The following is a 57,671-nucleotide window of genomic DNA, read 5'->3' on the forward strand; positions in this document are numbered from 1 at the left end:
TCGCCGAGGACGTTCACGCGGCAGGCGGCACCATCGTGCCGCAGCTGTGGCACATCGGCATGGTCCGCAACCAGGGGGACGCGCCCTACCCCGATGCGCCCGCCGTCGGCCCCTCCGGTATTCGCGTCGACGGCACCGAGGGTCTCGGTAAGGCGATGACCCAGAGTGACCTGGACGACGTCATCGGCGCCTTCGCCGAGGCCGCGGCGGACGCCGAGCGCATCGGCTTCGACGGCGTCGAACTGCACGGCGCTCACGGTTATCTCCTCGACCAGTTCCTGTGGGCGCGAACGAACCGCCGTGATGATGCCTACGGCGGCGGCATCGCGGCCCGGACAAAGTTCGCCGCCGAGATCGTGGCCGCTGTTCGTGCGGCCGTCTCGCCCGGCTTCCCGGTGATCTTCCGTTACTCGCAGTGGAAGCAGGAGGCCTATGATGCACGGCTCGCCGAGACGCCGCAGGAGCTGGAAGCGATCCTGGCTCCGCTCGCCGCAGCCGGCGTAGACGCCTTCCACGCCTCCACCCGTCGCTACTGGCTCCCAGAGTTCGACGGCTCGGACCTGAACCTGGCAGGCTGGACCAAGAAGCTCACCGGCAAGCCCACCATCACCGTCGGCTCGGTCGGCCTGGACGGCGACTTCCTCCGTGCCTTCACCGGCGAGGGCGCCGAACTCGGCAGCCTCGACAACCTCCTCGATCGCCTGGAGCGCGAAGAATTCGACCTGGTCGCCGTCGGTCGCGCCCTGCTCCAGGACCCGGAGTGGGCGTCCAAGGTCCTGGCGGGGCGGATCGACGAGCTGAAGCCGTACGACGCGGCGGCACTGAAGACTCTGAGGTAAGCGAGTTTCAGCAGGCCGTCGTCGTCGATCCGAGCGAAACGGCGGATCGAGCGCACCGTGGGCATCCATAGCGAGCCACGCCGGGCGAGCGCATCCAGGACACTCGGCGTTCGGCGCATGGACCACCGCCGGGAGACCGTCACCACTGTAATCGTATCTGATGGAGCCATCAGATACGATTCCAGTGACATTCGCCGATGGAAGAGGGATCCATGTCCGCCGACCCCGTGGTGCGCAATCGCATCGACCGCCGCCGGGAACGCACCCGCAACGCACTGCTGGGCGCGGCACGGAAGTTCCTGGCGGAAGGACGTTCGGCGGTGAGCATCCAAGAGATCACCGACGCCGCCGACGTGGGATTCGGCTCGTTCTACAACCACTTCACCTCCAAGGAAGAGCTGTTCGACGAAGCCGTCCGCTCGGTGTTGCAGGTCTACAGCGAGATGCGCGACGAGATCGTGAAGCTGTACGACGACCCGGCCGAGGTATTCGCGGTGAGTTTCCGGATGACCGGCCGTCTCCAGCGGCAGGCGCCGGAGATAGTGCGGGTGCTGCTGAATTCCGGCATGCCGGTGCTGCTTCGGGACGAGGGCCTGGCCCCGCGTGCCCGCCGCGACATCATCGCTGCCCAGGAGGCGGGCCGGTTCGAGCCGATGGACCCGGACATGGCCGTCATGGCCGCAGGCGGCGCGCTGCTGGGCCTGCTGCAACTCCTGGACGCCCAACCCGGGGCCGATGCGGGCGCGCTGACCGACGAAATGACCTTCCATGTGCTGCGCATGTTCGGCATGAACAAGCGTTCGGCGCAGAAGCTCGTCTCCCACCCCCTGCCCCCGCAGCCGCAGCTGGTGCCCGATCCATAGTTCCGGTGGCATCGTCATGCTCGGAGTGGCGAAGGTCTATCCGCGACCTCGTCGAGGCGGCGCCCGTCCTCGAGGCGATCGTTGGGCAACAGACGCCCTGCCGAGCCGCGCCGTAGCAGTAGAGCGGCCACCAGCGCCGAGCGGCGCAGTGGTGGTGTCTCGCCGCTGGATATCACACGGGCGAGGCCGGGCAGTCGATGTATCCGTGGTGTGATGATGCCGCGCAGCCGGTTGCCGAGTTCGCCACCGTCGGTCATCACCACCCCGGTGAGCTTTGCCAATCGGATCATGGCTCGTTGCCGAGAGAGTCACCGGCCGCGTCGAGGCGTCCGCCCCGTGCGGCCAACGCGGCCGCGGGAATAATGGCGACCAGTGCGGCTCCCAGCACCCAGGTGAAAGTGGTCGCGAACGCCTCCGCCTGCTCCGAGTGCTGGATCCCGCTGTCTCTCAGCCCCTGCTGCAGGATCACCACGAACACGGCCGTGCCGATGGATCCGCCGATGCGCTGCATGATATTGAGCTGAGGTGTGGCATCCGCCATCTGAGCCGGGCCGAGGTTGCGCAGCGCCACCGTCATGGCAGGTGTCGCGGCCAGTCCGATGCCGAGGCCACGCACGATCATCGCGGCGGCCAGCAGCCAGTACGGCGTGTCGCCGGCAACGAACAGGAACGGCACCGTGGCGACGACACCGATCACCGCACCGATCACGCTGGTGAGCCCGCCGAGCCGCTCGACCATGGGTGCCGACAGCCCCATGGCTACGGCCGCGCCCAGCCCTTGCGGGGCCAGCAGCATTCCGGTGTGCGCGGCATCCTGATCTCGGATCACCTGAAAATACAGAGGCAGCAGCACCATCGCCCCGAAGGTCACCGCGCCCAGCACCAGCGTCGTGACCGCACCCGCACCGAACAGCGGATCCCGCCACAGCCGCAGATCGAGAACAGGATGCGCGGATCGCGTCGCGTGCACGACGAAAAGGCCGATGACGGCGACGCCGGCCAAGACCGGAACCAGCACCTGCGGATCGGTCACATTCCGGACTCCGGCGCGAGCCAATCCGAAAGTGACGCCCACTGTTCCGAGTGAAATCATCACCAGTCCAACGACATCCAACGGACCCGCGGCTTCGGTCGGCTCGTCGGGCTGGAGCAGTCGCCACGCCAGCACCAGGCCCAGCACGCCGAATGGCACGTTGATCAGGAAGATCCACTGCCAGCCCGCGTATTGCAACAACAGTCCGCCGATGGTCGGCCCGATGACGGGTGTGAGCACCATCGGCAGTCCCGCCGCCACCATGGCTCGCGCCATGCCGCGCTGCCCAGCGCTGGTGATCAGGATCAACTGCCCGACGGGAATCATCAGCCCCGCGCCGAATCCCTGCGCGACGCGGGCGACGATCAGGGTACCCACGGAGTCCGCGAGTCCGCAGGCGATCGAGGCGACGGTGAACAGGCCGAGCGTGCTCATATAGAGCCGCTTGGGCCCGATCTTGCGGGCAGCCCAGCCGCTGGCGGGCAGCACCGCCACCTGCACCAGGAGATAAGCCGTGACGACCCACTGGATGGCGTCCAGCGACGCGTCCAGGGCCGTAGCCAGGGAGTGCAGAGCGACATTGACGATCGTGGCGTCGAGGAAGGCGAGCACCGCGCCGACCAATACGACGACCACGGCCCGACGTGCCTGCGGGCTCAGCCCGGTGGTCACGCCGTCGGAAACGTTGGAAGCAGTCACCTTCGCAGTGTCATCCAAACGGGAAACTCTGTCAACCAATTGGATGACAATGCATCCGACTGGTTGAACCAGTCACCCGAACCGGTAACCTGTTCGCATGGCCCGCAGCACGGATTCGACGCCCGAAGGCCCGGCCCGCCGTCCGCGCCGCGCCCCCAGCGCGGACGAGCGCCGCCGCGACGCGGAGCGCTCCCGTCAGGCTCTGCTGGATGCGGCCCTGGATGAGTTCTCCGCAAAGGGCTTCGACGGTGCGCGGGTCCAGGACATCGCCGCTCGCGCGGGGGTGAACAAACAGCTCATCGCCTACTACTTCGGCGGCAAGGAAAACCTTTATCAAGAGATTCAACGGCACTGGCCGGAGGCCGAGGCCGAGCGTGCCGATCCGGCGCTTCCCCTCGACGAGACCGCCGCCCGCTACCTCACCGCCGCGCTGGCGGACCCACGCCCGGCCCGCCTGGTCATCTGGCGCGGGTTGACCGGGGGCGGCACCGAATCCGACTACATCGACGACGCCACGGTCATCGACACCGATCTGGCCAACCTCCGCCGAGCAAAAGAGCGCGGCCAGATAGCCCCGGAGCTGGATCCCGCGTTCGTCCGCATGGCCGTCATGAGCATGGTCCTGGCACCCCTGATGCTCCCCGAGGCCGCCCTGCGAGCCACCGGAAAGACCCCCGGCTCACCGGAATTCGAAGAGTACTATCGCACTCAACTCCGCGCCCTTATCCGCCGCCTAGGCACGGCCGAATCACCGGAAGGAGCCTGATCCGGGCTCTTCCCGGGCGCGGCGACGCTCGAGACTATCTCGGTATCGGCGTTTCCGGCGGTTTCTCTCAGTCGGTGTGTGCGTTAGGCCAGAGGTCGGCGGAAGTGATTACGAACGCGTTGACCGCGGATGGGCATATGAGACATATATCCCGTTGCCCGGCACGGCATTCTTATGCCCCGCGCTCATGGAGTTGGCCCACTGCCGACGCTGTGACCTGGGGTGGAATATCCGGCGATGGAAGAACGAGCGCATGACTTCACCGGTGCAGGTGGTCCGCTCGACTTTCCATTGCGCGAAGCGGCATTTTATGTCCTCTCCGGCAGGCCAATAGCGTCGGATTCATGAATTGGAGTTTTCAGTCGGCGGAAGAACTCGCGGCCGCCTTGCATGCCGGTGAAGTGACATCGGTGGAACTGACCGACGAGGCGATCGCGCGTATCGAGCGCGACGACAAGGCGATCAACGCGATCTGCGTACCGGATTTCGACAATGCGCGGGCCGCCGCACGCGCTGCCGACCAGGCGCGCGCCCGCGGCGCGGATCGGCCGCTGCTCGGTATTCCGGTGACGGTCAAGGAGTCCTACAACATCGCCGGACTGCCCACGACCTGGGGCATGCCGCAGTACAAGGATTATGTGCCTGCCGAGGACGCGGTACAGGTGTCGCGGCTGAAGGCCGCAGGCGCGGTGCTGCTCGGAAAGACCAATGTGCCGTTGACGCTGCGAGATATCCAAAGCTTCAACGAGATCTACGGAACCACCAACAACCCGTGGAACCACAGCCGCACGTCGGGTGGGTCGTCCGGCGGTTCCGCGGCGGCCCTGGCGTCCGGATTCGGCGCGCTGTCCATCGGCTCCGACCTCGCCGGTTCGCTGCGCACCCCCGCGCATTTCTGCGGCATCTACGCGCACAAGCCGACACGCGGTCTGGTGGCGTCCCGCGGTATGGTCGCGCCGCCGGAGCCGGCATTGCCGGTCGATCTCGACCTCGCTGTTGTCGGTCCGATGGCGCGCACCGCCCGCGACCTCACGCTCCTGCTCGACGTGATGGCCGGACCGGACCCGCTGACCTACGGCGTCGCCTACGACGTCGCACTGCCGCCCGCGCGCCACGAACGGCTGGCCGACTTCCGTGTCCTGATCATCGAGGAACATCCGCTCATTCCGACCGGATCGGCGGTGCGGGCGGGCGTGAACCGGGTCGCCGAGGCCCTCGTCGACGAGGGCGCCCGCGTCGAACGGCACAGCCCGCTGCTGCCTGATCCGATCGAAGCGGCGACGCTCTATATGCAGCTGATGCTGTCGAACGCCGCAGCGGGTCTTCCCCTCGACGTCTACCGACAGCTGCAGACCGAAGCCGCCGCACTGAGCGCGGACGACCGGAGCCTCGATGCGGCGCGGCTGCGCGGCATGGTGCTCAGCCACCGCGACTGGGTCGAGGCGAACAACCGTCGCGAACTCCACCGCCACGGCTGGCGGCAACTGTTCGCCGAGTTCGATGCCGTGGTGTGCCCCATCACGCCTACTCCCGCGTTCCCGCACGACCACGACGGAGGTCTGGAGGACCGGCACATCGACATCGACGGCGTCGAGTACCCGTACTTCGACCAGCTCGTCTGGGCCGGTATGGCCACCATGCCCGGCCTGCCCGCCACCGCCATACCCGCGGGCCGCTCACCCGAGGGCCTGCCGGTGGGAGTGCAGCTCATCGGTCCGATGTTCGAGGACCGCACCCCGCTGCGGCTGGCCGAACTGCTCGAGCAGAAGATCGGCGGCTTCCAGGCACCGAAGTAGGGTGCACTACCGGGTGCCGGTCGAGCGGATGACGAACGAACAGTGTGAGGCGAACCGAGTACCGACTTCGCACTTTCGGCTCCTCGGGCCGGCATGGCCCCTGCGCGTCCCGCGCGAGACATTGTGAATCAACGGGTATATGAACTTCGTGCGGGGCCGATCGAGCTCGTACCCCGGATTCCCGTCCGGGCATACCGCGACGGATCAGAGCGGCCCGGGCTGAGGAGAGTGGGGGTGGGCTCTTCTGCCCGAGATTGCGTAGCTGCCCAGCTTGCGAGGAGTTTGAGCCGGTCTTCGGATGCGGTGCCGGGTTCGGCGGTGTACGTGATCAGGTTGTGCACGGCTCGGCCGGGCAGGGGTAGGTCGAGGTCCTGGAACGTCAGTTCCAGGTGGCCGGCGCCGGGGTGCTGTAGCCGTTTGATGCCGTCGTGGCGGATCAGCACGTCATGCGCGGCCCATAGGCCGCTGAACCAGGGCGCGAGCGACCGCGTCGAGGACGTCTTCGGACACGCCGCCGATGTGACCCTTCTCCAGCCGCGTGTACCACTCTCACCCCGGTGAGTTGGGCCGACTCTGCACTCCCAAGGCCCGGAGCAGCCTGCGCGATCAGCGGCATTTCCGTGCGTTCACGCCAGATGCGGAGCCAGGATCGCCGCGCCTGCACGTACGGCGGCCCAGTCGGTGTCGTCCTGCCGGGCCAACGCCCGCGGCAACCACGTCCGGCGCTGCGCCTGTTCCCGAATAAGCGCAGGGATATCGAGCTCGATCCCCGGGACGACACCGGCCACAGCCAGGTGGTCCACACGCTCCTGCATGGCTTGCAGCAATCGGTGGTCGAAATCGGCTACAGCAGACACGAATTCCTCCGTGCTGACCGTCCTCAGGCCCGACAGCGGCGCGGAGAACGTGATCTCACCATCGGGATCGGGTGTGAACTGCCACGCCACAGTGACCGTGTCCTCGGGGCCCAGGGTGCGCCACCACCGAAACGCGGGCCCGAATCGCAGATACGAGGTGTCGGTCCATCGCAGGCTGTACGCCTCGGAGGCGGCCTCGACCGCTGGATTGTCGAGGAGATCCGGATCGCCGGTGTCGACCCACTCCTCGGCGCCGGCGGTGAAGAACTTCGCCAGATCGTCCGGCACCGGCTCGAGGGCCGAGGGCAGAACGGCGAGTAGGTCCTCCCACAGCCGCACCACGTAATAGTCCACACACGACGTTACGGCAGCGCTGCCAGCGCCTATCGAGTTCGTGTTCCGCTCTGCGTATCTCAGCAGCTCGACACCACCGACCTCCAGGCAGTACCACCCCTGGGTGAGCCCGAACCAATGCAGACGGCGATGCTCCCCCCACGGAACAACCTTCTCGAGGGGCGCCAACTCGAACCGGACACGCATCATGCCCCCGATTCAACTGATCGCCCCGCGCGCTGTCGACCACATTCGTGGGTCGGCGGGTCGATCGCCCTGCGGACGTACTGGGCGTTCACCGACCACTTGCACTGCGTGGAGATCAAACACGACGCGATGTAATCGGCATTTGAGGATGCTTATACCGACTTGGTGGTAGCAATGTGGTCCAAGACCGATCTGGGGAAACCCGTCCGCGCCGGACCCCGTGTCCCGGGTCCGCGAACCGGTGGTGGCGGTTCCACGACTGCCTAACCGATCAACCACGATCCGCGCTCTCGCCGCGCCGAATCATGGGGCTGCTGTAGGGAGAGGTGACATCGTCGTTTCCCTCCCCGTATGCGGGTATTTGAGGGAGTGTGTAACCAATATCTCACCACGACGAGTGGTACCTCCTCTACATCCTGTGGCCGAAGCTGCGGACAATCCGATAACCGCGCCGGACCGACATGATCCCGCCTCTGCGCCTCATGACCCGCAACACCAAGTGTTCAACGTGCCTGCCGACCAAGGGGGTATGCATCAAGGCTCTCGCCGTCGTCGACAGGCGACCCCCCGCGCGTCGTCGCGGCCTGGCCATCGGCAAATAGCCTGCCTCGGTTGATCCGAACGAGTTCTGAATCGTCAGGGCTTTTAATACCAGGCGGTCTTATTCATTGGGACGTGCCACCCCGCGCCTGGGAACCACACGCCGCTTGGCAGTACGCGACTGCGTGTGCGTTCGCGAACTTCTGCGAAACGCACACCACCACGGAGTTATGCGGTACGGTATCGCCCGTTCACATGGGTTTCTAACAGTGGTACTGGGATTCATAAGGAAAGTCATCACATGAATAATGGAGGCCGTAGTCAGGGTGTCGGCGGTAGCTCACCTTGGCAACAGCGGAAGACGTCCGTGCCACATCTGCCTGGCGGATTCGACGGCTATCTGACTCATCTACGGACAGTCCTTGGGGCACTGACCACCCCGCAACCTCGTGATGAGAACATCCCGTGGCCGTCGGCCGATTCGGCGATTTCCGCTGTTGAGGTTGCAAACCATCTCGCTCCAGCCGGACTCGTCCAACGGAATAACGACGGAACAATTGTGGCGACCGACCAGGCTCGTCGTTGGCTCGCATCACAAGATCACGCCGAGCTAGTCGGCACCCTCCATACCAATCTTCGTTTCATCGGAGAGCTGATGTACGAGATCTCCGGCACTGGACTCACCGTGTCTGAGATCAACGACGTGGCCAACAAGTACTACTACCTCGGGTGGCAATCACTCGACCCCGTTCAGCGACGGTGCTATTGGCTGCGGGCAGCGGGCATGGCCGAGCTTCTTTTCACCGGCAAGGTCATTCTCACCACTCAAGGTCGAGAGGTGCTTACACATCTGAAGTTGGTCTGCCCCAGGGATTTTGAGTCACAATCAGCAGTGCTACTTGAAGACTTGCCGCAGCTTATGCCAGAAATATCAAAGATCCTAAAAGATCTTGATCAAGGGCTCCTTGAATCTCGAGTGACCGCAGGGCTGAACCATGTACCGAAAGGAGCGAAGCACAGCTTGATCAGTTCGCTAGCTGCTCAAGTAAATGCTGCTACTCCACGGATCGAGCGAGACGCTTTCATAGACTTTTGCGCATCCGAGTTCCGGGCCAAACCCTCATCTGCGATCTCAGCACTCGACGCCGTCCGGAACGCGGGGCTATTTATCCAGGTCGACCGCGCTGCATTTGAGCCATCCGAAGCCGCTCTGGCGTGGCGGGCATCCGGACTCAGTCTCGATCTTGTCGGGATTGTCCACGCAAACATCCGTTGTGTCGGCGAGCTGCTTCCCCTGCTTGATGAGACCCGAACAGTCGGAGAACTGAGTGTTGCTATCGAGTCAACCTTCCCCGGCCTGTCATTCGGAATAGGTGCATTGCGCAATCGACTCCACCTGCTGCGAGAGGCCGGTCTCGTTGAGCAACCTACGAACACATCGTTTCGCGTAACCCCGCTGGGACGGACTTTCGCAAAGACGCTTCCCCTTGAGACCGCACCCAACGTCGAGCAGGAATCGCCTGACGTGATAGCGGCTGCACCCGAGGATCCGACTCTGGCTACACTTTTCGACTCAGCCAGCGACGCTGCGCACTCTGAAAGACTTGAAAAAGCTGTCACCGCTGTGTTCCAAGAGCTGGGATTGGATGTGACGCACATCGGCGGCCAGGGGCAAACCGACATCTTGATAACCATACGCCAGAGCCCGACAGAGTCGATTCGAATAATCGTTGACACCAAGGCTTCCAAGTATCAGTCGATCCTCGAAAACGCTGTGGACTTCGGCACCTTGGAAGAACATCGGGTTAAATATAGCGCCACACATGTCGCGCTCGTCGCCCCCGGATTCGATACAGGTCGTGTCCGCAGTCGTGCGGCCAAAACAGGTTGTGCCCTGATCACCGTTCAAGAGCTCGCAGACATACTTTCAAGATCTCGTTCCGAGCCACTCGCTCCGGTTGATCTGATCCCCCTCTTCTCCGCTGAGTCTGAGGGTGATCTATGGGGTGAAGCTGATCGCCGAGCCGAGGTGCTTAGCGCCGTCATCACCGCAGTTGCGGATGAGTCGGAGTATGTGGCGGAAACTGGCCGCAGCTTCGACCAGTACGACATCCATCGTGCCTTGCGTCGTGCGATCCAACCATCGCCAAGCATGGACGAAGTTACCGCTGCACTAGACCTCCTGGCCTCCCCACTTGTAGGCGGTGTTTGTAAAGGCACGAAGGACGGCTATCTGCCGGGGCTCCCCGTCGAGTCGGTCGGTGCTCGGTTGTCCGCCCTCGCTTTCGCGGTGCAACGTTGTTGGCGCACTTTAAATTAGTGGGGATAGCTGCCCCACGCGCCGATCTCGATACACTCAGTCTAATGGATGGTGAATAAGCGGGCCGCGTGGCTGGAGGCCCGCTGAGCAGGTCCAACGGTTGTGCAAGTCCTGATGCACCAGAATGGGCCAAAATGCTCTAAGGAGTGCGTAACCGACATGTCACCCCGGCGAGCTGTGCCGCTTCCGCACTCCCCGCGGCCGGAACTGCGGACAACTCTCAGGACGCCTGCGAAGCCGCCGGCACCCGGTGCGCTCACCCCGTGATCATCGGACGGTTCTAGGTACAGAGCCGTGCATGCCAGATCCACCGGAGTGCCGACACTTCCGATCGACTCCACGGCAAGCGCCGATTGGCGACCGCGCAGGTCCGCGACCTTTGACGCCATATGCACGGATGCTGCCGGTATGACGGGAGTGTCGCCGAGCTGTGGCTGACCGTGTGGAGCAGGTCAGCGTCGCGCAAGCCTGTGCGCGAAAGGGCCGCGCTGGCCGACCATGTTGGCGACGTGCAGACCAAACCGAGATGAGATCGTCGCGTGCAGACAGGTCATCCCGGGACAAGCCGAGACAGTCTGCTTGCTGCGCCATCACCGAGGTTCGGTGGACGCCCTCCGGGCGAAGCGCTCCTCCGGCCAGAAGGTGTCTCCCAACGTCAGTTGATCGAACAGAACACAGACGGTTCCCGGCTTGTCCTCGGAATCCCAGATGGCCGACACGTTCCGGCCCCGTTCGTTCCCATAGCGGCTCAGCCAGTAGATTCTGTCTCCCGGCTTGAGTTCGCATGCGCTGACCAACTGTCGGCCTGACGTCATGCGAGTACTCGGTTGTCCGACTCGCGCATCGAAACCGTATTCTCCGGTCGGCCGGGGGCGCCGCCAGACGATCCGGAACTGCTCGTCGATCGGCAGGGCAGGTGGACCTACGAGCACTTCTTTGACTAGGTAGAACGTGACAAGTCGGCGGGCCCTATCTGACATCTCGCGCCACGGTTTCGAGTGCGCCTCGGTAGATGCGTCAGCGTCCGCCTCCAACTTCGTGGCGATGACAGCCAGATCGTGGTCGGTCGCGGTTTCCGTGCGGAGAACCTGTATCGACCGGGGCAACGAATCGGGTTCGACCCGAAGACGGTGTTCAATTCGCCTGGCGACGTAGTTGTCACGTGCGTCGATGTTGGTATGAAGCTGCGGTACGTCAACTGGGGGTTTGCGAGCCCACTGAGCGGCATCGAAGCAGGCAGCTAACCACTGCGCCTCAGCTTTACTCAGTATCTTGTCCGCCAGTACGGGTATGCCGGGAAGAAGCCCTGATCTGCCGTTGGGATAGAAGTGCTCGGGGCCGATGTGCTCCGGGTACCAGTCGAAGTCGCTGTGGAGCAAAGTAGCGAATCCCTCGCCTTGGCGCTGCCAAAAGATCAAATCCTCGCCAAATACGTTCACGTGGTGCTGCACGATGTCCGATGGACCGAATTCGACGCCCGCCATCTCACCCAACTGGGCTTGGATGATCCGGTTGCCCCGATAGCGGCTCAGGTAGGCTCTGACCACGGCGACGAAGTCAGCGATGGATTCGTCATGCAACTTCTGCTCCGAGTTGACCGTGATCGTCTTGAGCACCTCACCTTTGCGCCGTGCCGACAGAAGTTGCTTGGTGGCGTTGGCCCAGTAGAGGCCGTCGGTGTCCGGGTCATGCACGACGCAGAGCACCGGAATGTTGCCATCGGCCCAGGTGCTGCCGTGGTCACCGATTGGCACGGCATATCCGCCGGACCTGCGCCGCGAACGGCCACCCTTGACCTGGATCCTGACCAGGTCGCCGGTGACCTCACCGTCCTCGGTGAACGTGACGTGTTGGTCCTCGCCGAAGTCGTTCTGGCCGTCCACCTCCTGAACGATGTGATTGTGTCGCTCCAGAAGCGTCCGCAGCGCGTTGACCGCCGCACGACTAGTTCTGCGAGTATCAGGCACCTTCGGCAACGGACCCCCCGGATCATGGCGCGCGGTGACCAAGGATGGTTCGCGACTAGTTGGACGCGTCGAAGGATAGCGGCTAGAGATCGATCAAGGAGTGTGTAGCGAATATCTCACCCCGGCGAGTGGTACCAGCTCTACACCACCTATCACCTGAGCTGCGGAAAATCCGCTAGCTGCAGAAGCTCTCGCCCAGTAATACGCGAGAGTCCCTCAATATCGTGCGAGGGACTCTGCGGAGCGTCGGCATACGGCTGCTCATAGCTGGTATCAGCTTCGATCACCAACCGCCCAACCGAAAATCGCAGAGCGTCCCCGTTCCCTTGTTCGGTGTGCCCTGCCGATAAGTGGTCTCTGCGTTCAACAACCGAAATATGATGCACAACAACAGTATTGAAGTAACAGGTAGACACGATTCAGCGTCATGTCGGACCCGCTGGCTCCTGCGCCGCGCGCAGCAGGAACGGTCTTCCCGGAAAGACCGTCCGGGTTGTTGAAGGGGTTGTGTGGCTTGGGTTTGGTAACGGTTGAGTCCTGGTGGACGGCATCGGTGGTGTCGGCTGGTTTTCTGGGCGTGAGGCTGTGAGGATCGGTCTCACCATTTCGGGCGGGAGGATGACATGACACCAGGACAAACACTGTCGCGGGTGATACTGCCGACAGCGGCCACAGCGGGTGATGACCACGGGGCTGGCGGTGGCGGTGAACTACGCGACCGGCGGGGATCATTCGGTCTGGACATGGGTGGCCGTCGTCGTGCTGACCGTGGGCGTTTTCGCGGCATCACTGTGGGTCCAAAGCGGACAAAACACACCCCCACCCGGACGACAGCCCGCCGTCGGGGTCGATCTACGTAACGTGAAGGCTGGAAGAGCGCTGCGGGTCAAGGGAATACGCGCGACCGGTACTGGGGTCAGGGCACGCCGAGTGCGGTCCGGCGGTGACATGTCTTTCGAGGACATCCACCCCGGACGTGACGACGCCACCCCCTCATGAACGAGGACACTCGCCGGCCCGCCGCACCGATCTCCCTCAACCGGGTAACCGCCAGGCGTGATCTGTCGATCATCCAGAACAACCACCATTACGAGATCGGGGTCGTGTCCAACACGGCCCTGCTCACCGGCAGGTCACTGTACGTCTCGCAGGTACGTGAATTCCTTGCCCCGGTCAACGGATTGCAGGACCGTGACCACGAACTCGAGGACCTGGCCGCGTTCTGTCGCGGCGATGACCCCTACCTGTGGATCAGGGCCGAACCGTGGGCGGGGAAGTCCGCGTTGCTGTCGTGGTTCACCCTGTTCCCGCCCTCCGAGATGACGGTGATCGGATTCTTCATCACCGACCGCCTTGCCGACCAGAACACCCATACCGCCTTCACCGCCGCCATTTTGGACCAACTCGCAGTCCTGCTGCCAGATCAACAAGCGTTGATCGCCGCCGCCACCATCAACCGCGACGGACTCCGCAGCGAACTCCTCACCCTCGCCACACGCCGCGAAGCCGACAACGGCCGCCGGTTAGTGCTGGTGGTGGACGGGTTGGACGAGGACACCGGCAAACCACCGATCGTGACCCTGCTGCCGCCGCGCCCGGACGCGAACCTGCGGGTCATCGTCGCCAGCCGCCACGGCCCAACCTTGCCTATCCCCCGCAATCACCCTCTCGCCGGGGCCAAGGCTCGGCCACTGACCTCCTCACCCTTCGCCGCGGATGTCCGTGACCAGGCCGTCGCCGAACTCGGTGCTCTGCTGCGGGTTCCCGTCGAGCACCGTGACCTGCTCGCACTGATCACCACCGCCAACGGCCTCACCGCCTCCGAACTCACCGACCTCACCGGCATGGCGCCGTTCGAGATTCACGAACTACTGCATGCGGTCGCCGGACGAAGCCTGCGCACCCGCTCGGACTACTCCAGCTCCGGCAACACCGCAGACCCCGTCTACGCGCTGGCCCACGAAACCCTGCAACGCACCGCAGAGACCGAACTCGGCACCACCTACATCAACAAATGCCTCGATCAATTGCACGCCTGGGCCGACCGCTACCGCGACCTCGCATGGCCCGACCACACCCCAGACTTCCTGCTACGCCGCTACTTTCCAATCCTCGACAAACATAACGAGCTTTCGCGGATGGTGGACCTAGCTCTCGACGCTGGCCGTCACGACCGGATCCGCGCGCGTATGGGGAGCGACTGGATCGCCCTCAACGAGATCCGCCTTGCACAACAACGTATCTATGAGCAACCCGACCCAGACCTGCTCAAAACCGCAAGGTTGACGAACTACCGTGATTACCTGCACAGGCGCAACGACAATATCCCTCATCAACTATTGCCAGTCTGGGCTCGCCTAGGCAATCTCGAGCGCGCGGAAACCGTCGCTCGCAGCGACGCTAATCCGCAGTCGCGGGGTCACGGACTGGTCGACCTGGCCGTAGCAGTGGCGGCGACCCATCCCGAGCACACTGTTCGACTCATCGACGAAGCCACGGTCGCAGCTTCCGACATCTCCCAAACAAGCCTGCAGGGCTTCACCCTCGCAAACGTGGCCGAGCAGCTTGCGTCGATCGACTTCGATCGCGCAGAAGTCATCGCTCGTGATATCGCCGATCCTCTCCAGCGAGCCCAGGCGCTGACCTGGTTGGCGCACAGCGCAGCGGAAATCGAACCCGGCCGCGTTCTCCGCCTCGTCCGTGAAGCCGAAGCTGCCTCACACGCCATCCACGACCCTGATCGGCGAGACAGAGTGATACAAAGTTTGGCGGACGTGACGAACCGCTTGGATATCGACGAAGCGGAAGCCGTCGCTGACAGCATCACTGATCAATCGCTGAAGTTCAGCTCGCTCCTCAAATTCGCCCGTCTAGCTGTCGCCACCGACCCAGATCGGGCCATAGATCTCATCCATAAGGCGGAGGCGGTTGCTCGCGGGCAGACCGAAATGGAACGCAGGGCCAATGAGATCATCCGTGTTGCTTCGGTGGCGGCGAGTATTGATCCCGATCGCTGCATGCGCATTGTCGATGATGCTGAAACCATCGCTCGCGGCCTGCCGAAGAACGGGGACCAGGCTCGAGTACTCGCTCGATTGGCCGAGGCCGTGATCGACATCGACTCCGACCGCGCTGAGCGGTTAGCGTTCGACGCGGAGATCATCGCCGCGCGCGAGGCTGAACCGGGCGTCACCGACTACGTCCTCGCTCGCATGGCCGCCCAACTCGTAGGTATCAATGCGGATCTCGCTGAGAGCCTGGCACGCCATCTCACAGACCCGGAACAGCGAACCTACGCCCATACCCATGTGGCGATCGCGCTAGCGGCCGTCGACCCCGACCGCGCCGAAACGCTGACTCAAGACATTGCTGACCCGGTGCAACAAAACTATGCGCTGGTGCATACGGCGATCGCGGCAGGCAGCGTCGACCTCGACCGCGCTGAGATTCTGGCACACCGAATTTCCGACCTCGGGGAGCAAGCGTATGTACTTTCCACGCTTGCCGAACGAGCCAGCACGACCAACTCTTCTTACGCGGTTCGACTGACCGACAAGGCAGTAGCTATCGCACGTGACCTCCCCGAGCCAGCACAACAAACTCACATTCTCGGCGTTGCAGCCAAAGCGATCGCCCAGATCGATCCCGACCGCGCAGCTGGACTAGCCGCAGACGCGGAGACAACCGCCCGCAGCATCACCGACACGGCACAGCAGGCCAACCCTCTCGCCCACCTCGCTAGAGCGGTAGCGACCTTCGATCTCGATCACGCTGAAACCACTGCCCGCACTATCGCCGACCTGGTGCAGCGAGTCCAGGTACTCGCTGACCTCGCTGACGTAGCCGCTGATCAACATCCCGATCGTGCAGTGAATCTCGCACGCGAAGTGGTTTCTCTGGTCGATGACCTCCCCGAATCCCTGCACCATTTCTCCACACGAGCGGACGTGGTCAAAGCAATTGCTCGGATCGATCCCGACCGCGCCGAGGCCATCGCCCGCAGCATCTCCGATCTCGGACACCAGTCCGCAGCACTCACATTGCTGGTCGATGCCTGCGCACTGATCGCGCCCGATCGCGCCGAATCGATCGCCCTCAGCATCCACGACCCCATCCAGCAAGCAGACGCCCTCACACGCCTCGCGGCAGCACTCGCAAACACCAACTCCTCCCGCAACGGCATAGCCAAACACGCTGTGGTCGAGACGAGTTCACTGAACCGCCCATCCGCTACTACCGAACTCACACCGAGACAGTCCAAACGCCTACTCGCAATCGCGTTGTCAGTAGCACCAATGGAGCGTGCTCTGCCCGCCTTCCCTGTCGTCGCCCCGACCGTCCTGCACGCCATCGCAGTCGAGCTGATGGACAACCAGGGACTCCCTGACGAATAGACCCACGGACAAACAGACCAGACATCAATCGATGTCCAGCCGCGCCGCCAAAAACGCACGGCGGGCTGCCCACCCACAGCAGGTAGTCAGCATGGCAGCTATCGGGAAATGTGGACGCCCCCAACCGTCCCGCCATTCTCGTCGATAGCCCGATGCTGGCATCAGGCGTCTCCTCAATGAGTGCTTAACCGAGATGTGACCCCGGCGAGCGATACCACCCCCGCACTCCTTCAGGCCTGACCTGCGGCCAGACCGACCGCCGCATTCGCGTCGGACGATCCGTTCTGTTGGGGACGGTGGCCGCCGTTGGTTGCGTCATCCTTGTACGGTGGCAACATTCAGTCAGGGCCATCGGGTCGAGGACCACGCCCGTCGAGGTGCGGCTGTCTTGGGCGTTCCGGACTTCGTGTACTACCCCGAGAAGCAACTACGCGGCCGGACCGGCGGAAACCGCGAAGTCGGCGACGGATTGCTAGTCGCGGGAGAAGCGGGATTGATCGTTCAATCGAAGAGCCGTCTTGACGAGTCGGCGGCGAACGAGACTCCCGAACGGGCCGAGCAATGGTGCCGGAAGCACGCGCGCAAGGGACAGCCAAGCCGCAGGTACGCGCCGAACAATCCAGCGCGGCGGCGTTTACGCGACGTCGTTGCGCGGGTACCGACGGCTGCTCCCCCAGTTCGCCCGTTGGGCCGGTGTGGTGATCATCGACCAGCAGAACTTAAGCGCAATCGAATTCCCCGCGTCTACTGACACCCTCTACATCACTCTGGACGACTGGCTTCAACTGCACTTCATGATTCGATCGACAGCGGGGATCATCGACTATGTTGAGAGAGCTTTGGACAGCGGAGTAACTGTCGCGCTTGGCGATGAAGCGGATCGATTCGTTGCCTTGGCAAGAGCGGACCTTGAGGCGTGTACGACGCTGTCCCAGTTTCCAACTCTGTACGCAGGACAACTCCGAGGCGAGGAGGAGCTATCCGTGGCCGCAGTCGACGCGTTGGTCGAACGTGTCGCCTATTCGTCGAACCGGGGGTTCGACCCTGGGAGCTATCTCGGCATCGTCGAGCAACTTGACCGGATACCCATCGTCGGCCGGGCTCGGCTGGGCTCGAAGATGCGGCAGACTGCGAGCGACGTAGCCGACGACGGTAAGCCCCGAAGCTTCATCGTGATTGACAGCGATCTCGGGCCAGGTCTGCGCGGAAACCGGCTAGCCTTCATTTACAACCGGTTCAATTTCTTGGATCACGGCATCGAGGGACACTATTTCAACGCCGAGGTGGCAGGATATGCCGCAACACGGCAGCTTCAAGCACTAAAAAATGGGGCTGATACCGAATCCGGAACACTAGCGGTCGGCGTGCTCATCGATCGCAAGCTCGGATCCCGCTACACATTCGTCTTCATTTCAGGTGTACCGAATATCCCCGATGAAACCGCCGTACATTTCGCGTCCAAGTACGGAACCCTGGACAGATGAACAATCCCGTAATCCTGTTCTCGGGCAGGTGGATCTCGCGAGCCCGCCATGGTTCCAAGTGTTCCTTCCAGCCCTCGCCAGGGCCGACAGGATTCTAAATTTGGGCAGCTTTGTTCACCGGTGACTGGCCACTCAGAGTTCTCGATATGGGATCGCCGATTGGCTTACTGCGACGGCGCCGAAGTCGCCCTTTTTGCTAGAAAAATAACGCTCAAGTGATGCCTTGCGAAGTTCGGCAAAAGCGCCAGGGCCAACAATGACCTCCTGCACAGCCTTCTTATTGTAACTTGCCTTTGCTCGAGGGATTAGGCCGAGGCTTCCGGGCGTGAAAAATGACTCGCGGCATCGAGAAACGATTCGATACTCGTGCTCCTCGTAGAATTTCATATGTTTAAGGGTGCTTACGATCTCAATGACGGAGTCTGTAAACTTCCCGGCGGCTTTATCTTTCTTGGCACTATCCTGCGCTTTGATGGCTTCTATTGTATCGTTCATGCGGTCTTGAACCATCTGATCGACCCGCTCTCCGACCAGGTGGCTTAGGTATATGGCCTTCGCCACATACGGATCCCCTTCGCCGGGGGTCGCCACACCGTCTTCAGTGACTAGCTGAAGTGAACTCTCCAGCAATTCTGGTTCGAATCCAAGGGCGTAGCCTCCATTTGCATATCCTCGCCATTGGCTAAGTTGATCGCGAGATCTGGACAGGCAGGCAACGAATGGCGCGCGAGTATTTTTCAGGGAACTGGCGTCGGTGGCCAGCCCGGCGGCGATCGCGCGATACAGATCGGCGACGAACTCAACGCTTTCCGGGCTTGTCGTCTTCTCTGGGTTCTGATTGAACCAATCGGCTTGGGATTTGATTATGTCACATGACTCCAATTCCATATTCAAATTCCTGCGAGTCGTTGAGGTAAGCCATATGCGTCAGCCATATTTCACCTGAATCCAAAATTCCCTTTAGGCCGTTTATATCCGTGTAGTGGTACAACTGCTTGTCATTCGAATACTCGGCATTGATATCCCTCCAAGAGATATCCGATGCAAGCGCCTGGTCCTCAGACCAGTCCTCTGTGTCAGTCACGCGTCAGAGACTATCGCGCAGCGGGGTTTCCTGCGCGCGAACTTTGGCCCCCTGTGACGACGTTCAACTTGTGGATAGGCATCGCTCGCTCGATGCTCGGCTGTGGACGTTATTCCTGCCCAGTTTCCGTATCGTCTCGGCGACTGTCCGATCTGGCCTCGAAGGACAAGGACTGTGTTACCGACATCTCATCCCGGCCAGGTGTGCATGCTACGTACTTCACGGCGCCTGAGCAGCGCAAAGAACACCTCAGAATTCCTCGCTCAGTCCCACCGCCGAGCCGGTTAGCCGATCGAGGCCGCACGCAGGCAGCATTGCAAGTTGTCGGAGAGGCTGGCCCGGTCGCGCGGTAGGCGAGTGCGTCCCCGGGCTGCTCTGCAAGGGTAGATCCTTACTCGACCGGCCGAGGGTGCTGACCGAAAGGACGGAACCAGAGATTTCCATCTTCATCAGCGAACCGCAGGTCAGCTTGTACCTTCCCCTCCCCCGAAACGAGGAAAATGACAGGGGCATCCTGGTTTGCGGACAACACCGCCGGGAACGCGTCGGTCATCATCGCCTGAGCCTGAGCCAGCTGGGGCGCGGCCGCCGACGCGATGTGCGGCGTCAACATACCGCTGTAGTTCGGTAAGCCCTGCAACGCCCCGTACGGCAACGTCCCTGAGCCGGGCATCATGGTTGCCTGGTTCCTGATTGCGCCCAAAGCACCCGGCATTGTCTGTGACAGCAGCTCCTCGAATATGGTTGTGAGCGATATCCGACCTTTCGCTGGCACACACTTGACGGTGGTTCGGTTCCCCTGCTCATCGACTACATAAACGTCCACGGTGAGGTCTGTGATCGGGCCGTTGGTGCCGTTGTGCACTTTGACGGCCGAAAGGTTCTCGCCGATTGGAACCGGATCCACCGATACGGTGACAGCACGAACCCGCCCAGCGTTGCTGCCTGAAGAATGAGCACCGAGACTGATGTTGAAGTCCCGGCCGACGTTCGTACCGCTGGTGTTTGCGGTGAGAGCATTTTGCGCGGCGGTGAATACGCCAGTTACCGCCGCGCCTGCGGAGGGTGGGGCGGCTCCTGGACCGCACGCACCCCGCGAATGGTCATGGAACCGCCCGTAGCGACGTCGTTGGCCTGTACGCCGATACCGCCTTGCACAGCGACATCGGTGACCTCGATATCACCTGCGGCATCAACCCTGTTCAGCTGCACCCCTACGATTTCCGCAGCCTGCGGAGCCTGTTCGGCGACCAAGCGCAGCAACTGCTGCGCAGCCGCCACCAGCTCCACGTCCTCGCCAGCACCGACCTGGGTGAGCTTCTTGGCCAAAAGCTGTCGGCGCAGAGGCTCCTCTGGCTCTGAGGCCACCCCCACCACTTCAGCCTCGATGACCTCGTAGCGGTCAGAGATCATCCTTCGCACGCTGTTGTACGAGTCGACGACCGTCTGCTTGACGAGTTCCCCTAACCCTGCCGCCGCACCAGTCGCTACCGCCGCAACGATCAACGTCACCGGATCCACCTACCGACCTCCTCTAGATAGAACGCAACGACAGCGTGAACAGCGGTCGCGGGCACAAATGTAGCTCGCCGTGAATCACGCGGCAGGCAAGCGCCCTTGCGTCGCAAGGTCCATGCGCAGCATTCGGCATTTCAGGATGTTCCCGCCGACTCGGTGGAAGGTACCGATGTGGTCGACGACTGATCCGCAGATGGGAACGGCACGTTGTTGTCTCCCTCCCGTCCTGTGGGTTGAGGAGTGTGTAATGAACATGTCACCCCGGCCAAGACGGCGACCTCCTCGCGCCGCAGCCCCGCGACCCGGCGACGGACGCCGGTCGGCAGTCCGACCTGCGCCGGGGTGATTTTGGCGCGCCGACTGGCAAGGAAGTCCCGGATTTCGCCGCGATTTCCGGGCTGCTGGTCCATGTCGTTCACGGTAGCCGCTGGTCACCGCGCGAAGGGGGTTGAGGCTATACCCCTACAAACGCGACCTTCTCCGGTGGCGGCGATGGCGGTCTCCTGGGGATCGAACACTTCCGACACGATCCCGAGAACGAGCAAAGGAGGTAAGACATGACGGGCAAGGCGCTGACGGTACCGGCGGTGGCGCTGGGCACCTGGGCCTGGGGAGACAGCGGCGAGGCAGGCGACGGCTATTTCGGCAGTCAGCTGACCGCATCCGGCCTGCGGGAGGTCGTCGAGAAGGCGCAATCGAACGGGTTCACCCTGTGGGATACCGCAGTGGTGACATGGTCCTCGAGCAAGGGGCGCTGACCGGCAGGTACAGCCCGGCCCATCCGTTGCCGGAGGGCAGCAGCCGGGCGGCCGTGTACAACGGCATCCTCCCCCAGCTGCAGTCGCTGACGGACCGGATGGGGGCGATCGGCGAGGACCGAGGCGCGTCCGCAGCCGACGTCGCCACCGCCTGGGCCATCGCCAAGGGGACCACCCCGATCATCGGGGTCACGAAGGCGGATTACATCGACGGGTTGGTCCGAGCTCACGGCATCGAACTCGCCGACGAGGAGATCGCGGAGCTGGAGGCGCTGGCGGACGCCGCGGACGTCGACACGCGCGGCAGCGGAACACGACATGTAGGGCGGTGCGAAGCCGACTCCGAGATAATCTCGCATCACACCCAGATGGTTGCGAGCCAAACGGTCACGACGGCCATGAGAAGAAGGGTGATGTTGAGGGCGACTTTGTGGTCTACGCCGGTCAGATGGACGGGGACAGCACCGAGTTGCAGGAGTACGAACCCGATGGCCGCGGCGACGGCGAGCCCAGGCGTCAGGCCGGTCAGAGGTGGAAGAATGAGCCCGAGTGCGCCGAGTACTTCGAGTGCGCCGACGGTCCGGATCACGGACAGTGGTATGCGGTCCACCCAGGACATCATGGGCCGGAGTTGATCCCGGCTTCGGGTGATCTTCAGTCCGCCTGCGTAGAGGTAGAAGAGGGCGAGCAGACCGGCAGTGATCCAGAATGCGATGTTCACAATTCCATCCAGAGGTGTCATGTGCGGGCCGAGGCGAAAGCGCCCCGGCCCGCTGAGGTTCAGGCGAAGTCGGTGGCGTAGTGGCTCATCACCTCGATGTTCACCTGCGGTGTCAGTCCCCGGCTGTCGGCGACCATGTCCTGGAGGTCGCGGAAGTACTGCACGTACAGGTCGGGGGTGAAGGTGCTGAGCATGACGGCTGGTCGATCGGCGATGTTGGCGAAGGTGTGCGGGGTGCCGGGTGGGACCATCACCAGCGTGCCCGCTGTCACGTCGTAGTCGGTGTTGCCGACGGTGAACCGCAGCGCGCCGGAGATGATGTAGAAGCCTTCGTCGTGCTGGGCGTGCCGGTGCTGCGGTGGTCCGGGAGTGTGTGGGGGAATGACGGATCCGGCGAGACCGAGGCGGTGCGCGGTGTTGCTGCCGTCCTCGAGGACGCGCATTCGTGTGGCGCCCAGGGTGATCAGCTCTCCCTCGCCGGGGGCCACCACCGAAACGGTTGTGCCGAAGTTCTTTTCGTTGTCGGACATATTTCGATTGCACCGCTGAGATGCCGCGGGTGTCCAAGACCTGTTCTGCGATGCCGATACCGGACGGGTATCGTGCCAGCGTGGAGCTGCGTACGCTGCGCTACTTCGTAGCTGTTGCCGAGGAACGCCATTTCGGTCGCGCTGCCTCCCGGCTACACATGAGCCAGCCGCCCCTGAGCCGCGCCATCCGCCAATTGGAGTCGGAAGTCGGTGCGCCCCTGTTCGACAGGTCGCCCACGGGCATCGGCCTCACCCGGGTCGGGACGGTGCTGCTCGACGAGGCGCGCGCCCTGCTCGATCAGGCCGAGCGCGCCACCGTGCGGGTCGCCGCCACGGCCGGAACCGCGAACCTCACCGTCGGCATCCTGGGCGACGGCACCGACCCCGGTGTCACCAGGCTTGCCGCGGCCTACCGCCACAAGCATCCCGAGGTCGACATCCGCATCCGCGACACCGATCTCACCGACCCCACCTGCGGACTGCGGGCGGGCCTGGTCGACGTCGCAGTGACCCGGGCCCCGTTCGACGACACCGCCCTGACCGTGCATGAACTGCGTGCCGACCCGGTCGGGGCCGTCTTGCGCGTCGACGATCCACTGGCCCGCCGCGACCACCTGACGCTGGCCGACCTGGCCGACCGCCGCTGGTTCCAGTTCCCCGACGGCACCGATCCCACCTGGCAGACCTATTGGAACGGGGGCCGGACACGCGAAGGTCCGGTAGTGCGGGTCGTTCAGGAATGTGTGCAGGCCGTGCTCTGGAACGGCACCGTCGGCATCACCCCGCTCGGGCACAGTGTGCCAGAGGGACTGGGCACGGTCCCACTGATCGACATGGCACCGAGCAGAGTGGTGGTTGCCTGGAACGAAGGTGACACCAACCCCCTGATCCGATCGTTCGTGCAGATAGCCACGATCGCATACCTCGATCCCCCACCTCGGCAGTGAAGGCGACCCGGTCCACGAGCCGGATGGAAAGCTCGGCGCGAGACGCACTGAATCGGCTACTCGAGCGGATGTCCTGCGCCACAGCCGATCACCGAGTCAATCGATCGACCGGCGGCATCTCAGCGCGTTCGACGGGGTGCGCCGTCGTTGGTGTCGCACCGGAATACGCCGGCCGACTCGGATTGTCGCCGCCGACACGGTGTATCGGTGACGATCTCGTGGTCGCCGCTTCGCCTCTTGGCAGATGACAGCTGTGAATCCTTTCGGACCCCCGGCATCTCCTATACGCGGGGACGACCATTCAGACCGGAAGAGGCAGTGGACGTGTGTCCGAACAGCACGCCTACGCCCATCACAGCACATCCACTCAGTCCATCCCGCAACCGCGAGGAGCCCGCATGTCCGCCCAGTCTGGTCCGAGGCCTGCCCGCGTTCGACCCGCTTGCGCCTGCCGACCAGGTCATTCCACTGTATTTCAGCGGCCACCCCGACGCCCTGTCAGCGTGGCGTCGACGAACAGGCTTGCGCCTCAACAGGATCGAGACAACCTCACCGGCCTCAACCGTCAACGCGCCGCGATGACCGACTGGCTCATCAACTCCACCACCAACGTCATCAGCAGCTTGCCGGCCCTGCAGCTGCCCACCCTCATCTTGGACGCGGAGAACGACGAGCAAGAACCCGCCGCCAACTCCATCGTGTTACATCGCTACATCAACAATTCGGAATTGCTGATCTACCCCGGGCTCGGTCACGCGTTCCCCTTCGAAGCACCAGAGCGCGTTGCCGAGGACATCGCTCGGTTCACTCGGTAGCTCGGCGTCGAGGTCCGACGAGGCAGGGGAGTCACGGACATTCGGGCACAGTCGACCGAGCAGGACGCGATCGCGATCTCGAAGCCCACTCCCCTACCGATTCAGGCGCATCCTCTCGTCGATCACTGACGGGGCCGAATCCGACGACGACTCGACCGCAACCCTGCAGGACGAACTCGTTCGCACGCACTCGGTGGCCGGGTCGGTTCGGGGAACTGCGACTTTCCCGGCGGGCGAGCGGTGCTCGACCGATCCGAGTGTCACCCCGGCGATGATGATGACCCCACCGAAGACTTGCGCCGGCCGGACCGTCTCCGCATTGATCACCACGGCACCGAGCACACCGAACACCGGCACCAGGTTGAGGATGTTCACCGCGACGCTCGAGGCCATCCGGCGCAGGCCGTAGTTGTAGAGCAGGAAGGCGCCGACGGAACATGCGACGGCCAGATACACGAGCAGCGCCGAGGCCGTGGCGTCGGGTACCCGCCAATGCTTCAACTCCGGTAGCGAGGCGAACAGGAAGCCGGCGGCGCCGGCCATGGTCTGGTAGTAGGTGACGGTCACCGCGTCCTGCCCGTGCCCCGCATACTTGCCCAGCATGTTGTACCCGGCCCACACCAGTCCGCCGAGCAACAGCAGAATGTCGCCGGACCAGCGACCGCTGCCTCCAACGTCCGCCCCGTTGTGAACGACGAGGAAAGCCCCAAGGGTAGCCAGCAGCACACCGCCGACCCGGAGCGGCGGCATTCTGCTCCTAAAGACCACCAGCTCCAAAAGCATGGTCATCAATGGGTAGGTGGCCACGATCAACGAGGCGTCGGAGGCGGTCGACAGCTCGACGCCGATGTTCTCCAGCACGAAGTAGGCCGTAATGCCCAGCAACCCACTGAGGTAGATCAGCCGCCGCCGACGGGCATCCGGTCTGACGGCCGGGTTGCGGCGCAAGAACATGATGATCCCGAGCAGTACCGCGGCGAGCGTGAAACGGATGGCCCCGATGCTCAGCGGGCCGACGTCCGTCAGCACCAGTTTGGTTACCGCGTACGAGCTGCTCCACAACAGCGCGGCCATTACGACCGAACAGATCGCCAAGACTTCGGCCTGCCGCTCATCCACTTCCCGTGCTCCTTACCGTCCAAAAACTTCTGATCTTTGTTCGCCCGCTTCATCGGTGGCGAATTATGAACGGGGATACGGCAATCAAGGTAGCAATCAGCCGGGCATCCTGGCAGTATGTCCGAATTGGATTCGGAGTTTCACCAGAGAGACGGAATATGGATGAACTAGATTCGGCGTTACTTCGGCTTCTGCAGTTGGACGGTCGGCGCACCAACCGGGACATGGCCCAGGAGTTGGGCATCGCACCCTCGACCTGCTTGGAGCGGATTCGCTCCCTCCGTGAGCGCGGCGTGCTGCTGGGATACCACGCCGAGGTAGACCTCCCGTCGCTCGGCCGGGGGCTGCAGGCGATCATCGCCGTACGGATACGACCGCCGACACGTGCGGTCATCGAACAGTTCCAAGCCTTCGTAACGCGAATGCCCGAGGTGATCGAAATCTTCACGCTGACAGGCACCGACGACTTCCTCCTTCATGTGGCCGTTCGCGACACCGACCATCTGCACTCGGTGGTGTTGGACAAGCTGACCGAGCGAAAGGAACTCGCAGACGTACGCACCTCAGTGGTCTACGGACACCTACGGAAGAACGTCGTCGAGCCGATTTGAAGCCTCCCGCTCGCCCCTCGCTGGTCGGCGGCGCGGTCGGCTCGGCGAGAAATCGAGAGCAGACAGCAGAATCTCATCATGGATCGCGCTGCCCGAGCGGCACTGCTGCCCCACTGGGATGAGCAGGCTCGCGCCTCAGGAATCGGGCGATATCAGCGCAAGCGGTAGATCGCGAGAGCGGGTGGTGCGAGTACTTGCGTATGCGGCGAGAGTGAACATGGCCGTGAGGGCCAACCATCGCGTGGCGACGGCGCCAACTGTGGACAACAGATAGCCCGCCCCGAGCGCGCCGAGCGCGACCGCGCCGTCGCAGAACAGTGCCATCGTCGCGACCGCGCGACCGAGAGTCTGTTCGGGGATCACATCGAGCCGGGATATCGTCAACGCGACGTTGCTGACGACCCCCACGCCGCCGATGCCACACCAACACGCGGCCAGCACGAACGGATCGGCGCTGAGCGCCATTGGAACGAGCAGCGCCGTCCATGCCCACAGCGCGCCCCGATAGACATTCCGAGGAGGGAAGCGAGTGGTGAGCCGTGCTGCCGCGGCGGCGCCCAGTACTCCGCCGACGCCCGCGGCGCCGAGCACCACGCCGACGGTCCACGCGGGACCGCCGCCGTTCTTCAGTTCCACCAATATCAGCAGCAAGACGAGCTGAATGACGATATTCGACAGTCCGATCATCGCCGTCGACGTCCGCAGGAAAGGTTCGGTCCAAACGACACGGAAGCCGTCGGCGATCGTACGCCGGACCGAATGACGCTCGGGCTCGGCGGCTTTCTGCGGTGCTGTCGAGTCCGGACGGATCAGCAACAGTGCGACGAGGCAGTAGAGATACGACACGGCGTCGGCGATGAACGGCAGCCAGCGGGCCACGCCGTAGACCGCCGCACCTGCTGCTCGTCCGACCAGGATGGCGATCGGTTGCTCGGCCTCGAGGAACGAGAACGCGGCGGGTCGCTGTGCGTGTGACACCACGTCGCGGATCGCGCCCAGCTCACTGAGGCCGACGAAGACGTAGACACTGCCCTCGATGAACGCCGTGACACCGACTATCAGCGCGAGGCTCGAGAGCTCGGCGGCGACCGCTCCGGCAGCCAGGCAGGCTGCGATCAACCCGGTGATCTGGCATATCACCAGGGTCCGGATCCGGTTGGAATAGTCCGCGACGATGCCTGCCGGGATCTGGAAGATCAGACTCGGCAGGTTCAACGCGAAACCGACCCATCCCGCCGCGGCGGGCGAGCCGGTCACCGCGAGCACCAGCATCGGATAGGCGATTCGGACGCCGTGGAAGCCCACCAGCGATGTCGCGTTTCCGGACCACAGCAGCAGGAAGTTCCGGTTGGCGTGGATTCCCGATCTACCCATGAGTGCGCGGATACCTCGACAACCACCGCACCAGATCGACGATCTCGACACCTTCGGCATCCGCCAGCAGTACCTGGCACAGGTGGGCGGCGACCTCGGCCCTGTCATCGAGAACGCTGAAGTCATCGTCCGGGTGGAGCTTCGGCAAGGCCAGCGCCAAGCCCGCCCACAACTGTGGCCGGAGCGGGTCGGCGCGCAGCTCCTCGGTGTACAGCGCGACCGCCGCAGCCATGTCACCCGCCAGATAGGCCCGGTCACCGAGCGGCTGCTCGGGGATCGACAGAGCTTCGGCCGCGGCGTGGTCCAGCAGCTTCAGCTGCGCTGGAAGGTGCAGGCGGCGATGATCGTTCGGCACGGTGCTCTGGTCCACCTGATCCGCGGGCGGCAGGCCGTCGGGCCGTGGCGCCCGCGCGATCCAGCGCACGGCCAGCTCGGCGATGCCGGCGACGTCCGGTGTCAGGTTCCGCACCTGCCAAAACGTCCGATGCGCTATCGCCACCTCGGACGCGGCGACCCTGACCGCCGTGGGCACGTCCTCCTCCCCCCACGGGCGCATTTCAGCGCTGAGCGCGTTCAGGAATTGCGAACCCGCCTCCGTGAGCAGACTCGAGGTCGATGCCTGCGCCACGGCACCTTCCACCTGTAGACGCCACAATTCGAAATCGACATTCGCTTCCATCGATCGGTGGCAGTCGGCGTGACGATGTATTCGCCAGAAGTCGGTGACTCCGAAGAATGCGTAGATCCCGTGCAGCAGGCCCATGATCGGACGCGGGTCGTCGCGCCACGGCGCGTAGAAGCGGCACACCGAGTCGGGATCGAACAGCACGATCTGATCGGTCAGCAGCGTGAACTTCGTGTGCTGGACCTCATGGATCAGCGTGAGCGCCAGCTGGCATGGGTTCGCGGGGGCCGTGGTGTAGACGCAGCCGACTCCGTTGAACGCGGTGTGGCTCGTGCTCGCCGCGAGTGGTTGTGCACTCAGCGGCGCCAAAGACTGCAAGCAACTGCGCATCGGCACGAGGTACCGGTCGAAGTCTCGGCGCAGTAGTTCCCAGGCCGCCGCGAAATCCTGTTGCCATGTGCCGGCTTGGGCGGTCGTGAGCCGGGGTGGCTGCTGACCGTCCAGCAAGTATCGGAACGGGTCCAGGTCGTCGAGGAACACCTCCCGTTCCGCATCCGCCCCCCGCAATCGCCGCAGCGGCAGCCAGGCGGGATCGGACTCGTCATCCTGGGACGGGACCAGAACTGTGCTGGTTCCCCGGGTGAAGCGCAGCGCGCCGTCCCGTGTCCAGTGCAGTTCGCAGTGCCCGTTGTCCTCGGCAGGGCCGAGCTCGGCCCTGCCGATCCCGGGCAACATCACCACGCCGTTCCGCACTACGAGGTTGATGGAACCTTCGGGCGAACAGGCGATGGCGCCTGCCGCGGCGAGCCAGCCCAGGTAGCCACAGTCGGCCCACAGTGGGGTCGGCGCGTCGTCGGTCTCGGCATGGAGGCGCTGCAGGACCTGGGCGAGCCACGGGCCGACGTGCGGGTACGACAACAGCGTAGCGACCTCGGCCGGATGGGATCGTTGCAATTCGGCCAGCGTCTGGTAGGCAAGGGAAAGTCCTGCGGCGTCGGCAATTTCCGGCCGCGACGTGGTTTCGGCGATGAGAGTGCGCAGCAGGATCAGCCGCATCAATAGCGCGCCTTCGGTCAGCGTCGCGATAGCAGGCTCGGTTCCGTATCCGGAACTCGAGCTGGCCGTGACATCGTCGATCCCGGTGACTGTCGTTGGCATATGGGTGTCCCGTCGCTAGGTGTCGATGGCAGAGTCGAAGTCCGTACCGACACGAGATCACGGCAAATCGAATGGGCGTGAGTCCAGCGAATTCCGATGTCGGATGTCCGCCGAGCAGAATATCGATGATGTCACCGAAGAATCGCACGCCGGTTTCCCAGGTAGCCGGGTCGCATCCAATCCCGCCGCGGACCAGAAGGGTTGCTCCCGGAAATGTCCTATCGATACAGGCAACGGCGCCATCTCTTACTCCGTCCACCTGCGTGAACGACCACGGGTAGCATTGCACCAGACCACCCGTGGTCAATTTCTATATCGCGGGACTACTTACCATCAACTGCGCCGCTCCTGTCGGGCGGGTTCGGCAAGATGCTCCACGAGATACCTCCTTCTTTCACTCCCGTGTACGGACAGTGAAATTGCCGATCGCGCAGTCGGATAATCGACCGTTCTGGGAGATTACCTTCGCTGGACGACATGCCATCGGCCCCGTTGGCTGAAGTCTATTGCAAGACAATAGGATTCCTGGCAATCACAACTCCCATGGTTGGGAATCGGGAGTATCCGGAGAGCATCGGCGAACGCGGCACGGCAGCGAGTGCCCTGATCCAAGGGAAGGGTTCCGGCTGCGGCACGGTGACCCGTGCGATCAAGGATATGGGTGGGGTCTACCAGGACATTCGCACGAGCAGTTGGTCGCGGCATAGACGCCCGCATATGGCGGACCTGAACCGGGTGGCGAAGGCGCTGGACATCGCGGCGAGTGCGACCGTGACGGCCAAGGTCGCGGAGTTGGCAGACCTTGCCCGCCATGGCAGCGAGTTACGTCACTGTGACGGCCGCGTCGGTTGCCATTTCGGTGTTATCGGCGACTTTCGGAGCCGCCTTGGCCGCGGTGACACGAAAGTTGTGCAGCGCCATGGAGCAGACCGCGACCTTCGAGGTGGAACCGGCGGATTTGGTTGCGCGAGATGATCGGGGGCGCACTCGCGGACTTGACCCCACAGAATTGACGGCTACCCATCAACCTGCACACCGTGCCGCTGCGCGGGCATTCGGCAGGAATTGCCGCCGGTTGGCGAATTGTCCGTAATGGGCGGTATGCGACTTTCTGTCGAACTGGGCCGGTTCACGCTTGCACGCATCTTTGCAGCGAAGCGCGTTCGAGTTGAAAGCAACATCAAGAGCTGACCCAACGGCCCCCCTGCAAATCTGAGCTCCATGCGACCTCGCACTCGCGCATCGCCGTGAATAGCTCTTGCGCGAGTGCGAGATGTCCTTCCCAACAACGGGGACAGGCGTGAGCGATCGTACGTTCCGCGCGATTAAGATCACTCTCGGGACGACAACCGTCACCCATTGATAGATATCCCGTTTCACTTGTCGGCATTGTCGAGCCGGTCAATTCTTGCAACGCCTGGCAATTTGCCGCGCCGTTACGGGAATACAGAAAAGGAGGTCCCGTAAATGGGAAGACTCGATGAACTCGCGGCACTCAACACGGAAGAGCTCGCCACCCACTGCACTCCGGCCATGCGAGCCGCCCTCGAGCGCTACGCCAAGGGTTCGCAGGACAGGGCCCCCGGCGGATTCAAGTCGTTCATCAACCCCACCAAGTGATCACGCGGCCACGGGCGACTCGGTAGCAGCGCGCCCGTGGCCGTTCCCGCAGCTCGAGGGAGCGAATATGGAGTCCGGCCCGGTGCCGTTGGGCGTACCCGTGGTGCAAACGTCCTGGCCCGCAATTGGTTTGGATGTCGAAGGACTGCGCCGCCGTGGCTGGGAGCCGCTGCCGTTCACGGAATTCGTTGTCAAGATCCACAGCCGTTGCAACCTGGCCTGCGACTACTGCTACGTCTACGAGATGGCCGATCAGAGCTGGCGCGATCAACCGAAGACCATGAGCCGCAAGGTTTTCGACGAGGCCCTTCAGATGATCGCCGATCATGCTCGCCGCTTCCAGCTGCCCGCGGTGGATCTTGTGTTCCACGGTGGCGAACCGCTGCTGGTCGGACATCGCGATCTCGAATACTTCGCCCGGTCGGCGCGCGAATCACTGGAGCCGATCACCGAGGTGCGGCTGGGCGTGCAGACCAATGGCGTGCTGCTCGACCTGGAGTTCTTGCGCATCTGCGCGCGCTGGAATGTTCGCGTAGGAGTCAGCCTCGACGGCGACGAGAGCGGTAACGACAGGCATCGCCGGGATCGGCGGGGCGCCGGGAGCTACACGCGCGTCGCGGCCGGGATCACGCAACTGACTGCGGACGAGAACCGGCACCTGTTCGCCGGCCTGCTCTGCACCATCGATGTGGCCAACGACCCGGTGCGGACCTACGAAGCGCTGCTGGCCTGTCGACCCCCGGCGGTCGATTTTCTACTTCCGCACGGCACTTGGACGACGCCACCACCGGCGCGGACCGCCGACCACACCGCTACCCCCTACGCCGACTGGCTCATTTCGGTGTTCGATCGCTGGTTCCGGGCTCCGGAGCTGGAGACCCGGGTCAGGATCTTCGACGACATCATCGACCTGCTGCTGGGCGGCTCCGTGACATCCGAATTACTCGGGCTGGCCCCCATACAGCTGGCCGTGATCGAAACCGACGGCACTCTGGAGCAGGTCGACGAGTTGAAGTCGGCCTTCGCTGGGGCCACCAAGTTGCGCACCGCGAACGTGGGCAATCCGCTCGACCTCGCACTGCTGGAACCCGCGATCGTCGCTCGTCAGATCGGCGCGGATGCCCTGAGTGAAACCTGCCGGGCATGTTCGATCCACAGCGTCTGCGGCGGCGGGCACTACGTGCACCGGTATCGCGCCGATAACGGCTTCCGCAATCCCTCCGTGTATTGCGCGGACCTGACGAAGCTGATCCACCACATCGGAGCGCGGGTCCGCACCGACCTCGCCGCCGCCGCAGATCACTGACGACAGGAGTGCAACCATGTCCGCCCCGACCATCGGTATCGACCATGCAGCGGCCGAGCTGTTCACCGGTTACGGCACGGAGGCAGCCGTCGTCCGGATGACTTCGGACATGCTGACCATACGACTCGTACTACTACGCGCGCTCATCACCGAAACCACCGCTCACCACCCGGAAATCGACGACGCCGCCGGCCTTTCCGATGCCTATCGGGTCCTGACCGAGCTGGAGGAGTCACATCCGGGCGCGGTCGAGGCACTGCTGGCCTACCCACACACCGGGGTGTGGCTCGGCCGCGTGCTCCAGCGCTTGCGCAACGCCTCGGACGATCGGGAACCAACTCCGTTGTGGGCCGACTGCGGCTACCTCGGCTGGTTGGCAGCGGCCGCCGTGGTCACCAATCTGCCCAGCGGGTCGATGCGGGTTGTCGTACGCAACGGCGAAGTCATGCTGCCCGGGATCGGGATGGCGCGGGTTGGATCCGCGGGCGACTACGGCCACTGCGAGCTGAACTGGGTGGATGGCGCGATACGCATCGTCGCTGACGGCAGTGCCCCGATCTCGGTGGCGTCGCCTGCCGACGAGTCCGACCCGGCGTGGCTGCCGCTGCGGCGGTTGCACGGCGGAAACGGCGAACCGGAGGTCGTCCTCGATGATCTCGACCCGTTCCGCGACCTGCCCTCGGGTACGGCACCGCGGCTGACGACCGACGAATTCCGCACTTGGCGAGAGGATTTCGCGCAGGGCTGGGGCGTCCTGCAACGAGACTTCCCCGGCTATCTGACGCCGATGCGTGCCTGCCTGCGGCTACTGACACCGCTCACCGCGCGACCGGTGGCGGCGACCGTCGGCCACACCGCCTTCAGCGGGACCGGCTGTGTGTACACCACAGCCCCGAAGGACTCCTGTGAAATGGCGGTGTCGCTGATTCACGAAATCCAGCACAGCAAACTCGCCATGCTCGCCGATCAGGTGCTGATCGTGGATCCCGACCCGACGTGTCGCTTCTACGCGCCGTGGCGCGATGATCCACGGCCGATCCTCGGTCTGCTGCACGGGATCTACGCCTTCTTCGGGGTCACCGACTTCTGGCGGGTACACCGGCATGCCGATTGCCACCGATCGATGCGTGCGCACATCGAATTCGAGCGCGGGCGTACCCAACTGGCGACCGCGATGGAGCAGGCATCCGGTTCTGGCCTGCTCACCGAGAGTGGAGAGGAGTTCCTGAGCGCGCTGACCGCAGGCGTCCGGCCGTGGGCCGACGAGGACGTGCCGGCGGAGGCTCGCGACGCGGTGGCCGAGATTCTGGTGGCACATCGCACTTCTTGGCAGGTGCGCAATCGTACATCCGACGACGCCGAGCTGGCCGAGCTGGCGGAGCTGTGGGTCGCGCGAGCGGAACCTCCCGCGGAACTGCCGTCCATACGGTACGTGGATCAGGAGACGATCCCGGATCGCCACCGCGATCTGCATATTCCGGTACGGCTGAGGATGCACGACCCGGCCGCCGCTTCGAGCGTCGCGCCCGCGGAACTGCCCCGCGGCACTCGCGCCTACCTGGCCGGCGAGCCGGCCGAGGCCGTCGAGTTGTACGCCCTGGATCTGCGCGTCGACCCGCTGCTCCCGCAGCTCTGGGCTGGTTTGGCCTCGAGCCTGCCGGAACTGTTCCCCGACACCGACTTCGGCGTTCTCAACGATCGGGCCGAAGTGGCGGCGCGCCTGTACCAGCGGCTGCTGTCCGACGGCACCGAGACCGACGTCGTCGAGCTGGTGCGGTGGTTGTCCGACCGCCCACGCACCGATATCTGAAACCAGGAATCGAGAGCACACAATGGAACCGACATCGGTGGCACTGGGGCTGCCCACAGTGCGGAAGTCATGGCCCGAGACGGGACTCGACGTGGCCGAATTGCAGCGCAACGGATTCGAGCCGCTTCCGTTTACGGAGTTTCTCCTCAAGATTCACAGTCGATGCAATCTCGCGTGCGATTACTGCTACATCTACGAAATGGCCGACCAGAGTTGGCGGGAGCAGCCGAAGGCGATGCGCCGGGAGGTTTTCGACGACGCCCTGCGAACAATCGCCGATCACGTTCGCAGGTTCGGCCCACCCGCGGTGAGTCTCGTCTTCTTCGGCGGCGAACCGCTCATGGCGGGTCATGCCGATCTCGAGTATTTCGCATCGCAGGCGCGGGCGGCGCTGGAGCCGATTACCGCTGTCAACCTCGCTCTGCAGACCAACGGCGTGCTGCTCGACGACGAGTTCCTCAGGATCTGCGACGACTGGGACATCGGCATCACCGTCAGTCTCGACGGCGATGAGCACAGTCACGACCGCCATCGCCGGGACCGCCGCGGCGCGGGCAGCTACTCCCGGGTCGCTGCCGCCCTCGAGAAATTGACGGTCGGCGATCGACGGCATCTGCTCAACGGTCTGCTCTGCGTCATCGACCTCGCAAACGACCCCTTGCAGGCCTACGAAGGATTACTCGCGTTTCAGCCTCCGAAAGTCAATTTCGAGATTCCACTGGGCAATTGGACGACGCCGCCGCCTGGGTTATCCGCAGATCCCGGAGCCACTCCGTATGCGGACTGGCTGATCCCGATCTTCGACCGCTGGTATGGCGCGCCGCAACTGGACACGCGGATCCGAATGTTCGAGAACATCATGGACCTGATACTGGGCGGGACCGTGGAATCGGAGGTATGGGGCCTCGGCCCCACCCGCATAGCGGTGATCGAAACCGACGGAAGTGTAGCGCAGATCGACGACTTGAAGGCGACCTTCTCCGGTGCGACCAAACTGCCTTCCGGCCAACGCAATCCGCTCGACCAGGCGATGCTGGTACCCGAGATCGTGGCGCGCCAGATCGGCGCGGACGCGCTCAGCGACACCTGCCGCGCCTGCTCGATACACACTGTGTGCGGCGGTGGTCACTACGTCACGCGATACCGTGAGGGCGACGGCTTCCGTAATCCCTCGGTGTATTGCGCCGACCTGGCCAAATTGATTCGCCACATCGAATCGCGAATGCGCGCCGACGTCGCCACGGCACTCCACGGGTGACCACTGCCAGGGCGCGTTCCTGGCCACCGACACGCGACCTGAGGTCGTTCGACATCGCCGGATCAGCGATGACACATGCGATCCCGTGCGACTGTGAGAACCGATTACACAGACGCCCTCCCACCATCGCAGCGTGGGCACGCGGATGCGTGTCCACGCTGCGATGGTGGGAGCGCAGACCGCATCAACCGGCCATGATCTCTTCCTCGACCGCACTGGAATCGGCGGCGGGCCCATTCTTGCGCTGACCGGGCAGCAGTGCGGCGACGGCGAGGGTGCCGACCGCCAGCACGATCGCCGCGATGAGGCTGGTGTGGGACACCGCGTGGGCGAAGGCCGCATCGGCGGCGGACACCAGCTGTGCTGCCTGTTGGTGCATGCCTGCCTCGTCGATCCGCTGGGCCACTACGAGCGCGCCACCGATGGAGTCCTGCACCGTGTCGGCGGCTTCCGCGGGCATGCGGCCGGTGACGAGCGGGGCGATCTCGTCGCCGTAGGCACTGCCGAGCAGTGAGCCGAGGATCGCGATGCCGAGCGTGCCGCCCAGTTCCACCGAGGTGTCGTTGACCGCGCCGCCCACACCGAGCAGCCGTTCCGGGAAGGCATCCATGATCGTGTCGGTGGCCGGGGAGACACTCAGGCCGATGGCCAGGCCCATCAGGACCAGTGGCCCGGCGAACGCCGCATAGCCGGACTCGGCGTCGACCTGGGTCAATGCGGCCAAGGCGAAGATGCCCAGCAGCATGCCCGCTACGACCATCGCTCGAAGCCCGAGGCGCGGGGTCAGGACGCCGGTGATCGCGGAGCCGACGAAGACCGCGCCCGCCAGCGGCAGCAGCCGCACGCCGGTGGCGAGGGCGTCGTATCCGAGCACGAACTGCAGATGCTGCGTGACGTAGTAGATCGCGCCGAACGCGGCCAGGAAGAACAGCAGCACTGCGAGATTCGCACCCGCGAACGCGCGATCGCGGAATTTGCGGATATCGAGCATCGGGTTGGGATGCCGCAGTTCCCAGGCGACGAACCCGGCCATGGCGACCACCGCGATCACCCCGGCGAGCACCGCGGAGGTGTGCCACCCGTTGCGCGGGCCTTCGATGATCATGTAAACCAGCGCCCCGACGGTCACGACGGACAGCGCGCCGCCCATCAAGTCCAAACGCTGCGTCGTGTGCGCCCTGGACGGTGGAACCACTACCAGCGCCGCGACGATCGATACGACCGCGATGGGAACGTTGATGAGGAAGGTCGACGCCCAGCCGTGGCCGGTGAGCAGCCAGCCCGCCACCAGCGGACCGACCGCGATCGCGAGGCCAGTGGTAGCGGTCCAGATCGTGATAGCCACGGCACGTTCCCGTTTCGGGAAGGTGGCTACGAGCAAAGACAAGGTCGCGGGCATGATCATCGCCGCCCCGGTCCCCATGATCGCCCGCGCGGCGATCACCCAGTCGGCGCTGTCGACGGCCGACCCCAGCACCGCGCCGGCCGCGAAGACGGCCAGGCCGAGGATCAGCATGCCGCGGCGGCTGTACTTGTCGCCGATGGCGCCCATGACCAGCATCAGGGCGGCGTACGGGATGGTGTAGGCGTCGATGATCCACTGCAGGTCCTGGCTGGACAGGCCCAGATCGAGGGTCATATCGGGAGCGGCGACGATCAGCGACGTATTCGTCATGACGCCGATCAGCACGCTCAGGCACAGTACGGCGAGCGCAACCCAGCGGCGGCTGTATACGGTGCCCGGTTCCACCGGCGTGGTGGATAGCAGAGACATGTCCATTCCTCTCGATACTGCACACCGTTGTGCATTTGCACATTGCTGTGCAATCTAGGCAATTTGCACAATGATGCGCAAGTGTGCGAGGCTTCGGCGTGAAGGGACTCACATGACAGCGACCAGAAACATGACTTCTTCCGCGACCCCGGGCGCGCGAGCGCAGGCCAATCGAAAGCGGATCCTCGACGTCGCGGCAGCCGAACTGGCCCGCAATCCTGCGGCGAGCATGGAGGAGATCGCCTCAGCCGCGGGCGTCGTGCGCAGAACGCTCTATGGGCACTTCCCCACCCGCGAGGCGCTGATCGACGGCCTCCTCGACCTGGCATCCGACGACATCGCCCGCACGCTGCGCTCGCTCGACCCGGACGAGCCGGTAACGGTGACCTCGGCCCGGTGCACGATCGCCCTGTGGCGGGTCGGCGATAAATACCGCCTGCTGTTCAAGCTGACGGAGACGAACCTGAGCGCGCGGATCGAGGAACGACTGGCGCCCGTGCACGAGCACGGCGCGGCCATGTTGCGCCACGGCCAGCAACTCGGCGTGTACTCCGATCATCTCCCGGCCGAGGCGCTGTCCCGCGCGCTCGCCGGACTGGTGCTGGCACTGCTCGAGGCCCGCACCGACGGAACCTGGACCGAGGCCGACCCCGACGTGGCGGCCGCCCGCGCCTGCCTGGTCGCCCTCGGCGTGCCGCCGGACGCGGCGGGTGAAATCGCCGCGCTCGCGGCCCGATTGGAGAATGCACACTCATCGGCACAGCACGCCGGTGCCGCACCGTAGGGCAACGAGCGATCACACATCACCGCCCAGCGGGGGCGGGTTCGGACAGGTGCTGATATCTGTCACGAACCTCCTGCTCGACATGTGCTGAAGAGGTTGCCTGAACGTGGGTTCGTTCCTGGCCGATTCCCAGGTCCCCTGGGGTGTGGAGGCGCTCGGCGGGACCATCAGCGAACCCGCCTGGCGCAACAAGCCCAGCTGGTACCTGCACGTCACCGAGGACAACATGATCCCGCCCGCCGCGCAGCTGTCGATGGCCGAACGCATCGGCGCCACCGTCGCCCAAACCCCCGGCAGCCACGCCATCTACGTCTCCCGCCCGGGAGTCGTGGCAAACCTCGTCCGTACCGCCGCCGACGCGGTCTAATCCTCACACCACGCGGGTGGCTTGCTCCCCGAGTAGGGGCAAGCCACCCGTAGGGTGCGCATTGGAACCGATCAGACCGGTGCCGCCGATAACTACAACTCGCGTCAGGTGTCGGACCTTCCGATGAGTGTTGATCAGTACACGCCAGGCTTCCGGATCCACACCTCCCGAAGACGGATTGTTCTAGGACGCAAGCACCCAGTCGAGCAACCGCAGCGGTTGTGACAGGCGTTGAAGTCTGCCGCTGAACATGGGTCTCGAGCCGTGCATTCGGGCTATTGCCGTTTTGGCTTGCGGCCATCGGATCGGCGAGTCGACCGTCCAGCACAGTTGCTGTGGGGTAATTTCGGGCGTCATACCTCCGGCGGTAGAGGCGAAACGGCCGGTAATCGGTCGGTGTGAGCGGGTGATCACCGGCTTGCACAGATCGGACGGCGACGTGCGTACGGTTCTCCTCCATCGAAATAAACGTGCGGAGCCCAGTCGCCGACGAGGTTGTCGACACCGGCAACGTTCCTGTCCACAACGCCCCGAGTTGGTCGGGCGCCGAGAGCCGAAAGTTCGCTCATGCCAGAATCCATGCGCGCGCTCGTAGCCGGAAGAATCGGCGAGCCAACCGACGTCCTGCGGCTCGAATCACGGCCCGTTCCCACGCCGGAAGCCGGTCAGGCGTTGATCCGCGTGCAGGCGACACCGATCCACGCCAGCGATCTGCACGTGCTACGGGGCCGCTACGGCTTCTCCCCCGAGTTTCCCACCGTGGTGGGTATGGAATGCGTGGGCCGAATCGAGGCGCTCAGTCCGGATACCGAGGGGCTGCAGATCGGCGAGCGCGTGGTGACCGTCGGTGTGACCGGCACGTGGCAGGAATACCTTGTCGCGGATACGCGGAGGCTTCTGCCGGTCCCCGATGACCTGAGCGACTCCAGTGCCTGCCAGCTCGCGGTCAATCCGTTGACCGCGCTGTTACTCGTGACTCACGAACTCGACGTACGGCCGGGTGAATGGATGTTGCAGACGGCCGCGGGCTCCACCGTCGGCCGGCTCGTCATCCAACTGGCTGATCATCTGGGTATTCGGACGATCAACGTCGTGCGGAGACGCGATGCCGTCGAGGAGATCAAGACGCTCGGTGGCGAGGAGGTCATCTGCACCGCGGATGAGGACCTTTTGCAGCGTGTCGCCGAAATCGCAGGACCGGCCGGCGTGCGCAAGGCCATCGACTGTGTCGCGGGCGAGGTAGGTGCCCAGGTATCCCAGGCATTGGCCCCCGGCGGAGAGGTCGTGGTCTACGGCGCACTCTCCACCCATCGGCAAGCCGACCCGGCAGCGCTGACGATCCCGCTGCTGGCACGCTCGATCATCTACGAAACGAAAGCGCTCCGCGGCTTCTGGCTCTACCACTGGTTCAGCGCTACCTCACCACAGGATTCGTTGCGCGCGCTCTCCCGGGTTCGCGATCTGGTCGCTGACGAAGTGCTGCACATCCCTGGCGGCCGACCGTTCCCGCTCGAACACTTCACCGAAGCCGTCTCGCTCGCCGAAACACCCGCACACGGGGCCAAACCCCTTTTCGTCTTCGAAGAGGGGCGCGGCAATGGCGATGGTAGAACGTCACTCTGACCAGGTGCGTTCGCCTGCTCTCGCGTGATTGCGGGACGTGTTCCGGACGAGAGACCGACTGCGTCACATGGCAGCGAGCATTCACTCGCTCGACGTCGTAGGTGTCGAGCAGGTGGCATCCGGCCGTTTCTCGGGCGCCGCGACCGCTGTGAAGTGCTACGTGGTCCGTGCAGTCTCGTGAAACCGCCGCACGTCGACGACGCTCGGCGCTTCGTACAGCACCGGGCACCTCTGGTCAGGAGGCAACGCGTGAGTACCTACACGGTCGGCTACATCATCGGCAGTCTTTCCAGGGAATCCGCCAACCGGATCCTGTCCAAGGCTCTGATCCGGCTGGCGTCAACCCCGTTGTCGTTCACCGAGATTCCGATCAAGGATCTGCCGCTGTACAACCACGACTACGACGTCGACTACCCGCCGGAGGGCCGCGCACTCAAGGCGGCCATCGCCGCTGTCGACGCTGTGCTGTTGGTGACGCCGGAATACAACCGCTCGATCCCGGGAGCGCTGAAGAACGCCATCGACTGGGCCAGCCGCCCGTGGGGCGACAACTCGTTCGCGCTCAAGCCGTCCGCCGTCATCGGCGCCTCGCCGGGCAAGCTCGGCACCGCGCTCGCTCAACTCAGTCTGCGCAGCGTGCTCGGCTATTGCAATCCCCCGCAGATGAAAATTCCCCGGAGGCCTACATCCAGTTCCACCCGGACGTCTTCACCCCTGATGGCGATGTCCTCGACGACTCGACGAAGCGATTTCTCACCCGGTTCATGGCGGATTTTGCCACTTTCATCACCCGCGTGCACAGCGTGGTCCCCCAACTCGGCTGACCCGATCTGCCCGGACTCGCCATCGCCGGAACGGAGGCGTAGTGGCCATGAGTTCGCTTGCCCAGTACAGCCGGATGGTGCCGTCGGACCGGCGCTTGAAAACGGTCAGCTGCGGTACAGGTCGGCCGTCAGCACCGTCGCCGCCGTAGTCTCGGTGACGATGGTGTAGAGCTCGATGATGACGCCGTCCTCGGTACTAGCGATATCCATGTCGCTGATCACCGGAGGTCGGTCGACGGGGCCGTACTGGAAGCCGAGGTGGCCGATGTCGTCGAGTTCCGACACCGGACCGAAGGGCCGGAAGGTCCAGTCCGGGTTTTCGGCACGCAACTCCTCGGCCCGGCGTTCGAGGTCCTTGCGTCCGCGCGGAATTCGGTCCGGTTCGTGCCAGACCACGTCCTCGGCATAGGTCTCGGCGATGGCTGCGGCCCGGCGAGCCGGGTTTGGTTCGTTGAAGACGTCGAGAAGATTGCGTCGCTGAACAACGTTCGAGGATGCTGCACCATGTGCTCCTCCGAATCGACATCGGGTCACGGTGACGCCATCGTTTCGAACTGGCCGCCGACCGAACATGAACTCATCCACAGGCACACAGTGCGTGCATTCCACCGCAACGAACGCAGTATGTGGCGGTCGAAATAGCCTCTGCAAGGTCCTCGCAGTTCTAGGTGCGGATGCCGGTGATTCGCGGGTGGATCGAACACCCATCCTAATAGTCGCAGATCGCGTAGTGTTCGGCGAGGGATTCACTATGCACGCGACGTGTACACCCCGGTTCGCCACGGGAACGCACTACGCAGGACATCAACCCGTTTGCCTCATGCCAAGAGTTCCGAAGGAGCGGGGAGTGTCGGAATGTTCGACACTCCCCACGAATAGGGTAATGCCGCTGAGCGCGTGATCGTCGGCGGTCGGGAGTGTCGGCGCAATAGAACCGAGACCGGCTGAACATTGGTATTTTGCAACAATTTCCGCGAAGCGCGGCGTCATTGCCCGAGGGGACGGAGTGTGACGGCTCGAGTCTCGGCGCGGGCGGTCGCCCCTGGCCTGCAGCCAGCGCCGTCAACCCTGCCGCCGCTGCGGGCTCGCGTCATGCGGGTACGTGGATCCTTCGTCGACGGGCGGGCAGGCACTCCGCTGGCCGAGCATTGGGAAAACACACCGTGAGGAGCGAGCATGAGTGCGCCCTTGTACTTGATCACCGGGGCGGGTGGTGGCACCGGTGGCGTGAGCCGGCAGGTAATCGCGCGATTGCGGGAACGGGGGGACCGCGTTCGCGCGTTGGTGCACCACGACGACGCCCGAGCCGAGCCGCTGCGAGCACTGGGCGCTGAAGTCGTCGTCGGCGATTTGACCGAGCCACGAGCTGTGCTCGAGGCAATGACCGGTGCTGATCGCATGTTCTTTTCGATGGGGGTTTCGCCGGACTACCTGCAGGCGACGGTGGTCGTCTGCGACGCCGCATTGGCATACGGCCACCTCGAGGTGGTCGTGAACATGTCCCAGATGACCGTCTCTCAAATGACGCTGACCAGTGTGGGCGAGTCTCGCCAACATCGGTTGCATTATCTCGCCGAGCACGTCGTGAACTGGTCGGGTGTTCCGGCCGTGCACATCAGGCCGACGGTGTTTCTGGACAATCCGATCTTCACCGGATTCGCGGCACCGTCGCTGCGCGAGCGAAACGTACTGGCCCTTCCCTTCGGAACGGGTCGAACGTCACCGGTAGCGACCAGCGACGTGGCGCGCACGGTTGCGGCAGTACTTGCAGATCCCGCTCACCGTATCGGCGACGTCTACGAATTGACCGGTCCGCAGAGTTTGGACGTCGATGGCCTGGCCGCCGAGTACACCCTGGGACTGCACCGGCCGATCCGCGGCACCGACATTCCCCAGGAAACCTGGGTCGAGAAGGTCCTCGAGCCCCGAGGTCTGCCGGCGCACGTCGAGCAGCACCTGGCGACCATGGCACTGCTGCACCGCGCTGGGCGCTACGACCGAGCCACCGACGACGTCGAGAAGATCACAGGACAGCCGCCATCCACGGTTGGGCGGTACATCGCCGAACACAGGGAGCTGTTCTCGTAGTGCTCGTCAGATGCGGGGTCGTGCGGAGGCTCGGGACGGCGACCACGTGCACGGCCCAGGATTCATGGGGGCTCGGTGATGATTGCGCAGACGCGACGGAAGACCGCGGATGTAAACCGTTTCGGAGAGTCCGTATGCCTTCGACGAAGCAGAGAGCTGAGCCGGGCGTAGCGTCTTCGGAGTCACAAACCGAGCTGGCGATGGGAGAACGTATGGATCTACATCTGTCGGGCAAGATCGCCGTGGTGACCGGCGCCAGCAGAGGTATCGGGCTTGCGATCAGCCAGGCGCTGGTGGACGCCGGGGCCCACGTCGTGGCCGGATCACGCAGCCGAGGAGCCGGTCTCGGGGCGCTGGTGGATGCCGGGAAAGTGACCTTTGTATCCGCCGATTTGTCGCTGCCCGGCGGCGCGGATGACCTGATCGCGGCTGCGGCGGATCACGGTGGCATCGATATATTGGTCAACAACGTCGGGGCGGTCACTGTCCAACCGGGCGGTATCGCGCGCGTTACCGACGACCAGTGGCAGGCATCCTGGGATCTCAATGTGATGGGGACTGTGCGGCCGACCCGCGCCGCGCTGCCACAGATGTATCGCCGTGGCGGTGGATCGATCGTCATTGTCGGATCGGTCAACGCGTACTATCCGGACCCCGGCATCTACGACTACTGCGCCACCAAGGCCGCCGTCACCAATTTCGGCAAGGCATTGTCGAAGGAATTGGGGCCGAGGAATATTCGCGTCAACTCCATCAGCCCCGGGCCCGTGACGACAGGGCTGTGGCTGGACGAAGGTGGGGTGGCCGACACGATCGCCGACGCCAGCGGTCAGAGCCCGGAACAGGTGCGGTCCGCGACAGCCGGTGCTGCCGCCATGGGCCGGTTCACCACTCCGGACGAGGTTGCCGACCTGGTCGTATTCCTGGCCAGCGACCGGTCCGCGAACATCACCGGATCCGATCTGAGGATCGACGGCGGCTTCGTGACCACGATTTGAGGCCGACCAATCGCGTGGCGGCCGACCCAAGCACGTCCGGCACTCCCGCCGGCATGGCGGTGTGGGAGAAATCGGGCGACTCCCAGAACTCGGCCTCGGCGGTGGCCACGTGGAACCGCAGGTCCGGGCGCAGTCCGCGCCCCAGCCCGTCGCCGAGCAGCCCACCGATGTGGTCCATGTGCAGATGGGTGAGCACCACGTCGGTCACGGATGCGGTGTCGATGCCTGCGGCCTTCAATCGCGTGGCCAACCGCCGAGTTTGCCGGAAGTCGGGGAACTGCTGCCCCAGCCCGGCATCGATGAGCACGGTCCGGTCGCCGCTGCGAACCACGACAACGTTCAGCGGCCAGTCGAGCACGTCCGGTTCGGTTGTCGGTCCTGCTCGACTCGAAGACGCCGCGGGGTGGGGCTCCGGCCCGTCGGCCCCCATGCCCGTGCCCCTCCGAGCGTCAGGCTCTCACCGGCGGCCGGAGGTGAAGATTTCGGTGGGTGCGTGTGCTTCCTGCCACCACGTGCGGGCGCTCGGCGACGAGCGCTTCGGTGATCGCGCGAGGCCGAGGCCCTTGCGCGCACCGCTGACGACCGCGGGCAGGTATAGGGGTTCGACCTGCCCCGGTCAGCTGCCCGCGGCGGTGACGATGACGTCGGCGACGGCGACGGGCTGGGATACGAGCACGGCGTGCGAGGCGGCGATCTCGGTGGTGTGCGCCCCGATGCGGCCGGCCATGAAGCGCTGCGAAGCGGGCGGGATGATGTTGTCGCCGGTGGGGATCAGCGACCAACTCGGAGTGTTCGACCAGGACGTCGGCCCGGACGGCTCTAGGTTGGCCCACAGCGCGATCGAGTGCTGGTGAGCCAGCATGGTCGCGGCCGTCGCATCGCTGACATCCGGCGCGAACACCCGGTGGAACGCGTCCGAGGCAATGTAGCCGTCGAGGTTCCTGCCGCCGATCGCGTGCGCGTCGTCGACGAGCTTGACCTGCAAGACGGGCGGGAGCAGCTGACTACCGGGGAATCGGATCGGATCCAGTCCCAGCTGGACGGGCTCCCCCTCTGCCGGCGCGAACGCGGCGACATAGACAAGGGCCTGCACGTTCGGGTTGTGGATGTTGCTGATGACCGCGCCGCCGTAGGAGTGGCCCACGAGCACCACGGGCCCGGAGATCCCGGCGAGGGTCTTCTCGACGGTGGCCGCGTCGTAGCCGGGTCCGCGCAGGGGGTTGTCGGGGACGGCGACGGTGTAGCCGCGGCCGCGCAGCTCGGCGGCGACCGGGTCCCAACTGGTGGTGTCGGCGAAGGCGCCGTGCACCAAAACGACTGTGGGCAATCCTCGGGCAGCGGCCGGACCGGCCAGCGCCGCGGCCGAGGCGGCGACGAGGGCGATCGTGACGAGTGCGGTTCGGGCGAATCGAACAAAGCTCATGGCGTGCTCCTTCGCTGTGCAGGACGTGGTCAGGCCGTATCCGGCCCGGCAGCGGCCTGTGTTCGGTGCGGGCGGCACGCTGCCGCCCGCACGACTGGGTCACCCGGCGGGTCAGCCACTCCGACAATCGCGTCTGCGAGGCTCGTGCCCGCGCTGGGCAGCAACTCGTCATCACCTGAACGAAGCCCGGCGCCGACCGGAGCCGCCGCTCAGTTCCACGGAACTCGGGACATCCGCGACGACCACCTTGTAGGTAGGTCGCTGGTCGGCCCTGCCCACGTGCCCGCGGGGCTCGTGGCCGATGCGAGAGCGTAGCGCTCCGCCCAGCGGTTGCAGTTGCGGGCGTCATCCGAAGCCCGTGGATCAGAACGATCGGTGGGGAGCCGAACCTGCGTTCAAGGCTTCGCATCGCATGAACCGAGCGGGGAAAGATATCCCGACACGTAACCATCGCCTCTACGCTGCCGATGGTCCGTCGTGGTGCACAGCGGCCCTCCCCGCTGTACGAGACTACTGCTCACACCGGTCTTCAGCTTCAACCTGCAGCGTAACCGTGTCAATATTCGCCGGTTGGATGGGTGAGCTCAATCGTGATCGACCTGCTGCCCATTGGCACGTGTATAGCCCGCCGCGCAGCGAGTGCCGCCTGGCCTGGTTGTCCCCCGGTGATCCGGGTGACGATCGTCAACCGGGCCTCGCTGCGGTGGTAAAGCGGTGCCGCGCTGCTGGGTGGTGACATGGTCCGAGCCACTTCAATTCCGTGAAGTACGAGCCACCGCGAGCGATCGAGCGGCGGGGTCGACCGATAGACGACCGGCTCGAGGTCGAGATGGCGTTGCTGGCGTGCGTCGGTCCACATGCGGGTGACCCGGATTCGGCCGACGGAGGCGACACCGCGCTTCGACGCGCGTCCAGGTGGGTTCGGTGCCGTGGAACCAACGGCTTTCCTCCCGCAGTATCTCGCGGGGGTCCGACCGGCTCAGTCGTTCGCGTAGGCGTTTCACACGAACCAACGGAAGTGCTGCGGCCGAACGTCTGTCGTGCGGAACACCCGGCGCCCGAGAGTGCGGTCCGAACGCGAGACCGCACCGATGGCAGCTGTCCGTACCGTGAATGTGGGCATCCGGTCTGATCGGGGAGCCCGACTACGGCGTGGTCTATGCCGGAAGCATCTGCGCGCGTAGCGTCCACGCGTGTTTCTCGACGCGGCAAATGATGTCTTGTAGCAGATAGGCCGTCGAGGGATCCTCGGCGTCGATGTCGTCGTGCACTCCGCGCAGCAGCGCCGCGACATGGCGCAACTGCACCAGGAGCGCTCGGACGGCCCGGGTGGTACTCAGTTCTCCTCGCGCCGGTACCGGCTGGTCTGCGACGGATACGGCGGCCGGCCGGCCGTCCGGAACGGCTTCGAGCGCACGCATACGTTCGGCGATGATGTCGGTCGCCGCACCCGCATCGGCGATGATCTCGTCGAGGTAGCGGTGCAGGTCGTAAACGTTGCGACCCATCATGTTCCAGCGCACCTGCTTCGCGTTCAAGTACAGGGCGATGAAGTTCACCAGCGCCCGCTGGAGGTAGGCGGCGAGTTTGGCGGAGGCTTGGAAGCCGGGCATCGGGTCGAGAGCGGTCATGTCGAGTCCTTGCGGGTTCGGGGGTTCTGCGCAGGTTCACGCGTTGTCGGCGCTGCGGATGGCTGGTGTCGGATTCCGTCGAGGACGGTGTCGATGATCTGATCGGCGAAGTCGTCGTCCAGCGGCGCGTGACCGTGCAGCATGCGGTGATAGATCGGGCCGTAGAGCATGTCCAAGACGACCTCGACACGGATTTCGGCGGGTATCTCACCACGGCCGATGGCGCGTTGCAATATCTGTCGCCCTTGCTCACGTCGCTGTTCGACGAAGCGTGCGCGGTATTCGAGCCCGAATCCGGGGCTGGTGAGGACCTCGACCAGCAGACCGGCGATGATCCGGCCGTAGGGGCGGTGTGCGGCCATCTCCGCCCAAGGACACAGCAGGGTTCGCAGATCCTCCCGCAGCGATCCGGTGTCCGATGGAGCCGGGACGGTGTCCCACTGCTGGTAGAGCGCATCCATGGCAAGGGTTTCCTTGGTCGGCCACCATCGATAAATCGTCGCCTTGCTGACCCCCGCCGCGGCCGCGATGGTGTCCATGCTGGTCGCGGCCAGTCCGCGGTCCAGCAGCAGGCCCATCGCCGCCCGCAGGATGGCTTCACGAGCCTGTTCGCTGCGGGGCCGCCCGCGCCGGGGAAGGGTGGTCTCGGTCATGGCATCTCCTCGAATACGTCCACCGACAACAAAACTATACGCCTAGTTTTGTAATGGGAACTCGGCTCTTCTCGACTCGGACCACATCGTTATCAGAGCTTGTCATACACCCTTTGCCTGCACCGACTTTGAGACATAATCCATAAGTAGCTCGTCGTCCACGAACCAGCCCACGCCATTAGTCTGGCGTATATAAGAAACGATGAGTTCACTATTGGAGGTGGTGGGGATGGTCAGTGCACGACCGGAGGCCGAGCGGCCGGTCGAGTTCGCGGATCCGGGATATACGGACATGCTGCGCAAGCTCACCGCCGAAGCGATCGGAACAGGGTTTATCGTCTTCACCGCCGGTGCCACCGCGCACAGCGGAACAACACTGACGCCTCTGGCGACCGGCGCGGTGTTGATGGCGATGGTGTACGCCGGGGCCCCCGTTTCCGGTGCCCATTACAACCCCGCGGTAACTCTTGCGGCCCTCATCCGCGGTCGCATCCGGACGGGTGCGGCGTGCGGATACTGGCTCACCCAAGTGATGGCAGCCTTGGTCGCGGCCCTCATGGTGCGGGTTGTCATCGACAGCCCCCCGCTGCGCGCGCCGAACCCGTCTGGCTATCCGCTCGACGACGCCGTCGCGGTGGAGTGGCTGTTCACCTTCGCTCTCGCGTATGTCGTACTCAGCGTCAGCACCACCGCGGGCACTCCCGCCAACTCGTTCTACGGACTCGCGATCGGCGCGATCGCCGCAGTGGGCGGCATCGCCGTCGGCGGGGTGTCGGGCGCCGCATTCAACCCAGCCATCGTCCTGGGTGGGACGGTCGTGGGCTTGTTCGCTCCGGTCGCACTGCCCTATGTTCTCGCCGAACTGCTCGGCGGTGCGATAGCCGGGGTGGCTTTCCGGTTGCTCAACCCGGCTGCCGAATGAGCCGTGCGACCGTGGCGCGGATCACCGAGTTCCGGGGTGCCCTTCGGTCGTTCCGTGACTTCAAGCCATATGCTGCGCCATAGCTGCTCATCGTGTACGCCATCGCGAACGTAGGAGTATGTCGAGCGACCCGGAATCCGAAACGCCCGTACCGACGCTTCTCTCGAAGTCCTCATCGTCTTCGACACGAGCGTCGCGGAAACCAACGACGACATCGGCATCCTCGCCGCCCGCAACTCAGTCCCACGCTCGGTACTCGCCACCGTGCTCGGTATCTCCGAATCCGCGATCGCGGTTATACCCACCGACGTCAAACCCGTCGTCATTACGAGACGACACTGACGACGGCCATGACAAGCGGCTCGTGCGTGCCGACGCGGATCCCGGCATCGGGATTGCGGATGACCAGGAAAAGTCGCGCCACTTGTGTCGGTGATCTGCCGACGGAATGTGCTGTCGTGGTTGGTGTCGCGGCGGTCGCCGGGACGAGGCGGTGCACTGCGTGGCGCAGTAGTCGATTGTCTCGATACCAAGGATTTGAGACCGACAAGCTTGCCTCGGCTGGCCTGGTCGGGAAGTCACCACGGAATGTGATGCGCACCATTTCCCTGGACGCCGAAAGCTAATGCTATTAACTTATTAGCTATCAACAATAGCTAAGGAGATCGGCATGACCACTCAGTACCTCTCGCTTTCCGACGGCACCATCGCCTACGAGCTCATCGGCCCCTCCGATGGGCCTCTGGTGGTGTGTGTCCCCGGCGTCGGCGTCAACCGCGCCGATTTCCGGTTCCTGGCCCCGACGCTGGCCGAAGCCGGAAACCGGGTGGCTGTCATGGATATCCGGGGTCACGGCGACTCCAGCGCCGACTGGCCGCATTACGATCCCACCGCAGTCGGACACGACATCGCCGCCGTGATCGGTCATCTCGGCGGGCCGGCCGTGATCGTCGGCCACTCGTTCGCAGCGAAGTCCGCCGGGCAGGTCGTCGTCCGCGAACCCGAGTTGGTGCGCGGGCTGGTGCTCGTGGGTGCCGCGGTGCGGCACGAGAAGCCCGGCTTCGTCATGGGGCTGGCCGCCAGACTCGTCACCGGCAATGCTTCGCTGTGGACGATGTTCCTGAAGACGCTGTACCCGGGCACCAAGCCCGCCGACTTCGCCGAATATCTGGCCGCGAACAAGGCGATGCTGCGCCGCAAGGGACACCTCGCAGCCTTGAGCGCCCTCACCGATTCGCTGCCCGACGACCCGGCCCTGGACCTGTCGGACATCACCGCCCCGACCTTGATCGTCATGGGAACCAAGGACGGCGACCTCGCCGACCCAGCCGCCGAGGCGCAGCGGATCGCGAACGAGGTCTCCGGACCGTCCCGGGTCGCGATGGTGGACGGATCGGGGCACTACCCGCACGCCGACAACCCGGAATTCGTCGCGCACACTCTCGCGACGTTCCTGAAGGAGCTGTGATGCCCCACGTGGGACACCTCCCCGTCGCCTCGACCTCCGCCGCGAAGGAGCCGTGATGCCACGCGCAGGACTCTCCCCCACCGCGGTGGTGGACGTCGCCGTCGCCGTCGTCGACGAGGGCGGGCCCCGCGCCCTGACCCTCGCCGCGGTGGCCACCCGCGCCGACGTGGCGACCCCGTCGCTGTACAAGCACGTCAAGAACCTGGACGAACTGGTGGACCTCGTCGGCGTGCGCGTCCTCGACGAACTCACCGAACGGGTGACCCGATCGGTGGTCGGGCTCGGCGGCCCCGAAGCGGTGGGCGCTCTGTTGCGCGCCTACCGCAACTACGCCGTGGAACACCCCCACCGGTACGCGATGCTGCCCCAGAACCCGCGCGCGACACCAGGCTGGGACACCGCCAGCCACCGCCTGATGGACACCATCTTCGCTGTCCTGACCGGTTGCGGCGTCACCGGCGCAGACGCAGTGCACCTCACCCGCTGCATCCGCGCCGCCGGACACGGCTTCGCCACCCTGGAGTCCCAAGGAGGCTTCCAGCTCGCCGACGACATCGAGACATCCTTCGCCACCCTGACCCGCATGGTGCTCAGCGCGCTGCCGTCACGGTGAACCCGAAACCGCGGACCGCGCGAGGCTGCTCGCGTCGCTGTCGCCGGGCACGTCCTCCACCTGACGGGGGAACACAGTGAAGCCACCGCTGACGATCAGTTCGATTACGGTCGACGACGCAGCGGAAGCCGTGCTCGTCGAGCCTGCCGATGTCACCCGTGTGCACCCAGCCGTCGCGCGCAGCTTCGGCGTTGCATGCCGTATTGATGTTTCCGAGCGATGACTCCGGCCTCAGAAGTGACCCGCTTCGGGCAGCGGGGTGTCGTTGACCAGGAGGTCGCCCAGCGCGCGGGCCTTGTACACCGCGGGGTTGTGGGAGAACAGGGTGCGCAGGTTGCGCCAGTGCCGGTCGTACTGTGCGGAGGCGCGGGTGGCCGAGGCGCCGCCGGCATCGAAGATGCGCCCCGCCGCCCGCAGTGCGGGCTCCTCGATGGCGACCTTGGCTTTGGCGGCCAGCACCGCCGCGTCGTGTTCGAGGTCCGCGTCGATCCCGGTGGCGCGGGCGGCGTCGAAGGCGCGATCCTGCGCCAGCGCGGCGGCGCGCACCAGCGATTCGGCGGCGAAGGCCGTGGCGGAGATCGTGCCGATGATCTCGAGCAGTTGCGGATCGTGCCGGGGCTCTTCGGCATTGGCGAACACGAAGTTCCGCCTGCGGGTGCGCACCAGCTCGGCGGCATCGGCGGCCGCGGACCGCAGGATGCCCGCGGCTATGGCGTGCAGGTACAACTGCGGGAACGCCTGACGCGGCGGCACGCCGGAATCCGAACCGCGCCACGGCAGCGTCTCCGACTCGGCCACCGCCACGTCGGTGAGCACGGTGGTGCCGCTGCCGGTGTGCCGCTGGCCGATGCCGTCCCAGTCGTCGAGATGGGCGACGCCCGCCCGGTCGGCGGGGACCACGGCGGTGAGCAGGCCTTGTCCGGGCACCTCGGCGCTGATGCGCACGTAGTCGGAATACAGCGCGCCCGTGCTGTAGAACTTGCGCCCGTTGAGCAGGTAGCCCCCGCCGGGTGCGGGCGTCAACGTGCTGTCGTAGGTCCAGCTGCCCGCGGAACGATTGCTCAATTCGGTGAGCGCTCCGCCGAAGAGCTTGCCCGCCAGCACTTCCGGGATCCAGGCCGCCTTCTTGCCGGTGCGGGGCAACCGGAACAATTCCTCCACGAAGCCGAAGTGGATGCGCAGGATGTGCGGGACGTCGGGGTCCGCCTCGGCCAGGTCGATCAGCAGATCGAACAACTCCGAGATCCGCCAGCCCCCGCCACCCAGATCGGCGGGTACCCGGACCGCGCCGAGACGCAGCCGTTTGGCCGCCGCGATCGCCGCGTGCGGTGGCTCGTCGCCGCCCTCGGCGCGTCGGCGCGCCGCGTCCGCGGCCACCTCGGCGACGAAGGCAGCGATCTCGGGGGAACCGGGGCGCGCGATGGTGGCCGCGGCGGTATCGATGCTGGTCATCGGAACTCCTGGAGTAGGGGCCGGTGCGCCACCGGCGAAGGACGGATTCGGCGCGGGGCGCTCAGGCGACGCTGCGCCGCAACGCCGGGTCGGCCAGCGCGGGCGGGATCGCTCCGGTGTCGCGATCGCTGAAAACGATTCCGGGAGCGACGATCTCATCGATGCGATCGAGCACGTCCGCGCTCAGCGTCACCGCGGCCGCGCCGAGGTAGGCGTCGAGGTGCTCGGCGGTGCGCGGGCCGATGATCGCGGCGCTGACATCCGGGTGCGACAGGACGAAGCCCACCGCGAGTTGCACCAGGGTGAGCCCGGATTCCTCGGCCAGCACCGCCAGCGCTTCGGCCGCGGCGAGCTTGGCGGCGTTGGCCGGGGCGGCGATGTCGAAACGACCCGGGATCAGGTCGGCGCGGTAGGACTCGGGTTGCGCCGCGCCCGCGCGGTACTTGCCGGACAGCCAGCCCGCCGCCAGCGGACCGTAGGTGAGCACGCCGAGCCGGTACCGACGCGCGATCGGCAGCGTCTCGCGTTCGATGCCGCGCACCAGCAGCGAATACGGAACCTGCTCGGTGGCAGGCCGATTCAGCTTGCGCCGATCGGCCGCCCACTGGGTCTCGATCAACTCGCCGGGCGAGAACACGGAGGTGCCGTAGTAGCGGATCTTGCCGGCGCGGACCAGATCATCCAGCGCTGCGACGGTTTCCTCGATCGCGGTGACCGATTCGGGCCGGTGCACCTGATAGAGGTCGAGATGATCGGTGCCGAGTCTGCGCAGCGAGTCCTCGACGGCGCGGGCGATCCAGCGCCGCGAGTTGCCGCGGTGGGTGAGGTCGTCGTCGACTGCGTTGTGGAACTTACTGGCCAGGATCACCTCGTCGCGCCGGCCGCGCAGCGCTTTGCCGACGATGGTCTCCGATTCGCCGCGCGAGTAGGTGTCGGCGGTGTCGACGATGTTGATGCCCGCGTCCAGCGCGCGGTGGATCACCGCGATCGCCTCCTCGTGCGTGGTGCGGCCGCGGGCGCCGAAGTTCATGGCGCCGAGGGCCAACGGGCTGACCCGCACCCCGGTGCGGCCGAGGACACGCAGATCGGACAGGCTCATGAGTGGGCTCCTCGGAGGATGCGGCGGGTGGCGGAGTCGGTGAGCGAAGGCGGCAGATAGCCTTCGTCGGCGGGGCTGATGGTCAGGCCGGGTGCGACGATCTCGTCGATGCGGTCGAGCACCGCGGCGTCGAGCCGGACGTCCACCGCGCCGAGCTGTCCCTCCAACTGCTCGAGGGTGCGCGGCCCGATGATGACGCTGCTCACCGCGGGATGCTGGAGGACGAACGCCAGCGCCAGGTGCACCAGTGAGAGTCCCGCGTCGTCGGCCAGCTTCGCCAGTTCCTCGGCGGCCGCGCGCTTGCGCTGGTTGGCCGCCAGCGCGGGATCGTGCCGATGCGGTTGCCTGGTGAGCCTGCTCGACGGCTGCGCGTCCGTCCCAGGCCGGTATCGCCCCGACAGCCAGCCACCGGCCAGCGGGCTCCAGGTGAGCACCCCGAGCCCGTACTTCTGAGCGATCGGCAGCGTGGCCCGCTCCGCCGCGCGCGCCAGGATCGAATACGGCGGCTGTTCGCTGACCGGGCGGGTCAGATTGCGGTCCTCGGCCACCCACTGCGCCTCCACCAGTTGGTGCGGTTCGAAGGTGGTGGTGCCGTAGTAGCGGATCTTGCCCGCGGCGACCAAATCGTGCAGGGCGCGCAGCGTCTCCTCCAGCGGCACGTCCGGGTCGGGGCGGTGCACCTGGTAGAGGTCGAGATGGTCGGTGTTCAACCGGCGCAGGCTGTCCTCGACGGCGCGGATGATCCAGCGGCGGGAGTTGCCGCGCGAGTTCGGGTCGGCGCCGATCTGCCCGTGGAATTTACTGGCGAGCACGACTTCGTCGCGGCGGCCCGCGAGGGCCTTGCCGACGATCTCCTCGTTCTCGCCCTGGGAGTAGACGTCGGCGGTGTCGACGACGTTGATGCCCGCGTCGAGCGCGCGGTGGATGATGCGCGCGGCGTCGTCGTGGTCGCGGTTGGCCCAGGCGCCGAAATTCATGGCGCCCAGGGTGAGCGGGCTGACCAGCACACCGGTGCGGCCGAGATAGCGGAGTGTCATCGTGGGGTGGTCACTTTCTCGTAGTGCGAACGGCCGAAGGAATTCGCCGGTTCGGCGAGGCCGAGATGACCGCGCAAGGTGGTGTGCTCGTAGCCCTGCCGGAACAGGCCGCGGGCGCGCAGTTCCGGGATCACCTGATCGACGAACTCCTCCAGATAGCTCGGCAGCACGGCCGGGATGATGGTGAAACCGTCGACGCCGGTCTCGCGGAACCACCGCTCGATGTGGTCGGCCACCGCGACGGGGGTGCCCGCGACCACCCGGTGCCCGCCGAGGAACTCGGTCAGCAACCTGCGCACCGTGTGACCGGTCTCGGTGGCGTAGCGGGTCAGCGATTCGAAGAAGCCCTGCGGGCCGATGCGGCCATCGGGCAGCGCGGTCAGCCGCGCGGGCAGCGGCGCGTCCAGATCCAGCTCTTCGTCGGGGTAGCCGAGCCAGCGGGCCAGTGCGCGCACCGGCGCGCTGTCCGCGGGCAACCGCTCTTGCAGCGCGTCGAAGCGTTCGCGTGCCTGCGCTTCGGTCGCGCCGAGCACCGGCACCAGTCCCGGGAGAATCCGGATGGCCCGCGGGTCCCGGCCCGCGGCAGCGGCAGCGCTCCGTACCCCGGTGACGAATTCCCTGGCCGCGGTCGCGCTCAACTGGGTCGTGTAGATCGCCTCGGCGTGCGCGGCCGCGAACGCCTTGCCCTGCGGCGACGCGCCGGCCTGCACCAGCACCGGACGTCCTTGCGGCGACCTGGTGACGTTCAGCGGACCGGCGACGGCGTAGAACTCGCCGCGGTGGTCCACCGCGTGCACCTTGTCCGGGTCGGCGAAGCGGCCACCCGCCTGATCCCCGATGACGGCGTCGGCTTCCCAGCTGTCCCAGAGCTTCTGGGTCAACTCCACGAATTCCGCGGCCCGCCGGTAACGCTCGTCGCGCTCGGGCAGGGACTCGATGCCGAAATTGCGGGCGGCGTTCGGTTCGAACGTGGTGACGACGTTCCAGCCCGCCCGTCCGCCGCTGGCGTGGTCGAGCGAGAGGATGCGCCTGGCGAGGTTGTAGGGCAGGTTCAGCGATGTGGTCGCCGTCGGGATCAGCCCGATCCGTTCGGTCGACACGGCCAGCGCCGAGGTCACCAGGATCGGGTCGAGCGTCGCGGCGGGGGCGCGGGCGATGCCCGGCTGCTGCACGGGAATGTCCGGGAACAGCAGTCCGTCCAGCGCGCCGCGCTCGGCGACGGCGGCCACGTGCTGATAGTGCTCGAGCCGGATGAACGCGTCGGCGGGCAGGCCGGGCTCGCGCCAAGCCGCGGGGTGGTAACCGGAGCTGCCGACGTTGACGAAGAAGTGCAGGGTGCGGGTCATCAGGCGGCTCCTTCCGCGCGGGGGCGGGTGTGTCCGGGGACGGGCAACCCGAGATGCCCACGCAGTGTGGTGGTCTCGTACTCGGTGCGCAGCACGCCGCGCCGCCGCAGAATGGGCACCACGCCGTCGACGAAATCGTCGAATCCGTCCGGCAGCACGTCGGGCATCAGGTTGAAGCCGTCGGCGATGCCTTTGTCCACCCAGTCGACGATCGCGTCGGCGATCTGTTCCGGTGTGCCGGTGACGATGCGGTGGCCCGCGCCGCCGCCGAGCTCGCGCAGCAATTGGCGCACGGTGAGCTTGTCCCGGCGAGCCAGCCCGAGCGCGATCTTGTAGAAGGTCTGCGAGCCGCCGGCCCGGTCCGGCTCGGGCAGCAGGTGCCACGGCAGCGGCGCATCCAGCCGCAGCGCCTCGCGGTCCACGCCGAGCTGGGCGGCCAGCCGGTTCAGCGCGTAGTCCGGCGGCACCAGTTCGTCGAGCAGCTCCCGCCGCTGCGCGGCCTCCCGCTCGGTCGAGCCGAGCACCGTCGACAGACCCGGCAGGATCAGCACGTCCTCCGCGCGGCGGCCCAGCGCCACCGCGCGCGATTTCACGTCGCGGTAGTACTCACCGGCCTCCTGCTCGGTCTGCGCCGCCGTGAAGATCACCTCGCCGACCCTGGCGGCCAGCCCGCGGCCGTCGCTGGACGCGCCCGCCTGCACCACCACGGGTTCGCCCTGCGGGGACCGCGGCACGTTGAGCGGACCGGCCACCCGGAAATGCGTGCCGCGATGATCGACGGGATGGATCTTGTCCGGATCGGCGAAGCGGTGCGCGGACTTGTCGCCGACCAAAGCGCCGGGCTCCCAGCTGTTCCACAACGCGCGCACCACGGCGACGAACTCCGCGGCGCGCTGGTAGCGGGCCCCGTGCTCGGGTTCCTCGTCGAAACCGAAGTTGCGGGCGGCGTCCGCTCCCGCGGTGGTCACCACGTTCCAGCCGGAGCGGCCCCCGCTGAGCAGGTCGAGCGAAGCGAAGCGTCGGGCCACGTCGTAGGGGTGGTTGTAGCTCGACGAGAGCGTGGCGATCAATCCGATGCGGCTGGTGGCCGCGGCCACCGCGGCCAGGATCACCGAGGGCTCCAAGCTGTTGAACGGCCGGTACCGGATGTCCTCCCGGATGGCAGGGCCGTCGGCGAGGAAGACGGCGTCGAACCGGGCCTCCTCGGCCCGCCGGGCGATCCGCACGTAATGGTCGAGCCCGAAGCTCGCCACCGGGTCCGTCCCCGGGAAACGCCAGGAGCCGCCGAAGACGCCGGCGTTGAGGATATTGACGTTCAGGTGCACTTGCCGTCGGCTCATGGTCGCTCCACTGCTCGGCCCGCCGCCAGCGCCGTGCGACCCAGGTCGGCCAGCACGAAATCGCTCTGCGGGAAATGGATTCGCCCCACCAGGGCGTCGCGGTGGTGGCGTTCGAGGGGGTTGCGGCGATCCAGCCCCGGGTTCCCGGTCAAGTCGAGCGCGGACTCGGTGACCCGGATGGCGGTAGTGGTCGCGACATGTTTGGCCAGCGCGGGCAGCGCGCCCGCCGGTTCGCAGGCCAGGCTGGCGACCGCGTGGCGCAGCAGTGCCCGGCTGGTCTGGATCCACGCCTCGATCTCCCCGACGCGGTCGTGGAAGCGCGGCACGGTGGCCAGGGAGGCGCCCAGCGCGGTCGGCACCCTGGTGTGCAGGTAGCGCACCAGCCAGTCGCGGGCGGCGACCGCGACGCCGTTGTAGTTGGCGGCCAGCAGCAGCGGCAGCGCCTGGCGGCCCGCGCGGCGCACCTTCGCCGTGCCGGTGGAGGGATCGCGCAGGTCGACGAGCCGGGCGTGCGGCACAACGGCAGCATCGAAGATCACCGACTGGGTGTCGGAGGCCCGCAGGCCGAGGTGGTTCCACGTGCGCTCCACTCGCCAGCCGGTCACCGACCGGTCCAGCAGGAAGGTCGCGATGCGCGGCTGCGGCTCCGCGGTGCTGGTCGTCACGGTGAACCAGGTCAGACCGGAAATGCCAGTGGCGTAGGCTTTCTCGCCGTCGATGCGCCAGTCGCCCGACGGCAGCCGGGTCGCGGTGGTCGCGGGCACGCCGCCGCGCGCCAGGCTGCCGAGTTCGCGCTCCACCGCGAGACCGTTGATCAGCGCGCCGTCGGCGGCGGCCGACCGCAGCGCCAGCTCCTTCAACTCACCCGGCCACGGGC

General features: G+C 65.2%; 50 protein-coding genes and 4 pseudogenes (2 of these 54 cut by a window edge). 27 read left to right on the forward strand and 27 right to left on the reverse strand.

Annotated features, from left to right (window positions below):
* Positions 1–839, forward strand: partial view of an NADH:flavin oxidoreductase gene (locus tag ABZ824_RS31500; RefSeq protein ID WP_356967506.1) — the 3' portion only. The gene continues 289 nt to the left of window position 1, outside the view; only the last 839 of its 1,128 coding nucleotides appear in the window; the start codon falls outside the window, past its left edge; the stop codon is at positions 837–839.
* Positions 840–1,051: 212 nt separating this feature from the next.
* Positions 1,052–1,702, forward strand: a complete 651-nt coding sequence (locus ABZ824_RS31505; protein ID WP_356967508.1) for a helix-turn-helix domain-containing protein — start codon at positions 1,052–1,054, stop codon at positions 1,700–1,702.
* A 14-nt stretch (positions 1,703–1,716) separates the two neighbouring features.
* Here the strand turns inward: ABZ824_RS31505 and ABZ824_RS31510 are convergent, their stop codons facing one another.
* Both ABZ824_RS31510 and ABZ824_RS31515 read right to left on the reverse strand, forming a co-directional pair.
* A complete protein-coding gene (locus tag ABZ824_RS31510) occupies positions 1,717–1,992 on the reverse strand; it encodes a hypothetical protein (protein ID WP_356967510.1) in 276 nt (91 codons plus the stop codon).
* Positions 1,989–3,434: a DHA2 family efflux MFS transporter permease subunit gene (locus tag ABZ824_RS31515; RefSeq protein WP_356967511.1), complete on the reverse strand. Its 1,446-nt coding sequence runs from the start codon at positions 3,432–3,434 to the stop codon at positions 1,989–1,991. The genes ABZ824_RS31510 and ABZ824_RS31515 overlap by 4 nt, the downstream gene beginning before the upstream one ends.
* Positions 3,435–3,531: 97 nt before the next feature.
* Here ABZ824_RS31515 and ABZ824_RS31520 point away from each other — a divergent pair, with 97 nt between their 5' ends.
* Both ABZ824_RS31520 and ABZ824_RS31525 read left to right on the forward strand, forming a co-directional pair.
* Positions 3,532–4,200: a TetR family transcriptional regulator gene (locus tag ABZ824_RS31520; RefSeq protein ID WP_356967513.1), complete on the forward strand. Its 669-nt coding sequence runs from the start codon at positions 3,532–3,534 to the stop codon at positions 4,198–4,200.
* Positions 4,201–4,544: 344 nt separating this feature from the next.
* Positions 4,545–5,996: an amidase gene (locus ABZ824_RS31525; RefSeq protein ID WP_356967515.1), complete on the forward strand. Its 1,452-nt coding sequence runs from the start codon at positions 4,545–4,547 to the stop codon at positions 5,994–5,996.
* A 128-nt stretch (positions 5,997–6,124) separates the two neighbouring features.
* On the opposite strand, the pseudogene ABZ824_RS31530 reads toward ABZ824_RS31525, so the two are convergent.
* A pseudogene (locus ABZ824_RS31530) lies at positions 6,125–6,463 on the reverse strand (hypothetical protein); the annotation flags it as partial.
* Between the two features lie 159 nt (positions 6,464–6,622).
* The gene (locus tag ABZ824_RS31535) at positions 6,623–7,396 is read right to left on the reverse strand and encodes a DUF5984 family protein (RefSeq protein WP_356967517.1); all 774 of its coding nucleotides are present in this window, start codon (positions 7,394–7,396) and stop codon (positions 6,623–6,625) included.
* A 1,096-nt stretch (positions 7,397–8,492) separates the two neighbouring features.
* On the opposite strand from ABZ824_RS31535, the gene ABZ824_RS31540 reads away from it, so the two are divergent.
* On the forward strand, positions 8,493–10,253 hold the full coding sequence (locus ABZ824_RS31540; RefSeq protein ID WP_356967519.1) for a restriction endonuclease: 1,761 nt from the start codon (positions 8,493–8,495) through the stop codon (positions 10,251–10,253).
* A gap of 590 nt (positions 10,254–10,843) precedes the next feature.
* Here the strand turns inward: ABZ824_RS31540 and ABZ824_RS31545 are convergent.
* Positions 10,844–12,220, reverse strand: coding sequence for a DUF4365 domain-containing protein (locus ABZ824_RS31545; protein WP_356967521.1), 1,377 nt, complete (start codon positions 12,218–12,220; stop codon positions 10,844–10,846).
* A gap of 995 nt (positions 12,221–13,215) precedes the next feature.
* Between ABZ824_RS31545 and ABZ824_RS31550 the strand changes: the two genes are divergently transcribed.
* Both ABZ824_RS31550 and ABZ824_RS31555 read left to right on the forward strand, forming a co-directional pair.
* On the forward strand, positions 13,216–16,614 hold the full coding sequence (locus ABZ824_RS31550) for a hypothetical protein (protein WP_356967523.1): 3,399 nt from the start codon (positions 13,216–13,218) through the stop codon (positions 16,612–16,614).
* Between the two features lie 698 nt (positions 16,615–17,312).
* On the forward strand, positions 17,313–18,098 hold the full coding sequence (locus tag ABZ824_RS31555; RefSeq protein ID WP_356967525.1) for a hypothetical protein: 786 nt from the start codon (positions 17,313–17,315) through the stop codon (positions 18,096–18,098).
* Between the two features lie 132 nt (positions 18,099–18,230).
* Here ABZ824_RS31555 and ABZ824_RS31560 read toward each other — a convergent pair whose 3' ends face one another.
* From ABZ824_RS31560 to ABZ824_RS31580, 5 genes and pseudogenes are all read right to left on the reverse strand, one after another.
* On the reverse strand, positions 18,231–18,986 hold the full coding sequence (locus ABZ824_RS31560; RefSeq protein WP_356967527.1) for a DUF2971 domain-containing protein: 756 nt from the start codon (positions 18,984–18,986) through the stop codon (positions 18,231–18,233).
* Positions 18,967–19,182, reverse strand: coding sequence for a hypothetical protein (locus ABZ824_RS31565; RefSeq protein WP_356967529.1), 216 nt, complete (start codon positions 19,180–19,182; stop codon positions 18,967–18,969). The genes ABZ824_RS31560 and ABZ824_RS31565 overlap by 20 nt, the downstream gene beginning before the upstream one ends.
* 391 nt (positions 19,183–19,573) lie before the next feature.
* Positions 19,574–20,089 carry a hypothetical protein gene (locus ABZ824_RS31570; protein ID WP_356967531.1) on the reverse strand — a complete coding sequence of 172 codons (516 nt, stop codon included), beginning with the start codon at positions 20,087–20,089 and terminating at the stop codon, positions 19,574–19,576.
* A gap of 137 nt (positions 20,090–20,226) precedes the next feature.
* The gene (locus ABZ824_RS31575) at positions 20,227–20,703 is read right to left on the reverse strand and encodes a hypothetical protein (protein ID WP_280412888.1); all 477 of its coding nucleotides are present in this window, start codon (positions 20,701–20,703) and stop codon (positions 20,227–20,229) included.
* Positions 20,704–20,954: 251 nt separating this feature from the next.
* A pseudogene (locus ABZ824_RS31580) lies at positions 20,955–21,110 on the reverse strand (transcriptional regulator); the annotation flags it as partial.
* A gap of 147 nt (positions 21,111–21,257) precedes the next feature.
* Between ABZ824_RS31580 and ABZ824_RS31585 the strand changes: the two are divergent.
* Both ABZ824_RS31585 and ABZ824_RS31590 read left to right on the forward strand, forming a co-directional pair.
* Positions 21,258–21,458, forward strand: a complete 201-nt coding sequence (locus ABZ824_RS31585; protein ID WP_356967533.1) for a hypothetical protein — start codon at positions 21,258–21,260, stop codon at positions 21,456–21,458.
* Positions 21,434–21,676, forward strand: a pseudogene (locus tag ABZ824_RS31590) (aldo/keto reductase); the annotation flags it as partial. The gene ABZ824_RS31585 and the pseudogene ABZ824_RS31590, both read left to right, overlap by 25 nt.
* A 140-nt stretch (positions 21,677–21,816) precedes the next feature.
* Here the strand turns inward: ABZ824_RS31590 and ABZ824_RS31595 are convergent.
* On the reverse strand, positions 21,817–22,179 hold the full coding sequence (locus ABZ824_RS31595) for a DoxX family protein (protein WP_356967535.1): 363 nt from the start codon (positions 22,177–22,179) through the stop codon (positions 21,817–21,819).
* A gap of 59 nt (positions 22,180–22,238) precedes the next feature.
* Entirely contained in the window at positions 22,239–22,709 is a 471-nt protein-coding gene (locus tag ABZ824_RS31600; RefSeq protein ID WP_356967537.1) for a cupin domain-containing protein, read from the reverse strand.
* 80 nt (positions 22,710–22,789) lie between these two features.
* Between ABZ824_RS31600 and ABZ824_RS31605 the strand changes: the two genes are divergently transcribed.
* Together ABZ824_RS31605 and ABZ824_RS31610 are read left to right on the forward strand one after the other, a co-directional pair.
* The gene (locus ABZ824_RS31605; RefSeq protein ID WP_356967539.1) at positions 22,790–23,656 is read left to right on the forward strand and encodes a LysR substrate-binding domain-containing protein; all 867 of its coding nucleotides are present in this window, start codon (positions 22,790–22,792) and stop codon (positions 23,654–23,656) included.
* Positions 23,657–24,159: 503 nt separating this feature from the next.
* Complete coding sequence (locus ABZ824_RS31610; protein WP_356967541.1) at positions 24,160–24,471, forward strand: alpha/beta hydrolase; 312 nt, start codon at positions 24,160–24,162, stop codon at positions 24,469–24,471.
* Between the two features lie 93 nt (positions 24,472–24,564).
* Here ABZ824_RS31610 and ABZ824_RS31615 read toward each other — a convergent pair whose 3' ends face one another.
* Entirely contained in the window at positions 24,565–25,590 is a 1,026-nt protein-coding gene (locus tag ABZ824_RS31615) for a DMT family transporter (RefSeq protein ID WP_356967543.1), read from the reverse strand.
* Positions 25,591–25,748: 158 nt separating this feature from the next.
* Between ABZ824_RS31615 and ABZ824_RS31620 the strand changes: the two genes are divergently transcribed.
* Entirely contained in the window at positions 25,749–26,201 is a 453-nt protein-coding gene (locus ABZ824_RS31620) for an Lrp/AsnC family transcriptional regulator (RefSeq protein WP_356967545.1), read from the forward strand.
* 135 nt (positions 26,202–26,336) lie between these two features.
* On the opposite strand, the gene ABZ824_RS31625 is transcribed toward ABZ824_RS31620, so the two are convergent.
* Complete coding sequence (locus ABZ824_RS31625) at positions 26,337–27,575, reverse strand: MFS transporter (protein ID WP_356967547.1); 1,239 nt, start codon at positions 27,573–27,575, stop codon at positions 26,337–26,339.
* A complete protein-coding gene (locus ABZ824_RS31630) occupies positions 27,568–29,358 on the reverse strand; it encodes an HEXXH motif domain-containing protein (protein WP_356967549.1) in 1,791 nt (596 codons plus the stop codon). Before ABZ824_RS31630 ends, ABZ824_RS31625 begins: the two co-directional genes overlap by 8 nt.
* Before the next feature lie 492 nt (positions 29,359–29,850).
* On the opposite strand from ABZ824_RS31630, the gene ABZ824_RS31635 reads away from it, so the two are divergent.
* The 5 genes from ABZ824_RS31635 to ABZ824_RS31655 all read left to right on the forward strand — a co-directional run bounded on the left by ABZ824_RS31635 (position 29,851) and on the right by ABZ824_RS31655 (position 35,352).
* On the forward strand, positions 29,851–30,333 hold the full coding sequence (locus tag ABZ824_RS31635; protein WP_356967551.1) for a hypothetical protein: 483 nt from the start codon (positions 29,851–29,853) through the stop codon (positions 30,331–30,333).
* A 492-nt stretch (positions 30,334–30,825) separates the two neighbouring features.
* Positions 30,826–30,978 (forward strand): hypothetical protein, encoded by a 153-nt coding sequence (locus ABZ824_RS31640; RefSeq protein ID WP_354957206.1) that lies wholly within the window; start codon positions 30,826–30,828, stop codon positions 30,976–30,978.
* A 67-nt stretch (positions 30,979–31,045) separates the two neighbouring features.
* On the forward strand, positions 31,046–32,284 hold the full coding sequence (locus ABZ824_RS31645; protein ID WP_356967553.1) for an FxsB family cyclophane-forming radical SAM/SPASM peptide maturase: 1,239 nt from the start codon (positions 31,046–31,048) through the stop codon (positions 32,282–32,284).
* Between the two features lie 16 nt (positions 32,285–32,300).
* Positions 32,301–34,094, forward strand: a complete 1,794-nt coding sequence (locus tag ABZ824_RS31650; RefSeq protein ID WP_356967555.1) for an HEXXH motif domain-containing protein — start codon at positions 32,301–32,303, stop codon at positions 34,092–34,094.
* A 22-nt stretch (positions 34,095–34,116) separates the two neighbouring features.
* The gene (locus ABZ824_RS31655; RefSeq protein ID WP_356967557.1) at positions 34,117–35,352 is read left to right on the forward strand and encodes an FxsB family cyclophane-forming radical SAM/SPASM peptide maturase; all 1,236 of its coding nucleotides are present in this window, start codon (positions 34,117–34,119) and stop codon (positions 35,350–35,352) included.
* A 184-nt stretch (positions 35,353–35,536) separates the two neighbouring features.
* On the opposite strand, the gene ABZ824_RS31660 is transcribed toward ABZ824_RS31655, so the two are convergent.
* The gene (locus ABZ824_RS31660; protein WP_356967559.1) at positions 35,537–37,126 is read right to left on the reverse strand and encodes an MFS transporter; all 1,590 of its coding nucleotides are present in this window, start codon (positions 37,124–37,126) and stop codon (positions 35,537–35,539) included.
* A gap of 112 nt (positions 37,127–37,238) precedes the next feature.
* Here ABZ824_RS31660 and ABZ824_RS31665 point away from each other — a divergent pair, with 112 nt between their 5' ends.
* The 4 genes from ABZ824_RS31665 (at position 37,239) to ABZ824_RS31680 (ending at position 40,893) form a co-directional block, all read left to right on the forward strand.
* Positions 37,239–37,910, forward strand: a complete 672-nt coding sequence (locus tag ABZ824_RS31665; protein ID WP_356967561.1) for a TetR/AcrR family transcriptional regulator — start codon at positions 37,239–37,241, stop codon at positions 37,908–37,910.
* Positions 37,911–38,016: 106 nt separating this feature from the next.
* A complete protein-coding gene (locus tag ABZ824_RS31670; RefSeq protein WP_356967563.1) occupies positions 38,017–38,277 on the forward strand; it encodes a hypothetical protein in 261 nt (86 codons plus the stop codon).
* A gap of 672 nt (positions 38,278–38,949) precedes the next feature.
* Positions 38,950–39,900: a zinc-dependent alcohol dehydrogenase family protein gene (locus tag ABZ824_RS31675; protein ID WP_356967564.1), complete on the forward strand. Its 951-nt coding sequence runs from the start codon at positions 38,950–38,952 to the stop codon at positions 39,898–39,900.
* A gap of 249 nt (positions 39,901–40,149) precedes the next feature.
* Positions 40,150–40,893, forward strand: coding sequence for an NADPH-dependent FMN reductase (locus ABZ824_RS31680; RefSeq protein ID WP_356967566.1), 744 nt, complete (start codon positions 40,150–40,152; stop codon positions 40,891–40,893).
* Here the strand turns inward: ABZ824_RS31680 and ABZ824_RS31685 are convergent.
* Entirely contained in the window at positions 40,830–41,432 is a 603-nt protein-coding gene (locus ABZ824_RS31685) for a nuclear transport factor 2 family protein (protein WP_356967568.1), read from the reverse strand. The two genes, ABZ824_RS31680 and ABZ824_RS31685, sit on opposite strands and share 64 nt — an antisense overlap.
* A 468-nt stretch (positions 41,433–41,900) precedes the next feature.
* Here ABZ824_RS31685 and ABZ824_RS31690 point away from each other — a divergent pair, with 468 nt between their 5' ends.
* Positions 41,901–42,812, forward strand: coding sequence for an NAD(P)H-binding protein (locus ABZ824_RS31690; RefSeq protein ID WP_356967570.1), 912 nt, complete (start codon positions 41,901–41,903; stop codon positions 42,810–42,812).
* 212 nt (positions 42,813–43,024) lie between these two features.
* Positions 43,025–43,810, forward strand: coding sequence for an SDR family oxidoreductase (locus ABZ824_RS31695; protein ID WP_356967679.1), 786 nt, complete (start codon positions 43,025–43,027; stop codon positions 43,808–43,810).
* Between the two features lie 4 nt (positions 43,811–43,814).
* Here ABZ824_RS31695 and ABZ824_RS31700 read toward each other — a convergent pair.
* The 4 genes and pseudogenes from ABZ824_RS31700 to ABZ824_RS31715 form a co-directional block, all read right to left on the reverse strand.
* A pseudogene (locus ABZ824_RS31700) lies at positions 43,815–44,174 on the reverse strand (MBL fold metallo-hydrolase); the annotation flags it as partial.
* Between the two features lie 252 nt (positions 44,175–44,426).
* Complete coding sequence (locus ABZ824_RS31705) at positions 44,427–45,233, reverse strand: alpha/beta hydrolase (RefSeq protein WP_356967572.1); 807 nt, start codon at positions 45,231–45,233, stop codon at positions 44,427–44,429.
* A 1,157-nt stretch (positions 45,234–46,390) separates the two neighbouring features.
* Entirely contained in the window at positions 46,391–46,864 is a 474-nt protein-coding gene (locus ABZ824_RS31710; RefSeq protein WP_356967573.1) for a DNA starvation/stationary phase protection protein, read from the reverse strand.
* The gene (locus tag ABZ824_RS31715; RefSeq protein ID WP_356967575.1) at positions 46,861–47,517 is read right to left on the reverse strand and encodes a TetR/AcrR family transcriptional regulator; all 657 of its coding nucleotides are present in this window, start codon (positions 47,515–47,517) and stop codon (positions 46,861–46,863) included. The genes ABZ824_RS31710 and ABZ824_RS31715 overlap by 4 nt, the downstream gene beginning before the upstream one ends.
* A 202-nt stretch (positions 47,518–47,719) precedes the next feature.
* On the opposite strand from ABZ824_RS31715, the gene ABZ824_RS31720 reads away from it, so the two are divergent.
* From ABZ824_RS31720 to ABZ824_RS31735, 4 genes are all read left to right on the forward strand, one after another.
* Positions 47,720–48,439, forward strand: coding sequence for an aquaporin (locus tag ABZ824_RS31720; RefSeq protein ID WP_356967577.1), 720 nt, complete (start codon positions 47,720–47,722; stop codon positions 48,437–48,439).
* A gap of 670 nt (positions 48,440–49,109) precedes the next feature.
* Complete coding sequence (locus ABZ824_RS31725) at positions 49,110–49,907, forward strand: alpha/beta hydrolase (RefSeq protein ID WP_356967579.1); 798 nt, start codon at positions 49,110–49,112, stop codon at positions 49,905–49,907.
* Between the two features lie 55 nt (positions 49,908–49,962).
* Positions 49,963–50,520: a WHG domain-containing protein gene (locus ABZ824_RS31730; RefSeq protein WP_356967581.1), complete on the forward strand. Its 558-nt coding sequence runs from the start codon at positions 49,963–49,965 to the stop codon at positions 50,518–50,520.
* Positions 50,521–50,596: 76 nt separating this feature from the next.
* Positions 50,597–50,743 carry a hypothetical protein gene (locus tag ABZ824_RS31735; RefSeq protein WP_356967583.1) on the forward strand — a complete coding sequence of 49 codons (147 nt, stop codon included), beginning with the start codon at positions 50,597–50,599 and terminating at the stop codon, positions 50,741–50,743.
* 8 nt (positions 50,744–50,751) lie between these two features.
* Here the strand turns inward: ABZ824_RS31735 and ABZ824_RS31740 are convergent, their stop codons facing one another.
* From ABZ824_RS31740 to ABZ824_RS31765, 6 genes are all read right to left on the reverse strand, one after another.
* Positions 50,752–51,972: an acyl-CoA dehydrogenase family protein gene (locus ABZ824_RS31740; protein WP_356967585.1), complete on the reverse strand. Its 1,221-nt coding sequence runs from the start codon at positions 51,970–51,972 to the stop codon at positions 50,752–50,754.
* A 61-nt stretch (positions 51,973–52,033) separates the two neighbouring features.
* Entirely contained in the window at positions 52,034–53,071 is a 1,038-nt protein-coding gene (locus ABZ824_RS31745; RefSeq protein WP_355074363.1) for an aldo/keto reductase, read from the reverse strand.
* Positions 53,068–54,108, reverse strand: coding sequence for an aldo/keto reductase (locus ABZ824_RS31750; RefSeq protein WP_356967587.1), 1,041 nt, complete (start codon positions 54,106–54,108; stop codon positions 53,068–53,070). Before ABZ824_RS31750 ends, ABZ824_RS31745 begins: the two co-directional genes overlap by 4 nt.
* Entirely contained in the window at positions 54,105–55,454 is a 1,350-nt protein-coding gene (locus tag ABZ824_RS31755) for an NtaA/DmoA family FMN-dependent monooxygenase (protein WP_356967589.1), read from the reverse strand. Before ABZ824_RS31755 ends, ABZ824_RS31750 begins: the two co-directional genes overlap by 4 nt.
* On the reverse strand, positions 55,454–56,794 hold the full coding sequence (locus tag ABZ824_RS31760) for an LLM class flavin-dependent oxidoreductase (protein WP_356967591.1): 1,341 nt from the start codon (positions 56,792–56,794) through the stop codon (positions 55,454–55,456). The genes ABZ824_RS31755 and ABZ824_RS31760 overlap by 1 nt, the downstream gene beginning before the upstream one ends.
* Positions 56,791–57,671 carry the 3' portion of an acyl-CoA dehydrogenase family protein gene (locus ABZ824_RS31765; protein ID WP_356967593.1) on the reverse strand. It continues 316 nt past the right edge of the window, so only the last 881 of its 1,197 coding nucleotides appear in the window; its start codon lies beyond the right edge, outside the window; it ends in the stop codon at positions 56,791–56,793. The genes ABZ824_RS31760 and ABZ824_RS31765 overlap by 4 nt, the downstream gene beginning before the upstream one ends.

The organism is Nocardia sp. NPDC047038, from assembly GCF_040644075.1.
Taxonomy (GTDB): domain Bacteria; phylum Actinomycetota; class Actinomycetes; order Mycobacteriales; family Mycobacteriaceae; genus Nocardia; species Nocardia sichangensis.

Coding starts and splice junctions, on each gene's coding strand:
- ABZ824_RS31585 (WP_356967533.1), top strand. CDS start 21,258: ATGACGGGCAAGGCGCTGACGGTACCGGCGGTGGCGCTGGGCACCTGG.
- ABZ824_RS31705 (WP_356967572.1), bottom strand. CDS start 45,233: ATGAGCTTTGTTCGATTCGCCCGAACCGCACTCGTCACGATCGCCCTC.
- ABZ824_RS31740 (WP_356967585.1), bottom strand. CDS start 51,972: ATGACCAGCATCGATACCGCCGCGGCCACCATCGCGCGCCCCGGTTCC.
- ABZ824_RS31525 (WP_356967515.1), top strand. CDS start 4,545: ATGAATTGGAGTTTTCAGTCGGCGGAAGAACTCGCGGCCGCCTTGCAT.
- ABZ824_RS31655 (WP_356967557.1), top strand. CDS start 34,117: ATGGAACCGACATCGGTGGCACTGGGGCTGCCCACAGTGCGGAAGTCA.
- ABZ824_RS31650 (WP_356967555.1), top strand. CDS start 32,301: ATGTCCGCCCCGACCATCGGTATCGACCATGCAGCGGCCGAGCTGTTC.
- ABZ824_RS31600 (WP_356967537.1), bottom strand. CDS start 22,709: ATGTCCGACAACGAAAAGAACTTCGGCACAACCGTTTCGGTGGTGGCC.
- ABZ824_RS31505 (WP_356967508.1), top strand. CDS start 1,052: ATGTCCGCCGACCCCGTGGTGCGCAATCGCATCGACCGCCGCCGGGAA.
- ABZ824_RS31710 (WP_356967573.1), bottom strand. CDS start 46,864: ATGACCGCTCTCGACCCGATGCCCGGCTTCCAAGCCTCCGCCAAACTC.
- ABZ824_RS31760 (WP_356967591.1), bottom strand. CDS start 56,794: ATGAGCCGACGGCAAGTGCACCTGAACGTCAATATCCTCAACGCCGGC.
- ABZ824_RS31660 (WP_356967559.1), bottom strand. CDS start 37,126: ATGTCTCTGCTATCCACCACGCCGGTGGAACCGGGCACCGTATACAGC.
- ABZ824_RS31640 (WP_354957206.1), top strand. CDS start 30,826: ATGGGAAGACTCGATGAACTCGCGGCACTCAACACGGAAGAGCTCGCC.
- ABZ824_RS31620 (WP_356967545.1), top strand. CDS start 25,749: ATGGATGAACTAGATTCGGCGTTACTTCGGCTTCTGCAGTTGGACGGT.
- ABZ824_RS31630 (WP_356967549.1), bottom strand. CDS start 29,358: ATGCCAACGACAGTCACCGGGATCGACGATGTCACGGCCAGCTCGAGT.
- ABZ824_RS31725 (WP_356967579.1), top strand. CDS start 49,110: ATGACCACTCAGTACCTCTCGCTTTCCGACGGCACCATCGCCTACGAG.
- ABZ824_RS31750 (WP_356967587.1), bottom strand. CDS start 54,108: ATGACACTCCGCTATCTCGGCCGCACCGGTGTGCTGGTCAGCCCGCTC.
- ABZ824_RS31560 (WP_356967527.1), bottom strand. CDS start 18,986: ATGGAATTGGAGTCATGTGACATAATCAAATCCCAAGCCGATTGGTTC.
- ABZ824_RS31520 (WP_356967513.1), top strand. CDS start 3,532: ATGGCCCGCAGCACGGATTCGACGCCCGAAGGCCCGGCCCGCCGTCCG.
- ABZ824_RS31715 (WP_356967575.1), bottom strand. CDS start 47,517: ATGACCGAGACCACCCTTCCCCGGCGCGGGCGGCCCCGCAGCGAACAG.
- ABZ824_RS31535 (WP_356967517.1), bottom strand. CDS start 7,396: ATGATGCGTGTCCGGTTCGAGTTGGCGCCCCTCGAGAAGGTTGTTCCG.
- ABZ824_RS31690 (WP_356967570.1), top strand. CDS start 41,901: ATGAGTGCGCCCTTGTACTTGATCACCGGGGCGGGTGGTGGCACCGGT.
- ABZ824_RS31665 (WP_356967561.1), top strand. CDS start 37,239: ATGACAGCGACCAGAAACATGACTTCTTCCGCGACCCCGGGCGCGCGA.
- ABZ824_RS31730 (WP_356967581.1), top strand. CDS start 49,963: ATGCCACGCGCAGGACTCTCCCCCACCGCGGTGGTGGACGTCGCCGTC.
- ABZ824_RS31720 (WP_356967577.1), top strand. CDS start 47,720: ATGAGTTCACTATTGGAGGTGGTGGGGATGGTCAGTGCACGACCGGAG.
- ABZ824_RS31695 (WP_356967679.1), top strand. CDS start 43,025: ATGGATCTACATCTGTCGGGCAAGATCGCCGTGGTGACCGGCGCCAGC.
- ABZ824_RS31685 (WP_356967568.1), bottom strand. CDS start 41,432: ATGGGTGTTCGATCCACCCGCGAATCACCGGCATCCGCACCTAGAACT.
- ABZ824_RS31510 (WP_356967510.1), bottom strand. CDS start 1,992: ATGATCCGATTGGCAAAGCTCACCGGGGTGGTGATGACCGACGGTGGC.
- ABZ824_RS31550 (WP_356967523.1), top strand. CDS start 13,216: ATGAACGAGGACACTCGCCGGCCCGCCGCACCGATCTCCCTCAACCGG.
- ABZ824_RS31755 (WP_356967589.1), bottom strand. CDS start 55,454: ATGACCCGCACCCTGCACTTCTTCGTCAACGTCGGCAGCTCCGGTTAC.
- ABZ824_RS31745 (WP_355074363.1), bottom strand. CDS start 53,071: ATGAGCCTGTCCGATCTGCGTGTCCTCGGCCGCACCGGGGTGCGGGTC.
- ABZ824_RS31645 (WP_356967553.1), top strand. CDS start 31,046: ATGGAGTCCGGCCCGGTGCCGTTGGGCGTACCCGTGGTGCAAACGTCC.
- ABZ824_RS31625 (WP_356967547.1), bottom strand. CDS start 27,575: ATGGGTAGATCGGGAATCCACGCCAACCGGAACTTCCTGCTGCTGTGG.